Raw genomic sequence first — 46,243 nt, 5'->3', positions numbered from 1 at the left:
CAGCGGCTATACTACGAAGAGTTGTCCAAAGGGGAGCTCTTTTGGGCACGCAACGATCCTGAGGCCATATGGCTGGGCAATGAGGCGCGGATGCGCAGGCGGTTTCTGATCCACTGGGCGGTTTATGACAGCCAGATCAACCTGCCGACGATCTACCTGATGGAGGTCGAGGACACAGGTGGCGTGGGTCTGCCCAAGGACGACCGTCGCTGGCCGGAAGTGCAGGCCCATCTGATGGCGCAATCGGTGGCGGGGCTGAAACTTCTGACCATCGCGCGCGGCTTTGATGAGGATTTCGCGGACCTTCACCCCAAACGCCTTCGCCGGTTCCATGTGGGGCCGATGTACAGCCATGCTTTCACCCGCCAGACGGGGCCGCTGCGCGAGGTGTTGGAACTGGCGCGCGCGCCCGTGGGCGAGGACTGGGCGCTGGTCTGGACGGAAGAGGAATTGGTGTCCGAGGACACGCGGCAGGAAAAATCGGGCTGGTTCGGGTCCGTCCAACGTGAGGTCTTTGCGCTTGATCCGTTCGAGGGGCGCGGTGCGGAGACCGGCGCGTCAAAGGTCGAACGGTCGATCATCTTGCCACAGCGGCCCTATCAGGCGCTGGAAGAACGCAGGCCGCCGGGGTTTGCGGACGTGCGGAAATTTGTGGTGTCCCCCAAGGGGCGGGTGCTGAGTTATCGTTAGGTCGGAATTTGAGTATTTTTAGCAAAACGAAGCAGGGGGCGGTATGAGCCAGACAAGCGACACAATGGAGCTGCGCGAGGAAGATATTGTTGCGCACTACGCCGCCGCCACTGCGATGGTGCAAGGGTTTGATCATACGCCGCGGATAGCGGAGGCGAAAGATGCGCCGGTGGCCGAGAAATCCAGCGGCATCGGCACACGGCGGCGGTTTCGCAGCACCACGCCCGGTTTGGTGACGCGGCGGACGACCCGCAGCGAAGGCGTGCAGTTGTTGGCGCGGATTGAAGGCGCGGATGCGGGGGACGATCTGGTCTCACCCGCGCAGGCCACCGTGCTGCACGGTTTGCGCCGCGCCATCGCCATCGCCCTGACGGTGGCGGAACAATATGCAGACCGGACGGGGCTGGCCGATCTGAAACGCGCGAACCTTGAGGGGACATTGCCCGCAGGCAAGACGGCCGAGTTCAGCGAATTCCTGACGGCTGAGGCGCTTGTGACGCTTTTTGTTTTCGCCAATGCCACGGCGTTTCTACTGGCGCCCCATGCGGGCGAAGAGACCGTGGAGATTGGTGAAGTCGAGGAGGTTTTGACCGACAACGGCACCCTCGCGCTGCATGGCGCGCTGTGGGAACTGGATCAGGACATTGGTCTTTTTGCCGACACGGAACCCAAGCTGGTCGCCACTGTGCTGGCCTTTGCCGAGGCGCTTATGGGCAAGGTCGAGGCGCGCGCATCGACTGCGGGGCGGTTGGATCCTTTCACCTCCGCCTCATGGACGGTTGAGGAAGACGGGCTGACGATCCGTGGCTTCAGCCCCGCGCGCAAAGGCAAATCCAGCACGCTGACCATGACCTTCAAGAAACCCAATGAGGTCGTGGGCAACCACATCGCCAAGTACCAGTCGATGAAGCTGGCCAAGATGCTGATGGCCTATGATTTTGACCGCAAGCTGAACCCTTTTGCGGAACTGGGCGGGTTCATCTTTACCTTTATGGGTGATGGTGCGCCGGGCACCGGTAAGACGACGTTGATCCAGATGATGGCGGGGTTGATCAACGACTATTGTCAGGTGGCAGGATATGCGTTCCGGTATCAGAACCTGAGCACCGACAACATCGACAGCTATCAGGGCAAATCAGGCCAGAACGCCAAGGCGTTTATCAACAACGTGATTGATCCCGGCGTGATCGGCTTTGGCACGATTGATGACATTGATCAGTTGGCGGGCAAGCGGGGGGATCGGCAATCCAGCGCGGGGCAGTTGGAAATTACGGCGGTCCTGATGGAAAGCTTTGCAGGGGCCAACACCGTGGTGCGCGGGAATTGCACCTTCGGGATGTTTTCGAACTACCCCGAGAATGTCGATGATGCCTTGCGCCAACGGGCCGGGGCGCGTTTCTTGGTGGACGGGCCGCAGACGCGGGAAGACTACGTGGATATCCTGTATCTGCTGATGGGCAAGAACCACGACATCCCAGTGGGCGATCATGAGGTGTTCAGCGCGCAAGAGATCAAAAAGGCGGTGGCTGCATCGTTCGAAAGCCATTCAAAACCCCATGAGCCGGGGTTGATGAATGTCTTTGATCGGGTGTCGTCCCAAGTGGGGGAACTTGATACGATCAACAAGTTGGGCACCTACTTGAAAGGTATTCAGGAGGCAGACAGCCGGTTTACGGGCCGCGCGATCAAGAACATCACCGATGCGGTCAAAGTCCGCGCGATGGATTTCGAACTGCCCGATGCGTGGATGGAAAACCCTGAGCTGTTCTTGCAAAAGGACTACGACACCAAAAAGGCGATGATCGAAGAGATGCGTCAGCCGATCACCGTTGAAATGGTGATTCAGGAAATCAACCGATACGCGGACAGTGAATTCCGTTATGCGGACAAATCCGATGAAGTCGCCATTGAAAACATGGTCCGCGATTACGCACGCCAGGAACAGGCCAAGAAACGGTATCTGGAGGGCAAATCCTGATACGTCCGTTTCCCATAGCCTTTTTGCTGCTGGCGGGCCTGATGGTCGCGGCGTTTGCGGCGGCGTCCATGACGCAGGACATGGGGCTTTTGTCGCGGGTCCCGCCCGCGAGTGAGGCTGTGCCAAATCCGGTGGCCGATACGGATGATCCGCTGGCTTTGGGGCAGGCGGCCTATACGGCTTGGGCGGTTCTTGTTCTGTTGATCCCGGCCTATGCCGCTTTGATCCTACAGGGTGCGGGGCGGGTGTGGCTTGCGTTCTGGTCGGCGGCTTGGGTGGGATATGCTGTCCACCTTTATGTGTCGGCCTTCTGGTTCTTCGGTGGCGATTTCGACTGGATGCAAAACACGTCGCGGGTGTCGGCGTTCTGGCCGGGTATGGCGTTGCTGGTCTGGTGGCCTGTCGACATTGCCCTGGGTTTGGCGGGGCAGCGTTCCGTTTGGGTGACGGTGCAACGGGTGGCCCTGCACATCGGTGCCTTTGTGCTGTTTTTCGGCGGGTCCGCCGTGATGGGAGAACTTACACTGGTCAAAGTGTTGGGGGCCGCATTGGCGGCAACCGTGCTGATCTGTGCTGCGATGTGGTGGAGGGGCCGTCATGGGTGATTTTGCCAGTGCGGCCTTTTCAACGGGCCTGATCCTGCCCGCATTGGTCTTGGCCGCGCTGGGCTGGTTTGTGCCACGGCTTTTGGCGCTGTTCTGGCCTGAGGGCGTCAAATGGCTGATGCTTCTCGCGCTGGCCTCGACGATTGTGATGGCTGGGGTGGGCGCTGCATTCTTCGCGCTGCTGTATACCTCGCAGGGGATCGGGGTGGATGATCTGTGGGAAACAGGCGGGATGGCTTTGGCAGCCCATTTCCTGCGGCTCAGTTTGATTTCCGCGCTGATGTGGGGGCCGCTGATGGTGCTGTCCATCGCCTATATCCCGCGCAACTGGGTGAAGGAGGTTTGGTGAGGTGAAACGACTAATCCAGAAAGGTCTGATGTTCGGCAATCTGATCCCCGTGGTCAGCCCGGTTCTGGTCGACCGTTATAACCGCGCGTTGGAACGGCTGACGGGAAAGCGCACGGCGCTTGCGGACTTTCACGTCGATATTTCGGGCTATAGCCCCGAGATCGGCGATGAATTGGGGGATGATCTGTACCTGAACCATCAGGGCGTGAACCGGCAGTTCATCCTGCTGACGACAGAGCAGAAGACCGCGCCGCTGCTGAACGCCAAGTTTTCAACCTCACGCGGGATATTGCGGCAGTTCATCGAGGCCAACGAGGCGCAGTTGTTTGCCCTGACGGCGCGCGATGCGGTCGCGGGGGAATTGGTCAATTCCGTCTATGCCATGACCACGCCCGCGCGGCTTCTTGATATCGGGACGGTCACGATTGAGGCAGATACCACAGACGGTGCGGTGGCATCTGCGGACCGGTTGGGTGGCCTCATTGATCGTTTTATGTCTGAAACGTCGGCGTGGTATGATGACGTGCTGATTGCCCAGATGATCGGCCTCGCAAAAGACACCGGGGACATCACGCGCAACCCCGTTGCCCTGACCGCGCAAACCTATGAACAGCGTAATTTCTGGACCGCCCATTTCGGGGGCGTCTATCTGTTTCGTGATGTGGATGCGCCGGCGGCAATCGCCATGGGCGACGCACAGGCCGTGGCAGGGGTGACGGAAACTGTCATCAGCGGCGCCAACCGGTCTGCGATTGCGCAGTTCCTCAAGCTAAACGATCTGGTGGAGCCGATTGTCGAGGCACGCGGCATCGACAGCGCCGCGATCCTGCGACAGAAGATGGATTTCATCGTGGCCGATGTGGCCGCCGGTCTGGGCGAGGATCTGACGCGGGCCACGCGGCGCGATCTGCGGCGTTTGGGCCAGCGGCATTTCGACAAGCTGCCCGCCGAATGGCAGGGGTTGGCCGATCTTGTGCGCTGGGCCGAGGATGGCGGGCCGTGGCCCCGCATTGACAGTGAACATCCTGCGTATTTCTACACGTTGCGCGCCCGTCCTCACGAGGATGCCGATCTGGTGAACATGCTGTTGGCCGAACTGGCCCCCAAAGACGTGCGCCAGCTGTTCATTTGTCACAAAGAGGCGTTCTATGCGGCCTATATGGACTGGCCGGATGCCAAGAAAGCCTATGTCGCGGAATTTCTGGCGACCGAATATCAAGTGGACAAGGCCGGCACGCGTGATGCTTTGTTCGGCCATGAAGCCCCGATGGAAGACCCCGCCGGTTCTGGCCCCCAGCCCGATCTTGTCGAACGGGTCGGACCCTGGGGCGCAGTAAGGAGGCTGTAAATGGGATTTGTCAGACTGGTCCTGGGTGGTTTTGTCATCCTCGGGGTGATCTATATTTGTGTCACCCTTTATTCGCGGTCGGTGCGCCGCGAAAAGCTGGAAAACTGGTGGGACGAGGCTCCGGTGGACGGCATGACCCGTGAGGCGTATATCGCAGACGGCATGGCCAAGTACGAAGCCGGATTGCGCAAAAAGCTGATCTGGCTGATCTTCGTCATTCCCCCGATCGTGGTAGGCACGATCATCTATTTCATCAACTGAAGGTTGGCCCCATGCGAAATCTACGCCGCGTTTTCCGAATTGCCTTGCTGCTGATTGTCGGGCTGTTCCTGCACTACGTCATGCCACAGCAGGATGTGGCACGGGTCACATCGACGGAGATTATCCGGACCGATTTCGGCGGATTGCAGCGCCTGTTCTATGCGCAGGCCGACAGCGGGCAGCTGGACGGCGTGACACGCGACCTGCGTCTGATCAATACCGAACGGCTGCCCACATATATGTTCGGCCTGATCCGTGGCGGCGACCCCGAAACGATGGTTTATCGCAACGAGGACACGGGCTGGATTTACCCACCCTATTTCAAGTTCGACAGTTCCGATTTGCAGGCCGAGGCCGCGGCGGCCATTTCGATTGCCGCGCCACGTGAATGGGTTGTTGTGACCCATTATGGCTGGCGGATCCGCTGGGCATCCATTTATCCCAATGCCGTGTCGATCCGCACCATTGAAGTGGCGGAAGGTGAGAACCCCATGGATTACCGGCCCTTTCCTTGGGTCAATCTGATCATTTTTGTGGTCCTGATTGCGGGACTTCTGTTTGTGCGCGCCATGTGGCTGCAGTTTCGCGAACGGACGCTTGATCCGCTGGCTGACAGTGCCGGCGACCGTCTGGATCACGTGAATGCGGATCTGGCCGAACGGCGGGGCCGGTTCCGGCGCTGGCTGGACACGTGGAAATCAAAGAAGTGATCTGACGATCCGCGCCTGCGGCGGGCGGGGGCGCCCCTGCGGGGCGCGTTCAGGGGCGCTGCCCCTCGGCCTGCGGCCTCACCCCGAGGTATTTTCGAACCAGAGAACCGCAGGTCATTCGCCGTAGGGAATCCAGATTGTTTTGACCTCGGTACTCTGCGCGCGCCAGATGGCTGATGGCCATGTCCGGGACAAGCCGTTGTTGACCCATGTGCGTTTGAGGTTCGCGGCCGATCCTGCCTCGATCACCTGACTGATGTCGGCCGAGGAGAAGGACCAAACCGCATCGAGGTTTCCATGCGCGGCCATATGGGGGGCAAGGTCGGAATGGGGACCCGTCAGGATGTTCACCACACCGGCGGGCACATCAGAGGTTTCAAGGACCTGATAGAAGTCGGTCGCCGCCAAGGGATAGGCCTCCGAGGCCACCGCTGTGACGCGGTTGCCCATGGCGAGGGCCGGCGCCAGTGGTTCGATCAACCCCATCAGGGGCCGGTTGTCATCGGTCAGAATTCCGATGTTGCCAACCGGTTCATTCATGGCAACGGCCACGCCGCGGATCGGGACGGATTTGGCTGCGCCGTCGTGTTTGTCTGCCCAGGCGGCCCATGTGAAAAGCCAGTCTATGGCCGCCTCGACCTCGGATTTGCCGTGTTTGGTGCCGGTGAGGGCGTTGATGCGCAGGGCGAATTCCTCTGCACGGGCAGACAGGTTTTCCGCGACATAGTAGAGGATTTGGGCCCGCAGGTGGCCGGTGCTTTTTGACCATCCTTTGGCGGCTGACATGGCCTCTACCGCGTTGCGGAGATCTTTGCGGTTGGCGAGGCTGGCATGGCCCAAAAGCTGGCCGGATCTGTTGAAAACGGGCTTGCTGTAACCGCCGTCAGGACGGGCCTGTTTGCCACCGATATAAAGTTTCGCCGTCCGGTCGAGAGGGTCTGCTGGTGTGCCGTCATCGCTGGTGAAGGGTTCGGGCGCAGTCAGGGCCGCCGCCTTGCCTTTGGGGCGCGTATATCCCAGCAGACCTTCCCAGCCCCCTTCGCGGCCAAAGCCGCTTTCGCGGACGCCGCCAAAGCCTGCGGCTGCATCCATCAGGTTCGTGGCATTGACCCAGACGATGCCACAAACAAGTTTGGGGGCGATGTCGAGGGCGAGGTTCACGTTCTCTGTCCAGACAGATGCCGCCAAACCGTAACGGGTGTTGTTGGCAACCTCGACCGCTTCGGCGGGTGTGCGGAATGTCGTGGCGACCAGCACCGGGCCAAAGATTTCCTCCTGCATGAGGGTGTCAGACGGGGCAAGACCGGTGATAAGGGTCGGAGGGTAATAGCACCCGTCCGGTGCGCTGCACTGGTAGGTTTCGCCTGCGGTGTTTGCGTCAACAAGCGATGCGATCTGTTGCAGTTGCACAGGGTCGACGATGGCGCCGACGTCGATACATTTGTCGAGAGGATCACCGATGCGCAGGGCGTCCATACGTGTCTTCAGTTTGGAATAGAACCTTTCGGCGATGCCTTCCTGGACGATAAGCCGTGATCCCGCGCAGCAGACCTGACCACCGTTGAACCAGATCGCATCCACCAGACCTTCGACAGCGCTGTCGAGGTCCGCGTCGTCGAATACGATATAGGGGGATTTGCCGCCCAGTTCCAAAGACAGCGCCTTGCCTGTCCCTGCGGTCTCTTCCCGGATGAGCCGGCCCACGGCGGTCGAGCCGGTAAAGGCGATCTTGTCCACATCGGCGCGGACCAGTGCGGCCCCCGTTTCACCATCGCCGGTGACGATATTGACAACGCCGGGGGGTACGCCCGCGTGGATACAGATTTCGGCAAAGACCATCGCGGTCATGGGCGTATATTCGGCCGGTTTGAGAACCACGGTATTGCCCATCGCCAGCGCCGGTGCGATTTTCCACGCCAGCATCAGAAGCGGGAAGTTCCACGGGATGATCTGGCCGCACACGCCCAAGGGGGCGGCGTCGGGCAATTCGTCGTCCATCAGTTGGGCGAAACCCGCGTGGTGGTAAAAATGGCGGATCGCCAGTGGCACATCAATGTCGCGCGCCTCGCGAATGGGCTTTCCGGTGTCGAGGGTCTCCATCACTGCGAGAAGCCGCGCATTTTTCTGCAAAAGCCGCGCAATCGCATAGAGGATGCGGGCGCGGGCCTTGGCGTCTTTTGCCCATTTTGGCTGGGCTTTGCGCGCAGCGGCCACCGCGCGGTTGACTTCGGCTTCGGTGCCTTTGGTGACGCCGGCCAGAACCTCGCCTGTGGCGGGATTGCGTGTGGCAAAGTCATCGCGCAGCACGTCCCATTTGCCGTTGATGAAATGTCCCGCAAGGCCGCCGCGGTCCGCGATCCATGCCCGCGCGTCGGACGCGTCTTCCGGGGCCGGGCCGTAATCCATGCTTTCAAAGATGTCGCGGATGGTCATGGTTGAATGCCCTGTCTGATCTCGAATGTCGCCCGCGCCGTTTGCAAAATCGGGGTGACGTCGTGTTTCGTTTTGCCAAAAATACTCATATCCGACCTATCCGATTGCATGACGCCAGCCGGCGGAATACCCGCCGGTCACGTGATGTTCCAACTGGCGTTCGATGTCGCCCAAAAGCGAAGAGGCCCCGAAGCGGAACAGGTCGGGCTGCAGCCAGCGGTCGCCCAGTTCTTCCTTGATCAGGCTTAGATAAACCAGGGCATCCTTGGCCTTGCTGATACCACCCGCCGGTTTGTATCCGACGCGAAGGCCGGTGCGTGTGTGATAGTCGCGAATGGCGCGGATCATGGTCAGGGTGACGGGGAGGGTCGCGTTCACGCCTTCCTTCCCGGTCGAGGTTTTGATGAAATCGGCCCCTGCCATCATGCATACGAGGCTGGCACGGGCGACGTTGCGCAGACTGCCCAATTCGCCGGTGGCAAGAATGGCCTTCACATGGGCAGACCCGCAGGCCGCGCGCATGTGCGCCATTTCATCATAGAGCGCTTGCCAATTTCCCTGCAGGACATGGCGGCGGGTGATGACGATATCAATTTCTTCGGCGCCTGCGGCGACGCTTTCCCCCACCTCGGCGATGCGCAGATGAAACGGCGACAGACCTGCGGGAAATCCTGTGGACACCGCGGCCACGGGAATAGATGTGCCGCGCAAGGCATCAACGGCCGTTGGGACCATGTCGTGATAGACGCAAATCGCCCCGGTGGTGAGACCTTCCATGCCCAGTGCGTCCAGAAGATCGGCACGGACGGGTTGGCGGGCCTTGGCACACAGCCGGCGCACGCGCCCTTCGGTGTCATCGCCGGACAGTGTGGTCAGGTCCATCAGGCTGATGGCCTTGCACAGCCATGCCGCCTGATAGTCCTTTTTCACGGTGCGCCGTCCCGGCAAGGAGGCGGCGCGGCGTTCGATGGCCGATGTATTGGCCTGCACCCCACGCACCCAGCTCAGGTCCAGAGGCGTGCCGTCGTTGCGCGGCTCCTGCACTTGCGGAAGCTGGGTGTCGGTTGGGGTCATCGTGTGCATGGGGCGGGTCCGGTTTGTGAGGCACCAGCCTGTCATGGCGGATGCCCCTTGGCAAGAAGTGACGGGCCGTCAAAGACGGGGCTGGACAAGGTCGCGCTGGCGCGCCTTGCGGTACTTCTGGGGTGTCTCGCCAAAAGCCGCAAAGAACGTTTTGTGAAAATGCGACAGGTTGGGAAGGCCGCAGTCGGCTGCAATTTCGGTCAGGCTGTCTGCCGTGCCTGTCAGCCGCCGCGCCGCATAGGCCATCCGCAATCCGGTGATATATGCGACCGGTGTCTGACCCATATAGCGACGCATCGTGCGCGACACATGGGGATGCGCACGCCCGCAATGATCCACGAAACCGGCGGCCCCTTTTTGAAACAGGGCGGGATCACGGGCCGCAGCGCAGGCCGCAATCAGCCAGTCCGGCGCGCCGTCGGCCATCTGTTCGGGCGGACGGTCAAGCGCTGTCAGAAGCGGCAGTAAAAAAGCCTCGAGATAGAGTTTGTCACGCGGACTGCGTTCAAGCCGCAAGGCGGCTGCGTTCAGATCGGCCAGCTGTCGCATGTCACGGTGCGTGACAAACGGGGTGGAGCCACCGGACCAGAATGCAAATCCGGTCAGGTCCTCATGCCTGTTGCCCAAGGCGCGTACGACGCCCGGACGGATAGCCACAGAAACGACAAGGGCGGCTTCCCCACGGCCCTGTATCGCATGACGCTGGTCGGGTGCGACAAAGACAAGATGTCCTTCGGTCAGGTCGCGCGGTGTGCTGTCCGTGTGCAGGCGCACCTGTCCATTCTGGACCCAGATCATCTCATAGAAATCCTGCACATGCAGATCGCGAGGCCGGCGGTTGTCCAGATCGGCACGGCTGAGAACGAAAGCTTCGTTCGCTGCGAAAATGTCGGATGCGGACAGGGAGGGGCAGGTCATAGACCTCAATTAGCATGGAAATTTGATCTAGGGCAGTCAAAACTCCGGCGACACCGGCCGAAAACCGGTGTGACAAAATCCCGGCGACACGCTAGGAGGATGTCAGTCTTCACAAGCAGGGTTTTCCTTATGTCCTTCGACCGTTCCATCAAGATTGCGCCGTCCATCCTGTCGGCGGATTTTGCCAACCTTGGCGCTGAAATTCGTGCAGTTGAGGCCGAAGGCGCAGACTGGATTCATGTCGATCCCATGGACGGTCATTTCGTTCCCAACCTGACAATCGGGCCGAATGTGGTTGCGGCGATCCGCCCCCATGTGACCACATTTATGGACGTCCATCTGATGATTTCGCCTGCCGACCCCTACATCGGGGATTTTGCCAAAGCGGGCAGCGATATGATCACGGTTCATGCCGAGGCTGGCCCCCATTTGCACAGGTCTTTGCAATCGGTCCGGGCGGAAGGCTGCAAGGCGGGTGTCGCGCTGAACATGACGACCCCGCTGGACCATGTGGCCGACATTCTTGATGACATCGACATGATCCTGATCATGACGATCAATCCCGGTTTCGGGGGGCAGAAGTTCACCCATGCCATGGTTGATAAGGTTGCGCGGTGTCGTGCAATGGTCGGGGACCGTCCCATTCACATTCAGGTGGACGGCGGGATCGACCCGGACACGGCGCCTTTGGTTGCGCAAGCCGGAGCCGATGTGCTGGTGGCCGGATCGGCGGTGTTCCGTGGCGGGTCGGTGGACAACCCAGGCGTCTACGGTGACAACATCCGGGCGATCCGAGAGGCCGCGCTGAACGCGGTTTGACGCCTGCACACGGTCTGCACAAATGTGCAGGACCGTCTGCGAAGCGCTGCGTCACACCGGTGACAGGCCCGACCGGATCGGGCCGTCATCTGCACCGGAGGCCGCCCTTGACCCAAAAAGACACCCGCCGCCAGACGCGCATTCCGCCGCGCCTTCTTTGGGATGGCTGGTGGCTGGATCATGATGTCCGGCCGTTCCCCATTCCGCCGCAAGCGGCTAAGCTTGGCGAACGAAAGGATCGCGGATGACCCATACAGTTCTGATCGTTGATGATGATGCCGATATCCGCGATGTGGTGCGTATCGCGTTGCTGCAGGCCGGGTTCCAGACCGAAGAGGCCGCGGACGGGGCCGCAGCCTTGGCAGCCGTGACGCAGGTGAAGCCCGATCTGGTCGTGCTGGACATCGGCCTGCCGGAGATGGACGGTCTTGAGGTTTGCCGCACATTGCGGGTGTCGACGGATGTTCCGGTCCTTTTCCTGACGGCAAGAGGTGATGAAATCGACCGCATTGTCGGGCTTGAAATGGGCGCGGACGATTATCTGGCCAAACCGTTTTCGCCTCGCGAACTTGTGGCGCGGGTGCGGGCGATCTTGCGACGGGGCGGGGCCGCACCATCCGGCCAGCCGATGCGGCGCGGCGTTCTGGAGGTCGACCCCGACCGGCATTTGTGCCGTGTGAACCGATCCGCTGTCGCGCTGACCGCGCGTGAGATGGACCTGCTTGTCAAACTGATGGCGCGCCCCGATCAGGTCCATGCGCGGCCCGCCTTGGTGGATGCGATTTACGGGGTCAACGTCCATGTCAGTGACCGGACCATGGACAGCCATTTGCGAAACCTGCGGGCCAAACTGGCGGCGGCGGGGTGTTTCGATGCTGTCGAAACGATGCACGGCATTGGTATCCGCATGGGCCCGTGTCGTGGAACTGACGGTTGAACCGCATCGCCGTCAAATGGCGTCCGCCGCTGTGGCTGGTGGTGGCAGGCACGCTGGCTGTGGTTCTGGCCCTGCCCATCATCGGCATCTTTGTCGTGCGCTATATGTGGCCCGTGATCGGCTACCGTGAAGCAGTGTGGCTTGCGGGGTTCGGTGTGCTGGGGGCCACATTTGTTCTGGGCTGGATGCTGTGGCGGATTTTGCTTCGACCGATGCAGACCCTGCGGGACCGTGCCTCCGGCGTGCGAACGGGTGCTGGAAATGCCCTCGACCCGCTTGAGCATTACGGCACGTCCGACATGCAGGCCCTTGGTCAATCCGTGCTGGACATGGGACGCGCCCTGCGCGGCCGCGAGGCCGTGTTGCGCGGATATGCCGACCATGTCACCCATGAACTGAAGTCGCCGCTGACAGTGGTCCGCGGGGCTGCGGAGTTGCTTGCCTCACCGGACTTGGAGCCGGCAGAGCGCGCGCGCCTTTTGGCCAAGATCGAAGCTGCCTCCGGTCGGATGACCGACCTTCTTGACGCGCAACGGGCCCTTGCGCGGGCACAGGAACCGGCCGCGGCGGGCATGGTGCGGCTGTCCGATGTGGCAGATGGTCTTGAGGTTGTCACAGATGGATGCGTGCCGTTGCCCGAGGCCACCTTGCGGCTGGTTCTGGATCACCTGACCGGCAATGCCCGTGCGCATGGTGCAACGCGGATTAGGGTGGGCTACGACGATCGTCTTTGGATCGAGGATGACGGCCATGGCGTATCCCCCGGAAACAGAGACCGCATTTTCGAGCCCTTCTTCACCACACGCCGCGAAACCGGCGGCACGGGCATGGGGCTGGCGATTGTCGCACGCATGCTGGATGCCCATGGGGCAGACATCAGACTTGTGCCGTCAGATCGTGGCGCGCGTTTTGAAATCCGGTTCTAGGCGTAACGGGCCCGGATCAGTCGTTCATGCTTTTCCGTGTGAGAAAGGACGGCAGTTTGTTCGTCTCTCCGGGTGACTTGGCGGATGCGATGTCCGGCGTGACTTGTGTTTCCGCCTCATCCGTTGACGCCCCATCTGTTGAGGTTCCGTCCGTTTGCGCCCCGTCATCCTCGGATGAAGTTGCAGACATGGCCTTGATGCCCGCGACGCCGCTTTCGCCCAATGGAACTGTGGCAAATGGCCCCCCAAGGCACATTTGCGCACGGTCTGATGCATCTGCAGGCGGGGCGGAGGCCAGAAGGGCGTCTGCCCAATCTTCGGCGTTGTCTTTCGGTTTGTATCCCAAAAACGCGGCCTTGTCGTTGTTCACCGGGGCACGGTCGTTGTTTGACACACCGTAGATGACGGCAAAGCCTGTGGTGGTGGCGGTGACGGATCGGTCGACCAGGTGACGCAGATCATCAAAGCTGAGCCATGTGCGCAGCGCGCGGGCGTTCTGCGGTTCTTTGGTGCACGACATGATCCGCAAATGCACAGATTCCATGCCGCGCTTTGTCCAGTAAAGTTTGCCCAGATCTTCGGTAAAACATTTTGCAAGGCCATAGAATGTATCGGGCGCGTGATCGGCGTCCACGCCAGCACCGGCTGCCGTTTCAACCATCCCGACGGCATGGACCGAGGACGCATAGATGACCCGTTTCACGCCATGGCGATATCCTGCTTCCCAGACATTGTATGAACTTAGGTAATTTGGCCCCAGAAGGTCCTCGAACGGGCGCTCGTCGGCGATGGATGCGAAGTGAACGGCCATATCCGCGCCCTCCATCAGGGGAAGGACTTCATCAAAAACCGCGCAATCGGCCTTGATGTAGGTTTCATTGTCCAGCAGCCTGTCCGGCGGGTCTTTCACGTCCACGGAAACGAGGGTGTCGGCGCGGCTGGCGAGGGTTTCGCGCAATTCCATGCCCAGATTTCCCAAAGCCCCTGTGAGAACGATTTTTGAATGAAGTTTGGTCATGGTCGGGCCGCCTTTTGATGGGTCTGCGGCACGTTGGGGCTATGCGCGCGCCGGGTCAAGTGCGCGGGGGATGCCGGATGTCAAAGGCTGCGCGGATTTTTGCGTCCTGTTTGGCGGATAGATACCGGGGGTTATGGTTTGACAGGATGTCATCGACCCTTGCCTTTGCCCGATCGTAAGCCGTCATTGCGCCGTTTTCGGCCCAGGTGCGCGGTTGGTCGCGGTCGGCCAATGTCGGGTAGTGGTAGTCCCGTGTCATGGCCTGAAACGTGTGATCCGACCCCAGAAAATGGCCGTCGCCCAGAATTGCGTCGCGGATAGCATCATAGCCAAGGGTGTCTTCGGAAACCTCGACCCCGCGCAGGGTGCGGTAGGTTTGGGCGTGCATCTCGTCATCCAGCACGAAGGCTTCGAAGGACGCGCCAAGCAGGGACGCCGTCATGCCGGAACTTTCGTAAATCAAGTTGCCACCTGCCAAGGCTGCGGCCAGCGATGTCATCGCCTTTTCCACCCCGTATTGGGCATCAATCGCCTTGGCGTCGGTCATGGATGCCGCGACCCCTGACGGCAGGCCCAGCCTGTTGATGATCTGGGCGGAGGCCGCGTTCAGGACCGTCGTCTCCCCGCCGCCGCCCGCAAAAGCGCCCGTGCGCAGGTCGATGACCAGTGGCCAGTTGGAAAAGATCATCGGGTGGCCCGGTTTGATGACATTGACCATGACGAGCGAGGCCAGCGTTTCGGCCAGCGACATGGCCAGAAATCCCGCAAGCGTTGCAGGTGCCGTGGCCCCTGCCTGTGCGGCCGTGATGCAGGACACCGGGATGTTGTGGGCAAGGCATTCGTAGGTCACATCCACCGCATCCGCCCCGAACCGCATGGGGCTGATGACCGGCGAGATATGCGCCTTTACGAAGGGTGTTTTGGCGAATTGACCATCCGAGGCCATGTTAAACAGGTCGACCAAGGGGGCCACGTGTTCTGCCAGCGTGAATGCGGTGGCCACATGTTTGGTCGTGTTGGCCATCAAGGCATAGGCTGTGTTCACATCAAGCGCCCATTCGCTGTCCATGTCGCCTGCGATGCAACAGCGGGTGAACCAAGCGACGTTGTCTAAAGCGTCTTGCAAACGGGTAAAATCGTGCAAGTCGGCCAGGGTCGAGGGGCGGTAAAGGCCGGTGTCGCGGTCCAGCGTGTTTACGGCGGCCCCGCCTGTGCCGAAATAGACCTTGTCGCCGCCGACTTCGATGGTGCGGTTCGGGTCCCGCGCATGAAGCGGGAAGGTTTTGGGCGCACGGTCGATTACGTCTTCCACAAGGGCACGCGGGATGGAAAGGCGATTGTTGTCAAGCGGGGTGCATCCAGCGCGGATCAGATCGGTGCGAAGTCTGCGGGGGACTTCCCCCATGCCAAGATCGGACAGAAGTCGGATCGCTGTCTCGTAAATCGCGTCGCATTCGTCGTCGCGCAACGGGCGGTACTGGCCGCCCGCCTGACCCGGCGGCGCCGGATTGATTGCGGGGGGTGCTGCGGCGGTGGCGTGGCGGGCCTTGCGGCCGGAACGTCTGGACATGCGTCAAAGGTCTGCTGTGACGCAGATTCACGCAAGAGGGCTGGACAGGGTACGGAAAAACCGAAAACATGATTTTGATATGGACAATCCAGACCCCCCATTCACCTTTCGCGCGGCACAGGTTTTCGTGGCAGCGGTTGAGGCTGCGTCTGTGACGCGCGCGGCCCACAGGATGGGCATGGCGCCCAGTTCGGTGTCCCAGCAACTGTCGACCCTCGAAGCAGCACTCGGGGCAAAGCTGATCGAACGGTCGGCGCGACACTTTCGACTGACCCGCGCGGGAGAGGTTTTTCTGCCTGCGGCCAAAGCGCTTCTTGATGATGTTTCTGCAGCCAAGGCGCAGCTGGTGATGGCAGATCAGGCACCCCCGATGACGGTCCGTGTTGCGTCCATTGAAGAACTGGACGCCACGGTTTCGGCCCCATGGCTGTTACGCCTCAAGGTCAGGTTTCCGAATATTTCGGTCACGTTGTCCAGCGGGGCCAGCCATGAAAATCACGATGCGCTGTCCAGTCGGGCTGTTGATGTGATGATGGCTGTCGACACGGTTGCACAGGCCGACTGGGTGGATCAGCACCCGATTTTGCGTGACCCGTTCATTCTTGTAACGGCCCCTGATCTGGCTGCCGATGCGATTTTGTCGCGACCCTTTGTGCGGTATTCGGGCGACCTTCAGATTGGGCGACAGATCGAGGCGCAGTTGCGCCGGTCGGGCGTTGTCCCTGTGCGCGGGTTCGAATTTTCCACAAATCAGGCGTTGTTCGCGATGACCGCCGAACTGGGCGGATGGGCGATTACGACGGCGCTGGCGTTTTTTGGCACGCCCCTTGCCGGTGACCTTGTGCGGGCCCATGCGCTGCCGGTGCCTGCCTTTGCAAGGGTGCTGGCGTTGCACACGCGGGCCGGTGCGCTGGGCGAACTTCCAGCGCAAATGGCTGAGGACATGCGCGGATGCCTTACGGACCGGATTGTCAGGGACGCCGATACCAGGGTGCCTTTTCTGGACGGCGGATTGCAAATCCTTCGGTAAATTCGAATGATAGATTTCTGCTGCCTGCGCGGGATTGATCCGTGCCCTGAAATTTGTTCCGGTTGCGCGTCTTGTTGTCGAAAGGATGCGCCGTGAAAACCCAGACCAGAGCCGTCGTCATCGGAGGTGGTATCGCCGGGTGTTCGACCCTCTACCACCTGACCCAAGAGGGATGGACAGATGTGGTGCTGGTCGAACGGGACGAACTGACCAGCGGCACCACATGGCATTCGGCCGCGCAGGTCACGAACTTTGGAATGAACCAGACGATGGTCGGGCTTAAGACCCATTCGATCAACCTCTACCAAGACCTGCGCGACGACCCCGATTATCCGGTGCAATACAACCACGGCGACGGTGGCATCCGGCTGGCCAACACCGAGGCGCAGATGGAAGGCTATCGGCATTTTGCCTCAATGGCGCGGGGCATGGGTGTGGAGTTTGAGGTGATCGACGCCGAAGAATGCGCGCGGCGGCACCCGCTGATTTCGACCGAAAACCTGTTGGGTGGTCTGTGGGATGGCAACGACGGGGATATTGATCCCGCGTCCCTGTGTCAGGCGCTGGCCCGCCGCGCACGCAAGGCGGGCGCAGAAGTGTATCGCCAGACGGAGGTCACGGGCCTGACACAGCTGAAGGACGACAGCTGGATTGTGCATACATCCAAGGGCGATATTGCCTGCGAAGTTGTCGTGAACGCCTGCGGATACCGCGTCAACGAAGTGGGCGCGATGATGGGCGTCCATCACCCCGTGATGTCCATGGAACACCAGTACTTTGTGACCGAAGACATCCCCGGCATCGTCGAGGCTGGCCACCGGATGCCGCTGCTGCGCTGTCCGATTTCGGACTATTATTGCCGTCAGGAAAAGCAGGGTCTGCTGCTGGGGTTCTACGAACAGGACTGCCGGACGTGGGGCATGGACGGGATTGATCCGAAGTTTACGAATGACCTGTGCCCCGACGATCTGGACCGGATTACGGATGTCCTTGAAGGCGCATTTGAACGGATGCCTGCTTTGATGGAGGTCGGCATCAAGAATGTGGTGAACGGCCCGATCACCTACACCATCGACGGCGCGCCTTTGGTTGGGCCGATCCCGGGCAAGCGCAATGCATTCTGCATCATTGGTCTGCGGGCGGGTCTGGGCGAAGGCGGCGGGCACGGCTGGCTTTTGGCGCAACAGATTGTCCATGGTGAGGCGTGTTATGACACTTGGGTCATCGACCCGCGCCGGTTCACGGGCCACACCAATGTCGAACTGACAGCGCTGAAGGCGATTGAGGATTACCAAAACGAATTCCGCTTTCACTTTCCCAACGAACACCGCCCCGCCGGACGGGACGCCAAGACCACGCCTTTGACACCGGTTCTGGCCGCCGAGGGCGCGGAATTTACGGTCGTCAACGGCTGGGAACGGGTCGAGTTTATGAAGCCATCCCCCGATTTTCACGTGACGCCGTCGTTCAAATTCGACGAGGCGTTTGACGTGGTGGGGGAGGAGGTCGCCGCCGTGCAAAATGCCGTTGGCATCGCGGAAGTCAACGGGTTCAACCGGTTTGAACTTACGGGTGCGGACCGTCACAGCTTCCTTGACCGCATGTTCTGCGGACGTGTTACGCAAAAGGACGGGCGCGTGGGTTTGGGGTATTTGCTGAACCATCACGGGTGCATCAAGGGGGAAGCGACGGTTGCCAATTTGCCCGCATCAGATCGTGGCCCTGCGCGGACGTGGTACGGGTCTGCGGCGGCGGCGGAATTCCACGACATGGACTGGCTGCAATCGCATCTGCGCGCGGATGAGGACGTACAGATCCGGTCGCTGACCAATGACCAGACCATCTTGGTGGTTGCGGGCCCCAAGGCGCGGGACGTCATGCAGGCGGTGAGCCGCGCCGATTGGTCGCGTGAGGCGTTCCCATGGCTCAGCGTGCGGGAATGTTTCGTGGGCTTTGCCCCCGCGACGGTTTTGGGGGTCAGTTTTTCGGGTGAACTCGCCTATGAAATCCACGTACCCAACGCCAATTTGTACAGCGCCTATAAAGCCTTGCGCGCGGCGGGGGTGGCCCATGGCATGCGGATGTTCGGGGCCAAGGCGGTTGATTCCATGCGGATGGAAAAGGGGTTCCTTCATTGGAAGGCGGACCTGATGACCGAATTTGACCCGTTTGAAACCGGCCTTGATCGGTTCGTGAGATTGGACAAGGATTTCGTTGGAAAACCCGCGCTTGAGGCCCGCGTGGCGGCAGGCAAGACAGCGCAGCTTGTGTGCCTTGATCTGGACAGCACCGATGCTGCGGCCCATGGCGGTGCGTCGGTGATGGACGGGGACCGCGTTGTGGGGACGGTCACGTCGGGCGACTGGGGGTACCGCGTGGGTAGAAACCTCGCCTATGCGTTTGTGAAACCAGACTTTGCCAGCCTCGGCACTGCGTTCGAGGTTGACGTTCTGGGCCACCGTGTCCCCGCCACGGTTGTCCCGATGGGCGTTTACGATCCCGACTATGCGCGCATGCGCAGTTAGGCTAGGCAGAGGCGCAACCAAGGAGGCCGCCGATGACCGTGCTGCGCAAAGAGATGTTTCACCTGCCTGACGGCATGATTTACCTTGATGGGAATTCGCTGGGTCCGTTGCCTAAGGCCGCCCCTGCGCGGCTTGAGGGGATGGTGCGTGATGAATGGGGCGCGCATCTGATCAAGGGCTGGAATGTCGATGACTGGATGGGCCAGCCGATGCGCGTGGGCAATCTGGTCGGGCGTCTGATTGGCGCGGCCAAGGACAGCGTGACGATGGGCGACACACTGTCGGTGAAGGTCTATCAGGCGCTGTCGGCGGCGGTTCAGATGCGGCCTGACCGCAAGGTGATCTTGTCGGATACGGGCAATTTCCCGTCCGATCTTTACATGGCGCAGGGCCTGATTGCGCAGTTGGGCCAAGGGCATGAGTTGCGCACGGTTGCCCCTGAAGACGTGGCAGACGCGATCACGGATGAGGTTGCGGCCGTGATGATCACACAGGTGGATTACCGCAGTGGGCGCATGCATGACATGGAGCAGATTACCAAAGCAGCGCACGCGGCAGGGGCTGTGATGATCTGGGATTTGGCCCATTCTGCCGGGGCGGTGCCTGTCGATCTGGAGGGTTCGAATTGTGAATTCGCGGTGGGGTGTACGTATAAATACCTCAACGGGGGGCCCGGCGCGCCGGCGTTTATTTATGTGCGTCCTGATGTGATCGGGGATATTCAACCGGCTTTGTCGGGTTGGCTGGGCCATGATGCGCCCTTTGCCTTTGATCTGGATTATCGCCCCGCCATGGGGATCGAACGGATGCGCGTCGGCACGCCGCCGGTCTTGCAGCTGACGGTTCTGGAAGAGGCGATGAAGGCCTGGGACGGCGTTGACATGGCTGACGTGCGCGCGGCGTCTATCGAACTGACGGATCTGTTTATCGAACTGGTTGAGGCCCGATGCCCCGAGCTGACGCTGTTTTCACCACGCAACGCCGCAGATCGCGGGTCGCAGGTGTCGTTTGCCCACCCCGAAGGTTACGCCGTGATGCAGGCCCTGATCGCGCGGGATGTCATCGGCGATTTCCGTGCGCCGAACCTGATCCGGTTCGGGTTTACGCCGCTTTATATCGACGAGACCGACGTGCGCGGCGCCGTCGATGTTCTGGCGGATGTGTTGGACAACCGGCTGTGGGATGATCCCGAATATAAGGCACGCAGCCGCGTCACCTAAACGGTGACGGGCTGTCCTGTTTCCAGAGATCGGGCCGCCGCATCCGCGAGGATTTGTGCGCGCAAACCGTCCTGAATGGTCGGGATTTTGACCGTCGCATCGGCCAGATGCGCGATGAAGGTCTGCATTTCAATCGCGTAGGCGGCCTCATACCGTTCAAGAAAGAAGTTGAGCGTTGGCGCGGCGCGAAAGCCGTCGGCAGTGGCGACGTCAACGGTGTTTTCCAAGACATTGGCCGCGCGCAACATGCCGCCCGATCCGTGGACTTCGATCCGCTGGTCATAGCCGTATGTCGCGCGGCGCGAATTGCTGATCTGGCAAATCTTGCCGGAGGCGGTTGTCAGTGTGACCGCTGCGGTGTCCACATCACCGGCCTTGCCGATCTCAGGGTCCACAAGGGCCGCGCCGACAGCGAAAACCTGCACCGGTTCTTCGCCCAGCAAAAAGCGCGCCATGTCCAGATCGTGGATCATCATGTCACGGAAGATACCGCCCGAGGACGTGATGTAGCTGATGGGCGGCGGGGACGGGTCGCGCGACAGAATCGTGACGATTTCCACGCTGCCGATTTCGCCGGCAACGATGCGTCTCTGCACATTGGCAAAGTTGGGGTCAAACCGGCGGTTGAACGCGGTGAAAAAGGCGACCCCCGCGTCATCCACGTGTTTGATCAGCGTGCGGATGTTGTCGGCGGACATGTCCACCGGCTTTTCGCAGAAGATGGCTTTGCCAGCTTCGGCCGCGGCCTTAATGATGTCGAAATGCGTATCGGTCGGCGTGCCCACGACGACGGCGTCTATGTCATCGCTGGCGATGATGTCTTCGGTGGTGCGCACCTCTGCATTGCAGGATTGGGCCAGCTTTTCAGCGGCCTCGGGGAAGAAATCCGATACGGCCACGACATCAACGTCGTCCATACCGCGCAAGGTCCGCGCGTGAACGATGCCGATGCGGCCACAGCCCAGTATGCCAATGCGTGTCATGTGTCCTCTCCCTTAAAGGCGCGCAAGACGGTGCGCGTGGCCGCGACCAACGGGTCGTGGGTGTCTTTGAGTATCTGGTTCCGGTCAAAGCGGCTGTCGTCGCTGTTCACCGCATCCCGCAGCGCCGCGCCGAAGGCCATGCGCAATTCGGTGCCGATGTTGAATTTGCAGATATTGGACGTGCGGGCCAGCGACGTGCGTTGCGCCATTGGCACGCCGGAGCCGCCATGAATGACCAGCGGCGTGTCGGTCAGGGCCTGAATGGCGCGAATGCGCGGTTCATCCAGTCCGCCGTCCTTGTCTTGTTGCAGATGCACGTTGCCCACAGAGATTGCCATGGCGTCGACGCCCGTTTCACGGGCGAATTGCGCGGCCTCCTGCGGGTCGGTTCCGGCTGAGGCCTCCCCGTCGGCGTAGCCCACAAAGCCGATTTCGCCTTCGCAGGAGATGCCCGCAGCATGGGCCATTTCGGCAATCGCGGCGGTTTCATCAATGTTTTGCTGAAGCGGCTTGCGCGATCCGTCGAACATGAGGGATGTGAAGCCACTCTCCAACGCCTCCTTGCAGTCGTCGAACGTGTACCCGTGATCAAGGTGGGCCACGACCGGAACGGAGGCACTTTCCGCCAAATGGCGGAACATCTTGCCCAAGACCGGCAGCGGCGTGTGTTCGCGGCAACCGGGCCCGGCCTGTAGGATGACGGGGCAGTTTTCGGCCTCTGCTGCGGCCACATAGGCGCGCATGTCTTCCCAGCCCAAGGTGACCAGACCGGCGACCGCATGGCCCTGTTTCAGGGCAGGCTGAAGGACGTTTGAAAGAGTGACTAAGGGCAAAGGACGGTCCTTTGGTGAGACGGTGGAATGAGTTGTATTGGCCAAGATGAAGAGGGCGCGCGCGCGCTGCCTTCGACGGGCGCGTTAACCTTAACGGCGGGTTACTTGAACTTGGCAACCATATCCTTGATGCCGGGGATGGTTTCGACCTGATAGGCGTGAGTTGGCTGGAAATACTGCACCAGGCTGCGTTGGCTGAGGCCGCCGAGGATGGTGAAGTAGTACATTTCGTACCCCGGCATCACGACGCAGGGATGATAGCCCGAGCCCAGAAGGATCGTGGAGCGATCCATCAGCTGGTAGGCGTCACCCGGCTCACCCTCTTTGTGCTGGATGATCTGCACTGCAGACCCGTGGTTGGGTCTAAAGCGGAAGTTATAGGTTTCATCGTGACGGGTTTCGATGATGGTGCCGTTGTCATCGGTGCGGTCGGTGTCGTGTTTGTGCGGCGGAAAGCCGGACCAGCCGCCCGCGCCGACGGTAAAGAGTTCGGACACCAGAAGGCGGCCCACCTTGCCGGCCTCGCGCTGGCCGAGGATGTGTTTGATGGACCGGTGCGTCTTTGTGTCGTCGGACCCGTATTGGACATAATCATGTTCGCGCACATCGAAGGGATCGAGGACCTTGTCGTATTTCGCACCGGCGATGAACGTTTCCGTGTCGGTCTTGGCAACGATGGTCGCAGTGGCGCCGACGGGGACATAAACGCCCTGCGGCTGGCCGTCCCAGACATCCACGCCGCGCCCGCCAAGTGCGTCGAATGTCACGCCTTCGACATCCACATCAACGGTGCCGGTCGCGGGTACGATGCAGGTTTCATAGCCCGGCACCTGATAGGTGAACGCCTCACCCGCTTTGAGTTTGACGATGTTGAAATAGTTCAGCGGGACCGTGGGATCATCGGCGTCAACAATGGGTTTGTTCTGGTTGTCATGGGGCGCGATGTGCATGTGGTGGTCCTATTGCGTGGGGCCGGCCGTGGGGCCGGGGTGATCTGTGAGAAAGGCGTCAAGCTGCGCGACATCGGGCATGGCCGGGGCGCAGCCGGGTTTGGCGACCACGATGGACGCACAGGCAGAACCGCGCAAGATCGCGGTCTTCAGGTCGCGGTTTTCGGCCAGGGCCGCCATGAAGCCGGCCATGAAACTGTCGCCTGCGCCAGTGGGTTTGACGGCCTCGGCGGGGTAGATGCCGGTGGGAATTTCATCGGTGGCGGTATAGGTGACCGCGCCGTGTTGGCCCATTTTGTAGACGACGATTTCAGCAGTGCTGCGCGCCAGATCACGGGCCTTTGCGCGGCCTTTGTCCATACCACCCGCCATGAAGCCGAATTCTTCGTCGTTGCCCACGATGACGTCGGATAGTGCACCTGCACGGGACAACACGTCTGCCGCGACCTCGGGGCTGGGCCACGAGTAGGGGCGGTAATCCACGTCAAAAATGATCGGCAGGCCCGCCTTTTTCGCCAGTTCAAAGGCGCGAAACGCGGCTGTGCGGCTGGGATCGGATGCGAAAACGGTGCCAGCGGTGATCAGGGCGGTGAATTGGGTGTAATCTACGGCCTCGACATCTTCGACGGACATCTGAAAGTCGGCGGCGTTGTTGCGGTAGATGACCGATTGGTGGTCCTCGACGCGGGTTTCATAGACGGCGAGCGACGTGCGTTCTTCGCCTTGAATGGTGCGGACATGGGCGCGGCCGACGCCGTAGGCATCAAGCTGGTTGAGGCAGTAGCGCCCGACAGCGTCATCGCTGACACAGGTCACAAGATCCGCGTTCAGCCCCAGTTTGACCAGCCCAGCCGCGATATTGGCGGACGATCCGCCCATGGCCACAAACATATCCGTTGCATGTTCGGTTTGGGCGCGGTCAGTGGGGCTGAGGTCCATGCCCACGCGCCCGACGACGATGAATTTACCGCCCCTGATCCCGTTGAGCGCGGTCATGTGCGTCCCTCCGCATTGATCGCCTGGGCTTTGTCCAGAACCTCGGGATAGGGGTGGTTGAGGCCGATGATTTGGCGCAATTCCGCGCTGGCGGAGGCTTTGAAGTCCTGCGTGAGGCCTGCGGGCAAATCTTCGAGGGGCTTTACCCATTTGGGCACGTAATTTGACAGGACGGCGTTGCGGTCATGGTCCGAGGCGTTGGGCATGGCGCAATGCCAAGCCGCGCCGAAGAACAAGACGGTATCGCCGGGATCGCCCAGCATCCGGTGGCAGCTTTCAAAGAAGTTGTCTGCTTCGGTCGGATAGCGCAGGTTTTTTTGGGTGCCGGGCATGTAGGCGGTCGCGCCGCTTGTTTCCGTGAAAGGGTCAAGCATGATCGTCACTTGAGCATTTACAGGATAGGACGCATTGAGGCGCGCGGGGTGCGACGGCAGATCATGCATGTCCCAATAGGGGTAGTCCACATGGGGTTCCTGTCCCGGGCCGCCGGGCAGGATGCGGTTGGCGGCGATGGAGCCCATGACCATATCGGTGCCCAGAAACGCCCTGAGGCAATCCAGCAAGACCGGATGCGTCGCCATGTCGGCAAAGACGTCGCCCTTGGCCAGCAGGTTCCAGACACGGCGTTGCAGATTGATTTTGCCGTCCTCTGCGGCAGCGCCTTGAAAATGCGTGACCTTTTCCGCCTCGGCGTTGGAATGATCCATGATGATCGCCCGTGCCTGCGCGATCTGATCGTCGGAAAACAGGCCCGTGAAGCGCACAGCACCCGCCCCATCAAGAAGTTCCTCGACGATTTCAGCAGGATCATAGTTGTCCGCGGTAAAGGTCTTCATCACACGCCATGCCGTTGTTTGCTGCGGGTGGCTTCCTGATCTGCATGGGCGTCGCGGATGCGGGCGCTGTCCGACACTTCGGGTGTGCCGACCTCCCACCAGGTGTGGCCCTCGGTCGTCCACCCTTCATAGGCATCGACGTTCATGACAATGACCGATGTTGTGTCGGCGGCCTTGGCGCGTTTGAACGCCTCTGCCAGTTCGGCGGGGTTCGACACGGTTTCGGCGTTTGCGCCCATGGCGGCGGCGTGGGCTTCGAAATCAACGCCCACCTGACGGGTCGCTGTGGGTGTGTCCGCGATCAGGTTGTTGAAGCTTTCGTTGCCGGTGTTGTTTTGCAGTTTGTTGATGACGGCAAAGCCGCCGTTGTCCAGCACCAGAATGATCAGCTTCTTGTCGGTCAGGACCGATGAATAGATGTCAGAATTCATCAACAGATAGGACCCGTCACCGGTGAAGACGATGGTGTCCTGATCCGGTTCACGTTCGGCCTGCGCGATGCGCGCGCCCCAGCCGCCCGCGATCTCGTATCCCATACAGGAAAAGCCGAATTCGACGTCAACGGTGCCGACGTCCAGCGTGCGCCAGTTGGCGGTGACTTCGGCAGGAAGCCCACCGGCAGCGGCCACGATCCGGTCGCGCGGGTCGCACAAATCGTTCACAACGCCGATGGCTTGGGCATAGCTGTTCGGGCGGTTTCCGGGTTTGACGTTCTCGGCCACATAGGCGTCCCATTTGGCACGTTCGTTCTGGGCGAACGTCGTCCAGTCAGCGGGGGCTTTGTAATCCCCGCTGAGCGACGACAGACAAATGGCGGCATCCCCCACCAGTGGCAACGACAGGTGTTTCATGGCATCGTGGCGGCCCACATTGATGCCGATGATTTTGGCGTCCTTGGCAAAAGCGGTCCAGCTGCCGGTGGTGAAATCCTGCAACCGTGTGCCGACGGCCAGAATTACATCGGCCCGTTCGGCGATGGCATTGGCGCTGTCCGATCCGGTGACGCCCAAGGGGCCACAGTTCAACGGATGGTCGGATTTCATATTCGCACGGCCTGCGATGGTTTCGACCACAGGAATGCCGCTGTCTTCGGCAAAGGCTGTCAATTCGGCCACAGCACCGGAATACTGCACGCCACCACCGGCGATGATCATCGGACGTTTGGCCGTTTGCAGCAGCGCGAAGGCATCTACGACCTCTTCCATATCGGGAGCCTGTTTGCGAATGCGGTGGACGCGCTTTTCAAAGAACGTTTCGGGATAGTCATGGGCCCAGCCCTGCACATCCTGCGGCAGCCCTATGAAGGCGGGGCCGCAATCGGCAGGGTCAAGCATGGTGGCCAGCGCGGCTGGCAGCGACTGGATGATCTGCGCGGGATGCGTGATGCGGTCCCAATAGCGCGACACCGCCTTGAACGCGTCGTTTACGCCCAATGTCGGATTGCCGAAATGTTCCAGCTGTTGCAGCACCGGATCGGGCAGGCGGGTCAGGAAAGCGTCGCCGCAAAGCATCAGCATGGGCAAGCGGTTCGCGTGAGCGAGCGCGGCTGACGTCAACAGGTTCGCCGTACCCGGCCCGGCGGAGGCGGTGCAGAACATGAACCGGCGGCGCAGCCATTGTTTGGCATAGGCCGCTGCGGCGAACCCCATGCCTTGCTCGTTTTGGCCACGATAAAGCGGCAAGGTATCCTGTACACCGAACAGCGCCTCACCCAGACATGTGACATTGCCGTGCCCGAAGATGCCGAAACCCCCGCCACACACGCGGTATTCCACGCCATCAATGTCGATGAACTGGTTGTTCAGATAGCGAATAATGGCCTGCGCTGTGGTCAGCCGCACGGTTGCGTCCGTCATGGGCGCGTCTCCTCCCTCGGTGTGGGCCGCGCGATACCGCCCACAAGTTTCAAGACCCGACGATAACGATTTTGCAACCGGTTGCAATCGCGTTTTGCAGATTCTGTTTCGGTTGCTGATGAATGAGGGATGGAGCGGGCCGGGGCGGGCCGCATCAGTCCCCGAAAACCTGCATGTATCGCAGGATTGTCGGGCCGAGGGTGATCAGAAAAAGCGCTGGCAGCATCATGCTGGCCATGACGCCGGACATTTTGACAGGCAGTTTGTTGGCCTGCTCCACCGCTTTCATTTCCCGCGTTTCGCGCATTTCCTTGGCGTAGGCATTTAAGGCTGACGAGATGGATGTGCCAAATTCCATCGACTGGCTGATCAGCTGTGCGAATGACATCGCCTCTTCAACGCCGGTGCGTTCCGCCATGTCGAAAAGGGCCTCCTGACGGTCGCGACCGGCCAGAATTTCGGCCTGACACATCAGAAATTCCTCAGAGATGGGCGGGCACACCTCGGCAAGGACCTGACCCACACGGGTCATGGAGGTGTCAAACCCCATCCCGGCCTCGGTCGAGATTTGCAGCAAATCCAAAGCATTGGGGAACCCCTGTTCGATCTGCATTTTGCGCGCCTTTACCTTGCGGTTCAGCCAGATCGTCGGCGTGTAGAAACAGACTGCCACGGTGATGGCCGCCAGTTGCGCGGCACCCAGCGGCGACATTCCCTGAAAATAGGAGGCAAACGGGTCGGGCAGTGCGGCCGCCTGATGCAATCCGTACATCGACATAACGATAAGCGGCCCCGCGATTGCCGCCAGAAACCGGATCAGAAAGAAATTCCTCATGGCGTGTGGGCTGTCGAATCCTGCCCGCCTGAGCTGAAGCTGGATTTGCGCCCTTTCGGTTTTGGTATCCGGCAACAGGGCTTTGAACACACCTTCGGGCGTGTGATCACGCGCGGTTCGCAGGTCAATCCGTCGGCCCGGATCGCCATAGGTTTTTGTCAAATGGGCCAGCCGTTCTGCTGCCGCGCCCGGACCGGAAAACGTGAAATGGGCCGCCGCCCCGATAAAGATACCGGCCACGGCCAGCATCAGCATGGTGAACGGCGACAAATCCGGCAGAAGGGAAAACAAGGTATCCATCGCAGGCGCCTCAATACTTGAAATTGACGAGGCGGCGCAGGATCAATCCGTTGCCGATGACGAAAAACAAAATGGCCGCACACATGGGGTAGAACAAAGGATCGTTCTGGACCGACGTGTAATAATCAGGCGCTGTCAAAAGCGTGCCCAGATACATGACGAAGGGCAGCGCGGACAGTAATATCGCGGAAATGCGCCCCTCGGAACTGACGGCTTTGATCCGGCGGCGCATGGCAAAGCGGTTTCGAATCACGGTCGACAAGGTGGCGAGCATCGCCGCAAGGTTGCCACCGGTTCCATGCTGGATCCGGATGGATGCCGCCAGATAATAGGTGTCTTCAATGTCCATCCGTCGCGCCATGTCCTCAATGGCATCGGGCAGGCTGTCGCCGTAGATCACCTGATCGGATATGCGGCGAAATTCGGTCGCGACGGGTTCGGGCATGTTGGATGCGACGGCGCGAATGGTCGTGTTGACGGGATGGCCGACAGACAGCCCCCGTTTCATCTGATCCAGCGCATCTGGCAACTGGCGTGAAAACGCCTCCACCCGCCGGTTGCGCACGATATTGATATAGCCGACAGGAACCACGAAGCCGACAGAGACAGACGCGAGCGCAGCCAATGGCAGACCAATCAGCGGGATGCCCAGCAGAAAGGTGATCGCCATAGCCAGCCCCGACATGACAAAAACCCGTCGGGGACTGATTGTGAGACCAGCCTGCGCCATCCGACCCGGCAGTTGGCCAAGAATTGGAATTCTGGTCCACGCGGGGCGGTCCACTTTACGGCGCAACTCGGCCATGGCACTTTCAACCTGATCACCGCCTGAAAGGGTTCGCAGCCTTTTGGCCTTGGGATCATTTGCATCGTCATCAAAAAACATCTGCCGGAGGCCTTCGATCACCAGAAGGATGCTGATTACAATGGCTGCGTAAAGAATATAGCGAGGTTCGAGAGACATTAGTTCGGTCCCTCCGCATCACGAAAAATGTCCGCCGGCAAAGCATAGCCCGCGGCGGCCAGAACATCGCCCGTCTGGGGGCGCACACCGGTGGGGCCGAAATGACCGAGGACCGTGCCATCTTCACCGATACCCTTACGGGTAAAGGCGAAAATGTCCTGCATCAGGACAGCCTCCCCCTCAAGGCCCGTCACCTCGGAGATTGAGGTGATCCTGCGGCGGCCGTCGGCCAGACGGTTCAACTGGATCACAAGATGAATGCCTGCGCCGATCTGGCTGCGTACGGCGGACATGGGCAGTTCGGATCCCATCATGATAACCATTTGCTCAAGCCGGCTCAGCGCGTCACGCGCCGTGTTGGCATGGATGGTGGTCATGGACCCGTCGTGGCCGGTGTTCATGGCCTGCAACATGTCGAAGGCTTCGGACCCGCGACATTCGCCGATGACAATGCGGTCGGGTCGCATGCGCAATGCATTGCGAACCAGCAGTCGCTGGCTGATTTCGCCGCGACCTTCGGCATTGGCCGGTCGTGTCTCAAGGCGAACGACGTGATCCTGCTGAAGTTGCAATTCGGCGGCGTCTTCGATGGTGACAATACGTTGGTGGCGGTCAATATGGCTTGATAGGGCATTCAGCATGGTCGTTTTGCCGGACCCTGTGCCACCGGAAATCAGGATGTTGAGCCGCGCTTTGACCGCTGCTGCCAGAAAGATCGCTGCTTCCTCGCTGAGTGCGCCGAAGGCCACCAGTTTGTCCATTGTCAGCTTGTCGGCTGAAAATTTGCGGATCGACAATGACGGGCCGTCGATCGCGCAAGGCCGCACGATGGCGTTTACACGGCTTCCGTCCGGCAGACGTGCATCGACCCATGGTTGGCTTTCATCAATCCGGCGACCGACCCGACTGACGATCTTGTCGATGATACGCAACAAATGCTTTTCGTCGTGAAATCCGCTTGCGATGCGTTCAAGCAGACCTTTGCGTTCCACGAACACGTGGTCCGCGCCGTTAACCAAGATGTCGGAAATGGTCGGATCAGCGAGGAGGGGTTCAAGAGGGCCAAGACCCAAAACTTCATCCATCAGTTCGTTAATCAGCCTGTTGAAAGTATCTGAACCGAGCGAAACGTCCTCGTCTTCAAGGTTTTGCAGGACGATCGCATTCACCTCACGGCGCAGTTCAGCCGTGTCGACCTGATCAATGATCGACAGGTTCATCTGCTCCAGAAGGTTTTCATGCATCTTTTGTTTCAGCTGAAACCACGATGTGGTGGCGGCAGAGGGTGCGGTGCGATCGGTGACAGGTGGCGATACCCGCGCAGAGCCGCGTTGCGGCAGGATAGATTTGATCTGCGACCGGCGTGGCAGGACCGCCTGACCGGTTGCTGTACGGGGCGCCTCCCCGTCCGGAACGGGCGCTGTGCGGGTCGACGTAAAATTCTTGAAGACGGCCATGATCTATGCCCTCCGCCGTGTGCTGGAGGCATGGGCGTCTTTCAGGCTGTCCACGATGGGCGCAAGTGCCTTGGCGACCGGCGATCTGGGCCGCAGGGCCAGCATGGGCTGTCCGGCATCTGCGGCACGTCGGGCGGATTTGTCGTCGCGCGGAATCCAGTTGGTGATCTTGCGATCCAAGAAGGCTTCCGCCTCTTTGAGGGCCGCGGTGGAATTGTTTGTTCTGGAATCCTTGGACACCACAACCTCTATTGGCAGGCTGGGATGTTCGTCCGTAAATGTGTCCATCAAACGGCGCGTCTGGCGCAGTGTATGAACGGCATGATCGGTCAGGATGAGAAACTTGTCCGCGCGTGTCAGGACAGCGTCGATCCATTCGCAAACCGCACGTGGAAGATCAAGAATGACAAAGTCATAGGCCAGTCGCAGATCGTCAAGCAAAGCGGCCAGCATTTCGGATTGCAGGATATCCAGGGGCGCGAACGCCAAGGGGGCCGGCATCACGTCGAACGCCCCCGCCTCATAGGTTTTTATGGACCGGGGAATGAAATCTTCCTCCGGGGCAGTGCCGGATTGCAGCCAGTCCATCACTTCGCCTTCGTCGTGCACATCCAAAGAGGCGCCCAACACACCATTTTGGATATCAAGATCAATCACGGCGACGCGAAGGGAGGGACCATGGCTGTCGCCCTTTGGCGGGCGGGCCAGTTGCGTGGCCAGATTGAGTGCCGTGGTCGTCGCCCCCACCCCGCCACGTGCCGAACAGACGGCGACAATCAGGCCATTGTGCAGGTCGCCCGCGTGGCGCTGGGGGGGCGGGTCCTCAACCGGTGGCGGCTGCGGCGTTTCGGGCGCGATCGAGGCCATGGGGATAACCTCATCCACACCGGCATCCATCAAAGCGCGGGCTGTCGCAAGGGTCAGGGTCTGGGCTGTTATGCCCAGAAATTTAAGGTTGTCGTGCCCCATCGTGCGAAGGGTTTGCAGAGCGTCAAGATCGGCTTCGTTGCCGACGCGGATGTCGAAAATGATCAGGTCGGTTGCCGCAATATCGACCGAAGGCACGCGGGCCAGATCGGCGAGGCTGGTGTCGCGGTGGTTCACGGTGAGCGACACATCCTGCGACAAGGCGGCCGCCACACGGGCCGCGGTTCCCGCGCTGTTCGAAACGACCAGAGTTCGTGTGGGTTCGGGATCGGGGCCGGATGGGGCGAGGTTCGGCATTGTCATGAGGATTCTCCGTCGGATAGGGCCTCAGCTGGCAGGGAATTGCTCATGCTGGGGAAGGCGAATTCTTCGCCAAGTGTGCCCGAAGGGCTTGCCCCGACAAGCGCGGCAAGGGCACCCATCGGGGTCACGAATTCAAAATTCAGGTCCTGAAGTTCCGCCGTCACGACCGGCGTATACGGCCCGCCCAAAAAACCAAGATCGGGGTCGAAGGCGTAGCTGAAGCGCAGGTTTTCAGGCGTGGCATTGGTTGGCAACAATACGCGAATCTGGTCGTAAATGTCCTGTCCTGTCGCGTTGGTCTGCGCGTCACATGTAACGGTGGTTTGCGACTGGCAAAGGGTCGGATCGGTTGAACACGACATGCCGACAGTCAAGGCGGAATTGGCCAGTGACAGCGGGTTGCGCTGGTTGATCAGCGGAACGCCCAGACACACCGGCGCGCGCACCACAGCCAGCCGGACCGCACGTTCGGTGGCCTTCTGCGCCATGACATAAGAGAACCCCAAGCGGCCAAAATCAATAAGGCCAAAGGCCAGAAACAAGAAGAAGGCAGCAACCAGGCCGAATTCAACCAGCGTTGCGCCGGTTTCATCACGCCTGAACCGCATCAAATAAGGGGATAGGGCGCGAATGTTCATGTGCCGAAAATCCGGCCGGTGTCGCGGACGACCGTCTGTGCTTTGGGCAAAGCGAGATCGAAGAAACTGAAAATACCCGCAAAAGGATAGTCGATTTCCAATCGCGCTGTGACCGTGGCGACGGGTACCGTGCCCATCCCGTAATCGCCGGAAATACAGGCCAGAGTTGGCGTGACGGAGGTGACGGTTATGGTGCTGGGAAATAGATCGGTGCCGGTTGCCGATTGACGCACAATCTGGCTGGCGCGTGTTGTCCAGCCTGTCAGACCCCCGCCCGTGGTGCAGATGTCAGACCCTTCCGCGCGGGCGATAAACCGGGTGGCGTCGCGGACGCCGGCGATGGTGGTCTGGTAGGCCCAAAATGTTCGGCTGCCTTCAAGAATGACCGCAAAAATCAGCAACATGACCGGCAGGACGAAGGCAAATTCGACCAGTGCCGCGCCATCGTCCCGGCGGCGCATCTGCAGGAGAGACCTCGCCAGCATCATCATTCGTACAGCCGGACAACCGGGCGGACCCGTGCATTCGTCACGTTGTTCTGGGGGTCGGAAGACAAGCCGCCCAGAATTTCCACCTGAACGCTACCTGTCGCGTCAAGTCCTGCGGGCGACAGCAAAAACACCTCCGCGTAGTCAATAATCGGCAGGGTATCGACGCTGGCATTGATGCCGCCACCGGAGCAGTCGACAAAGGCGGTAACGATCACACGGCGGGCCGGATCAGCGCTTATCTGGTTCGTGCAGGATGGCAGAATGCTATCAGTGATGTCTGCTACGACGCCGCCCAGGCCACCCAGCCCGCCCAGAACCCCGCCGGTGGCGCTGCCACCTTGGGCAGATGCTTCGATCTCTGCCAGATAAAAATCATAGCGTGAGGTCGCATCGGGGTGTGGGTCTGTGCCGCCGTAGTTGGCATTGATATATGCCGCACGTCCCGCCGACCATTCGCCGTTGCCGACGAAAGAACACACGCCGCTTGTGTGGCAATCGTCCCCCGGCAAGCCCATAACGGTTGCGGACGCTTGGGGATTGTCGGCGATGCATTGTCCGCTGGAGGGTTCGAACCCGTTGAGTATGTTCGGGGCGGAGGGGTAAAGCGGATTGTTCACCAGACCAGTGGCCGCGCCACCAAAGATGTCGAAACGGACGTTGAGGGCGGAATCAACCTCGAGGTCGAGGAGATTATCCGGGGCTGCCGCGCTCGTATCGTCATAGCAGCTGGCACGCGGGCCCTCGGCCGCGATTTGACATAAGTCAAGGCCAAGTCCGTCCAGCCCGCCGCACAGGGCGTCTATGACCGGAGCGACCTCATTCACAGGTTGAAGCATTGCAATGACGCCCGGCACCAGATTGCCGGTAGAAACGCTGACATCGAGGGTCAGCGCGGTGCCAACCGAAGCGTCCACATCAATACCTGCCGCAGGCGCGCAGATCATCAGGGGTGTGATGTCGCAGACCTGTCGCTCATGACCGGCGGTGGCCCGCGCCGAGACGTGTTTGGCACCGTCAATCCCCGTTCCGCTAAGTGCCGAAAATGCGGCTCCGAAAATTGCGGACACTGCACGGGGTGCCACGTCTACAGTGACGAACCGCGCCGCGCGGGGGGCGTTGGTTGCCGCTGTAAAGGCGTCCGGGCGTGTGGTGTAGAAGGTCAGCGTAAGATCATCAAAACCAAGGCCGGAGGGTCCGGTGCCAAAGGTCTGGGTGTCCGTCACCAGGGTTTGCGCCGCAAGTGTGGCACGGTTGATCGCGTCTGCGGAACCGTCAAGCTCCCCCGCTGCGGCAAGCGCTACGTTGTCCGCAAAGGACTGCATCTCCGATTGGGTTGCGGCGGTGCGTCCAAAATCGAAGCTGAGCGCGAGGATGCCGAAGAATACCGCCATCAGCACGGCAAACAGGGCCAGAATTGATCCGTCTTCTGTATGCCTGAAGGTCGAAAGACGCGCGCGGATCATCATTGGTCGTGCACCACATCCTGAGATTGTGTGCCACGTCGGACGCGCACCATCGTGGTTGGCGCAGCTGGAGCTGTGACAGGCGCAGGTTCGGCGGTGATGGCCTCGGTCTCGCCCCAGATGTCGCTGAGTGTAATTTCGGAAAGATCATCCTCTGTCAGTAGGATATCGTCATTGCGCAACGTCAGGCTCAACATACCGACTTGCTGAGCCAGAACCAGTTTCTGGCTGTCCCTTTGACCAACCTCGACCGTGACGGTTCGGGTTGCGCGGGCGCGGTTGTCATCCGCAGACGTATCGACCGCCAGAACGCGAATGTCCTGCAGGATGGTGCCTGTGCGCAGGGAGCTGCCATTGCCTTGGGTCAGGACAATGTCGATCCGGTCACCCGGTGTGACAAAGCCGCCGACGGCGGTCGTTTCATCCACGCGTATCGCCACGGCACGGGTGCCGGGATTGAGAGAACGGCCGATGCTGACTGTCGCGCCGAAGTCCGAGACGGTGTTTTGCAGGATGAGATCACCCGCGAGGATTGTCTGAGTGGCGCGGCGTGGCGGAGTGCCATCGGCCCCCAAAAGGGCGGTTGTGCCGTCAAACGCCCCTTCGGGCACCAGATCGGCTGGCCAGGTTTGGGGGGCAAGCTGTTCGCGGGTAATGGGTTCACCAAATGGTATGTCCTCAGCCGCTGCAAGGAGTGTCACATTTTCCGACTGAACCGTCTGACCGGGATTGGATGCCGTGGCCGGTTGTGCGTTCAACAGACCCTCGGCCACGTAAATCGACCCGATCGCAAAGATCAGTCCGGTTAACGAAAAAAGGATAGGTTTAAGGCGCATCTGGGCATCCGAATGGGAATGAGGAATGGGGGGAAAGGCTGCCCCCGCGATACAAGGTCAAGCGGGGGCGGCGTTTATTTTAAGGTCGTTTATAACGTGTTCTTAAGACGGCAGCGCAGATCCCGCAGCCGTCATGGAACCGCCGACGTCACCGGCCAGCGTGACGAGCGCACCGGCGCCCAGTGTGATCGCCAGACCCAGCGCGATGCCGTATTCGACCAAAGTCGCGCCATCTTCGTCTGCGCGGAAGGCCATCCATTTTGCCATGATGTAGTGTGTCATTTTCGTTCTCCGAGGTTGTTTGAAACGGGGCTGCAAAATTCAAAGCGAACTTTGCCGTGTGTCTTCAGGATGCGGATTGCGCTGCACCTGCACATCATCCATATGGATGAGGTGCACAGCTGGAAGGCGATGGGATTAGGGGGTGCCCGAAAATTGCCACAGTCACGTGAAGTTCCTGACATCTTGTTGTCAGGCCGCGGCCATCTTCGGCGATTTCCAACGCCGGGACGTGGGGTCGCGAAAAAAGTTTCACCTTCACAAAAATTTAATATTCCGGCGAAATTTCTCAAAAATACCTCCATTCCCGAGGGTGGATCGGGGTAAACACACCAAAATTTTCCGCACCCAAGGTCGAAATATGACGCGTGTCTTAAGAATTTCGGAATCGTGAGAGGGCAAAATGAGCACATTTGAACAGACATCCCAGCGGGCAGGTCATTTGATTCGGCTGGTGTTTGTGCTGACCCGCGCGCTGTCGGGACGCGGTGATTTGCGCGCAGCCCTTGCAGAACTGGCTTTGCTGTGTGCGGCAAGTGACGTCAGATTTTTGCGGATAGATCACCGCGTGTCGGTGATCCGCGTGATTGCCGCGCTTGATGACATGACAGGCGAGGTTGAAGACAACGACGCGCGCACCGTCAGTCACGGCAAAAAGGGGCAGTTGGCACAGGTTGCGACGCCGCAGGCCCCCCGGTGGGGCATGATCCTGGACGAAGGCTATGCCCATACCGACGTGGTGATGTTGACTTGCCCGGAATGCGAATGGCTTGAGCCGCTGGCACAGGAACTGCCTGTAATCTGGGGCAGTCGCATCAAGGGCGTTATTGCCAGCATGGTGTCGGAAGAGGATAAAAGCGACGCGATCCTTGGTCCGCGAAACCCGTTCAATCTGACGCAGACGGAACGCAAGGTCTGCCATCTGCTGACCGATGGTTTGTCGGCCAAAGACGTGGCCCAGCGCCTTGAGGTTTCGATGCCGACGGTCAGAACCCATCTGCGCAACATCTATGCCAAGACCGGATTGGACGGAATGGTTGCCGTTGTGCATCGCCTGCATTCCGACGGGATATGACGGCCTTTCGTTCATTGCACATTTATAGGGTTGTGATCATCCTTGGCTGTGTGGTGCGGAGGATGACATGAAGACCGTTTTGACCCTCATCTTATGTGCGGTGTCCACTGCTGGCTTGACGCAGACCCTGCCGGACGCCGTAACAGATGACCTTTACGCGCCGGTCGATCTGGCCGAAGCGGAATTGGGACAGCTTCTGTTTTATGACGCGATCCTGTCGGGGAACCGGACCGTTTCCTGCGCCAGTTGCCACCATCCCGATTTTGCGACCGCAGACGGCGTGTCCCTGTCCATCGGAGACGGTGGCATCGGGTTGGGCCCCGACCGGCGCGTGGACCCCGACAACCCGCCCGAAGAGAGAATTCCGCGCAACGCACCGGCCCTGTTTAATCTGGGGGCCAAGGAATTTACGGTCATGTTCCATGACGGACGGCTGGAAGCAGATCCTTCGCATCCCAGCGGTTTGCGGTCTCCAATGGATGCGGATATGGCGACGGGCTTTGCGTCGGTGCTGTCGGCGCAAACCATGTTCCCCGTACTAAGCCGCGATGAAATGGCCGGATCGTTTCGCGAAAACGATGTGGCGCTGGCCGTGCGTCAGGGGCGGATCGGCGGGCAGGGTGGCGCATGGGATCTGCTGTCACGCCGCGTGGCTGACGTTCCCGATTATGCGGCGCGGTTTAGGGCCGTCTATCCGCACATCGACGGACCTGATGACATCGGATTCACGGATATTTCAAATGCCCTTGCTGTTTTTATGGCGTGGGAATGGCGGTCGGATACATCCCCTTTCGACGCGCATCTGCGGGGCGCACCGCTGACCGGACCAGCGCGCGACGGGATGGAATTGTTTTACGGCCCTGCGGGGTGTTCGGTCTGCCACAGTGGGCCTTTTCAGACCGATCACCGCTTTCACGCCATGGGCGTGCCGCAGATCGGGCCAGGCAAATCAGCGACGTTCGAGGACCACCACCGTGACGAGGGCCGCTTTCGCGTGACCGGCAATTCCGCCGATCTGTATGCCTTTCGAACCCCGTCACTGCGCAATGTCGCCAAAACAGGGCCTTGGGGACATGCGGGGGCACATACCGATCTGACGCAATTTGTCCGCGACCACCTTGATCCGGTGGCAAGCCTCGCGCGGTATGATCGTTCACAGGTGATCTGGCCTGCTTTCGAGGCGGCGGACTTTGCGGTTTTGGATGATCCAGAAGAGATCGGCGCGATTGCGCAGGCGGTCCGGCACACGCCTGTCCGGCTGAACGATACAGAGATCGCGTCGATTGTCGCGTTTCTGAACAGTCTGACCGACCCTGCGGCACTGACCGGACGGCTGGGTATTCCGGCGGCTGTCCCAAGTGGCTTGCCGCTGCCTTAGGGTTTTTGCAGAACCACGGTCTGGTTCGCCTCGGCCACGTGAGACGATGTCGACCCGTCGGGCCATGTTACATCAATTCGGGCCGTCTGACGGTCGCCCAGCCCGAAATGGCGCGGGCCAAGTTGCCCGCCGGCATGGCCGCCGCCGATGGTGTTTTGCTGGCTTTGCGTCCCGATACGGATGACCGCCCCTATGGCGTCGCGATTGCCACCCGATTGGCGCAGCGAAATACCCAGCCAGTTGCCGGTTTGTTGTGTCGTGTTGCGGTAAAGTTCCAGCGGCGCGCGCCTGTTTGACACAAGGAGGTCGAGCCGCCCGTCGCCGTCAAAATCGACCAGCGCCGCACCGCGCGACCTGTCCATTGATGCGACGCCAGCATCTGCGGCATGTTCCACAAAGGTGCCGCCCTCCGTCTGCATCAGTAAGTTGTTGGGATCACGCGTGGCCATCCCAGGCATCTGATCGACATTGCCTTTCGCGATAAACAGATCGGCGCGGCCGTCGTTATCAACATCGCCAAATTCCGCGTGCCAGCCCGTCGAGGGACGCCCTTCGTCGCCGATGTGGGGGCGTTGCGCGTAGGACCCGATCTCATAGGGGGCCGCCTGATAGGTTCCGTCGGGTTGGGCCAGTTGCAGCAGCTGGTCCCCCATGGAGGTCAGCATCACCTCGTCCAGGCCGTCGCCGTCCAGATCACGCGACGCAATACCCATGCCCCAAAGCGATACGGGCTGCCATCCGTCTTCGGGACCCAAAAACCGCCTTTCGGTGATGTCCCACATCTGTTCATAGCCGTCTTTGACATAATAGTGGCGGTCGTTGGACAGGCGCAGCGCGGGTTTGCCACGGGCGTCACGGGCGGCAAGCATCGACAGAGGGCAGAACCCCGGCGTCAGCAAGGTGGCATCGTAGCCGTCCGAAGACGGGGTCAGCAAAACATTGTCGTCACAAGCCTCAAACGGGCCCATGGGATCATCGCGGTCGACATAATTGCCGATGGCGAGGGTCGGGCGGTCGCCCTCCCACCACGCCGTGAAGGCGGTGGACCACCGGTCATCCTGCGGCAGTCCCCAGTCAGCTGTCGCATCGGAAAAGGAACACTCTGGTCCGCCCCGAAGCGCCACGTTGCTGCCGGCCCGCAGGACATACAGATCCGTGTGCTCATCGCCGTCAAGATTGATCGGATAGGCCCCCGTGACACCGGTCAGTTCAACAAGGGGTGCCTGTTCAAACGAAAAGCCGCCCTGATTGACGATCAGGATTGCGGGTGTGCTGCCGCCGGCTGCGAAAATATCCGGCAGGGTGTCCCCGTTGCAATCCATCACGGCAAGGCCGCCACCTACAAAATGGGTCCAGTCGCCATCATAGACATGAGGGGGCAGCGCCGACGACATATCTTCGAACAGCGGGTCCGCCGCAAGCGGCGCAGCCATCAGACACAGGATCGCCGCGCGGATCATGCGCTGCGGGCCTCTCCGCCGATCTGGGTGTCTGTGACCTGCGACAGGGCGAGGGCCGCCGCGCCCCGCGCCCAGACCAGATCGCCCCACGCATGAATGGCGACCTTGCAAGGTTTGCGACCTTCGTTCAGGGTCAGTTTCTGCATCTCGTCAAGGACAGTTTCCGCATAGAGATAGTCGTACTGCATGCGTTCGCCGGACAGGATGATCAGCGCCGGATCAAACAGTTGCACCACATTGGACAGCCCGAGGGACAGATATCGTCCCGCGCGACGAAAGATCGTTTCCGCCGCGGTGTGGCCGGATTTGGCCTGCTGGAACAAAGTCTCGAGGGTGTCTTCGGGCCGGTTTGTCACCGTCATGTCCGGGTCGAGGGCTGTCGCGGCCTCACGGCTGAGGGCATAATCTGCCAGATAAGCCTCCAGACAACCGCGCTGGCCGCAGCGACACAATGCGCCGTCGAGCTGCACCTTGGTATGGCCCAATTCCAGACCCATCCCATGCGCACCCCGATAAAGCGTGTTGTCGAGAACAAGCCCCATGCCCACGCCGCTTTCAATCGTCACGACTGCGAAATTCGACATGGTCCGTCCTTGTCCGAACCACAGTTCCGCCAGCGTGAGCATGTTGGCGTCATTGTCCAGAACCATCGGCATATCGAAACGACGGGCGAAAGCATGCGACAGGTTTTCGTCGCGTGTGGTCAGCATGGAGGACCAGACCACACTGCCCGATCCGTGATCGACAATCCCCGGCAGGCCGATGCCCACGGCGCGTATGTCGCCCTCTGATTTGTTGCTTTTCTTTAACAGCTTCCGGATCAGGGCCTCGGTTTCGTCCATCAGGTCGCCAACCGGGCGTCGTGTCTCGTTTGACGGAAGGTCTGCATCGGCTACCAGATTGCCTGCAAAATCGACCATCACGGCGATGTGGCGTTTGAAGGCGAGCTTGATCCCGATGACAAAGCCTGCGTCGGGAACCACCTGAAGCGCCACCCGTGGGCGTCCGCGACCGGTTTCGCGCGGGGTGCTTTCAACCTCTTCCAGATAGCCGGAGGCGATGAGATCGGCGGTCAGGGTCGTTGCCGAGCCCGCGCTGATGTTGAGTGCATGCGTGATATCGGTCCGGGCCGCCTGACCCCGCGCGCGCACGTATTCAAAAGCCTCCTGGCGCAATGACGTCCCCCCCTCGCGGGTGCCTGTCAACAAAGGTCCGCACCCTTCGGACGGATCATGGGACGACAGATGGGTCAGTACGTCAGACATTTTTCGGTCTCTAAAATAAAAATGCCGCAGTTGCAGCATAAATCGGTAGGTTGCTGTCAGGTTAGGGCGGAATTTCCCGATTTGCGACAAAAATTTGCGACCTGAGAAATTTTTATTTTGACAGCTAAAATAAATTAGGGGAGTTTAATCGGCATCGGGTCAAACGACTCGCTGCCGTCCGGATCAGGGCGGGGATAACTGGGAGGTTACAATGAAAAAACTATTTATGGCCGCCGCACTGACGGCGACTTCTTTGGGCACGACCGTTTACGCGGACGGCCATGGCGTGACGGTCGGCGTGAGCTGGTCGAATTTCCAGGAAGAGCGTTGGAAGACAGACGAGGCGGCAATCGTTGCAGCCCTTGAAGCGGCTGGTGCGACCTATGTGTCCGCAGACGCGCAGTCGTCTTCGTCCAAGCAGCTGTCGGATGTGGAAAGCCTGATCGCACAGGGTGTGGATGCCCTGATCATTCTTGCACAAGACAGCGCCGCCATTGGTCCCGCTGTTGATGCCGCCGCCGCCGAAGGCATTCCGGTTGTGGGTTATGACCGTCTGATCGAAGACAGCCGCGCATTTTACCTGACATTTGACAACGTCGAAGTGGGCCGGATGCAGGCCCGTGCCGTTCTTGAGGCGCAGCCGTCCGGCAATTATGTCATGATCAAAGGCTCCCCCACCGATCCGAACGCAGATTTCCTGCGTGGTGGTCAGCAAGAGGTTCTTCAGGCCGCGATCGACGCCGGTGATATCACCATCGTTGACGAAGCCTACACAGATGGCTGGTTGCCTGCGAACGCACAGCGCAACATGGAACAGATCCTGACCGCCAACGACAACAACGTTGACGCTGTTGTGGCCTCCAACGACGGCACCGCCGGTGGTGTTGTGGCTGCTTTGACAGCGCAGGGCATGGAAGGTATTCCAGTGTCCGGCCAGGACGGCGATCACGCTGCACTGAACCGCGTCGCACTGGGCACGCAAACCGTGTCCGTCTGGAAAGACGCCCGTGAACTGGGTGCGGCTGCCGGATCCATCGCGGTACAGCTTGCTGAAGCCGACGGTGACTTTTCTGCGGTCGAGGGCGTCATCGACTGGACGTCCCCGGCGGGCACCGAAATGGCTGCGATCTTCCTTGCGCCGGTGCCGATCACCGCTGACAACCTCAGCGTTGTGACCGATGCAGGCTGGATCGAAGTCGATGCCCTGTGCCAGGGCGTGACCGACGGTCCCGCACCTTGTAACTAAGACGATCCCGTGGCCCGCCGCCCTAGCAAGCGGGCCACGGATTTCTCGATTTCCTGAAAATTCGCTATTGTCACCGCAGGCCGCAATGAAGCGCGCCTGAGCGGAGGAGCCATACCCCATGTCCGATCAAACGGCACATGCCCCAAAGACCCAAACCAAACGCAGCTTTTTCCAGGAGCTGGAGCTTGATACGCGCCTTCTGGGCATGATCGGCGCATTCATTCTGGTCGCTTTGGTGTTCAACATCATGACCGAGGGGCGGTTTCTGACCCCGCGCAACATTTTCAACCTGACGATCCAGACGGTCAGCGTCGCCATCATGGCAACCGGCATGGTGTTCGTGATTGTCACCCGCCACATTGACCTAAGCGTCGGCGCGGTGCTGGCGACCTGTTCGGCCTTCATGGCCATGTCGCAGGTCCGCTGGCTGCCCGAGATGCTGGAGCTTGGACATTGGGCCATCCCGTGGATCACCATCGTAGGCGGATTGATCATCGGCGCGCTGATCGGGGCGTTCAACGGCTGGATGATCGGGTATCTGAGCATTCCCGCCTTCATCGTGACCTTGGGCGGGTTCCTCGTCTGGCGCAACGTGGGCTGGTACATGACCGAAGGCCAGACCATCGGGCCGCTGAATGAGACGTTCAAGACCTTCGGCGGGATCAGTGGCACTTTGGGTGGGCCCGTCAGCTGGGTGGTCGGCATCATCGCCATGATCGCAACGGTGGTTCTGATCTTCAACAGCCGCCGTGTGAAGACCAAGCATGGCTTCAACGTAAAACCGATGTGGGCAGAAGTGTCCTTGGCTGCGATCTGTGTGGCGGCGATCGCAGGGTTCATCGGTATCCTCACCAGCTACTCCGTGCCCGAGCGCGTGGTTGCCCGTGATCCCAGCCGTTTTGGCTGCGAGGTCGCCGAAGGCTGCACGCCGGTCTACGGCCTGCCGATTTCGGTCCTGTTGTTGATTGCTGTGGCCGCCGCCATGACGATCATCGCACAAAAAACACGGCTGGGTCGCTACATCTTTGCCACCGGCGGTAACCCCGATGCAGCGGAATTGTCGGGCATCAACACGCGGATGTTGACGGTTAAAATCTTCACCCTGATGGGCATTCTGTGTGGTCTTGCTGCTTTGGTCGCATCGGCCCGTCTGGCCAACCACACCAATGACATCGGCACCTTGGACGAACTGCGCGTCATTGCGGCAGCGGTTATCGGGGGTACCGCCTTGTCGGGTGGTCTGGGCACGATCTATGGCGCGATCCTGGGTGCGTTGATCATGCAATCGCTGCAATCAGGCATGGCCATGGTGGGCGTGGATGCGCCGCTGCAAAACCTCGTTGTGGGTGCCGTTCTGGTCCTCGCCGTCTTTATCGACATTCAGTATCGCAAACGAGTGGGAGCGAAATGATGGCACCTTTGGTTGAAATGAAAAACGTCTCCATCGCGTTTGGCGGGGTGCAGGCTGTCGATAATGTCTCGATCAGTTTGAACGCGGGCGAGGTTGTGGGCCTGTTGGGGCACAACGGTGCCGGCAAATCGACCCTGATCAAGATGCTGTCGGGTGCCTACAAAATGGACAGTGGCGAAATCTTCATCAACGGCGAAAAGGCGTCGATCACATCGCCCCGTGACGCCCGCGACCACAACATCGAAACGATCTACCAGACCTTGGCCTTGGCCGACAATCTGGATGCGGCGTCGAACCTCTTTTTGGGGCGTGAGATTACAAATGCCTTCGGCTTTGTGGATGACGACCGGATGGAGGCGGAGACCCGCAAGATCATGGCGCGGCTGAACCCGAATTTCAAAAAGCTGAAAGAACCGGTGTCCGCGCTGTCTGGTGGGCAACGGCAGTCCGTGGCGATTGCCCGCGCGGTCTATTTCAATGCCAAAATCCTGATCATGGACGAACCGACGGCGGCTTTGGGCGTGCATGAAACCGCCATGGTGGCCGAACTTATCCAGGAGTTGAAAAAGCAAGGTCTGGGGATTTTCCTGATTTCCCACGACACGCGCGAGATGATGGAGTTGTGCGACCGTGTGGCGGTGATGAAAAACGGCCAGATGGTCGGCGCCGAACGTGTGGAGGACGTGACCGAGGATGATATCCTGTCGATGATCATTCTGGGCAAAAACCCCAAGGCTGCCGCCTGATGTATATCGGTCTTGATCTTGGGACGTCGTCCCTCAAGGCGATAGCGGTCGATGAGGCGCAGACGTTGGTGGCGGAACATTCCGTTCCGCTGTCGGTGCAGCGCCCTCATGATGGCTGGTCCGAACAGGACCCCCAGTCGTGGTGCGATGCCGCGATCGAGGCTTTGCGCGCTTTGGCGGGGCGGGTTGATCTGTCAGGCCTGCGCGGGATCGGGTTGGCCGGGCACATGCATGGTGCCACGCTGGTGGGTGCGGATGACGCGCCGCTGCGGCCCTGTATGCTTTGGAACGACACGCGATCAGCGCCCCAGGCGGCGGCTATGGACGCGGATGCGCAGTTTCGCGATCTGACCGGCAACATCGTTTTTCCAGGCTTCACTGCGCCCAAGGTCGACTGGGTGCGCGAAAACGAACCCGAGGTTTTCGAAAAGATCGCCAAGGTTTTGTTGCCCAAGGACTACCTGCGACTGTTCCTCACCGGCGAACATGTGTCCGAAATGTCGGATGCCGCAGGAACGTCGTGGCTGGATACCGGTGCACGCGACTGGTCGGAAGACCTGCTGGCGGCCTGTCATTTGTCCCGCGATCAGATGCCTGCCTTGGTCGAGGGGTCCGCCGTGTCCGGTCAGTTGCGCGCTGATCTGGCCGCGGATTTGGGCCTGCCGCGCTGCGTGGTCGCAGGCGGGGCAGGGGACAATGCGGCGGCGGCCATCGGCGCGGGCGTGGTGCGGGACGGGACGGGGTTCGTGTCACTGGGCACCTCTGGCGTTTTGTTTGCCGCCAACGCGGGCTACCGGCCTGATCCTGCGACGGCCGTTCATACGTTTTGCCACGCCGTGCCCGATACGTGGCACCAGATGGGCGTCATTCTGGCGGCCACCGACGCGCTCAACTGGTTGGCGCAATTGACCGGCCAATCGGCGGCCGCGCTGACGCAGGATCTGGGCGATGAGACAGCCCCGTCGCGCACTTTGTTTTTGCCCTATCTGGGCGGCGAACGTACCCCCCACAACAATGCGGCCATGCGCGGGCAGTTCCTGCATCTGGATCACGCGACCGATGCCAAAGAAGCCGCGCGCGCTGTTCTTCAAGGGGTGTGCTACGCTTTTGCCGATTGCCGCGATGCGCTGGCCGCGACCGGCACGACATTGCCACGCGCTTTGGCGATGGGCGGCGGTGCGAAATCAGGTCACTGGCTTGAGATGATGGCGACGACATTGGGCTTTCCTTTGGACGTCCCCGAAGCGGGCGATTTTGGTGCAGCGCTGGGTGCCGCACGCTTGGGCATGATGGCCGCCGGTGCCAGCACGGATATCGCGACCCAGCCGCCTTTGGCCAAGACAATCGTGCCGAACACAGACCTCAGCGCGGCGATGGCCGAGGGGCACGCCCGCTACAAACAGGCTTATTCGATATTGAAGGACCTCTGACCATGACTGACTTTTTCAACGGCATCCCGAAGATCGCCTATGAGGGGCCTGACAGTTCCAATGAATTCGCGTTCCGCCACTACAATCCGGACGAAATGGTCATGGGCAAAACGCTGAAGGACCATCTGCGCTTTGCGGCGGCCTATTGGCATTCTTTTGCGTGGCCCGGTGGCGATCCGTTCGGCGGCCAGACCTTTGATCGGCCTTGGTTTGGCGACACGATGGATTTGGCCCGCCTGAAAGCAGATGTTGCGTTCGAGATGTTCGAAATCCTGAACGTGCCGTACTTCTGTTTCCACGATGCCGACGTCCGCCCAGAGGGTGCGGATTTCGCGGAAAACACGGCGCGTCTGGAAGAGATCGTCGATTACTTCGGCGACAAGATGGACGCCAGTGGGATGAAACTGCTGTGGGGGACTGCGAACCTGTTTTCACACCGCCGCTTCATGGCTGGGGCCGCCACGAACCCTGATCCCGAGGTGTTTGCCTTTTCTGCCGCCACCATCAAAACCTGCATGGATGCCACCATGAAACTGGGGGGCGAAAACTACGTTTTGTGGGGTGGTCGTGAAGGCTATGAAACCCTGCTGAACACAGACATGGGCCGTGAACGTGCGCAGGCGGGGGCCATGTTGCAAATGGTCGTCGACTACAAGCACAAGATCGGTTTCAAGGGGGCCATTCTGATTGAGCCCAAGCCCCAAGAGCCGACGAAACACCAGTACGACTACGATGTCGCCACGGTCTATGGCTTCCTGAAAGAGTTCGGGCTTGAAGGCGAGGTGCAGATGAATATCGAACAGGGTCACGCCATTCTGGCCGGTCACACGTTCGAACATGAACTGGCCATGGCGCGGGAACTGGG

At 60.4% G+C, this 46,243-nt stretch carries 41 protein-coding genes and 1 pseudogene; 20 read left to right on the top strand and 22 right to left on the bottom strand.

What is annotated here, in order from left to right; genetic code table 11:
- From QZ653_RS10400 to QZ653_RS10370, 7 genes and pseudogenes are all read left to right on the top strand, one after another.
- Positions 1 to 690, top strand: a pseudogene (locus QZ653_RS10400) (hypothetical protein); the annotation flags it as partial.
- Between the two features lie 43 nt (positions 691 to 733).
- Positions 734 to 2,668 (top strand): AAA family ATPase, encoded by a 1,935-nt coding sequence (locus QZ653_RS10395; RefSeq protein ID WP_296420001.1) that lies wholly within the window; start codon positions 734 to 736, stop codon positions 2,666 to 2,668.
- Between the two features lie 68 nt (positions 2,669 to 2,736).
- Positions 2,737 to 3,273, top strand: coding sequence for a hypothetical protein (locus tag QZ653_RS10390; protein WP_296420000.1), 537 nt, complete (start codon positions 2,737 to 2,739; stop codon positions 3,271 to 3,273).
- The gene (locus QZ653_RS10385; RefSeq protein ID WP_296419999.1) at positions 3,266 to 3,622 is read left to right on the top strand and encodes a hypothetical protein; all 357 of its coding nucleotides are present in this window, start codon (positions 3,266 to 3,268) and stop codon (positions 3,620 to 3,622) included. Before QZ653_RS10390 ends, QZ653_RS10385 begins: the two co-directional genes overlap by 8 nt.
- A 1-nt stretch (position 3,623) precedes the next feature.
- The gene (locus QZ653_RS10380; protein WP_296419998.1) at positions 3,624 to 4,970 is read left to right on the top strand and encodes a DUF6638 family protein; all 1,347 of its coding nucleotides are present in this window, start codon (positions 3,624 to 3,626) and stop codon (positions 4,968 to 4,970) included.
- Positions 4,971 to 5,231, top strand: coding sequence for a hypothetical protein (locus QZ653_RS10375; RefSeq protein WP_296419997.1), 261 nt, complete (start codon positions 4,971 to 4,973; stop codon positions 5,229 to 5,231).
- An 11-nt stretch (positions 5,232 to 5,242) separates the two neighbouring features.
- On the top strand, positions 5,243 to 5,941 hold the full coding sequence (locus tag QZ653_RS10370; protein WP_296419996.1) for a DUF1523 family protein: 699 nt from the start codon (positions 5,243 to 5,245) through the stop codon (positions 5,939 to 5,941).
- 114 nt (positions 5,942 to 6,055) lie between these two features.
- Here the strand turns inward: QZ653_RS10370 and QZ653_RS10365 are convergent, their stop codons facing one another.
- The 3 genes from QZ653_RS10365 to QZ653_RS10355 form a co-directional block, all read right to left on the bottom strand.
- Positions 6,056 to 8,374, bottom strand: a complete 2,319-nt coding sequence (locus QZ653_RS10365) for an aldehyde dehydrogenase family protein (protein WP_296419995.1) — start codon at positions 8,372 to 8,374, stop codon at positions 6,056 to 6,058.
- A 96-nt stretch (positions 8,375 to 8,470) separates the two neighbouring features.
- Positions 8,471 to 9,457: a deoxyribose-phosphate aldolase gene (gene deoC / locus QZ653_RS10360; protein WP_296419994.1), complete on the bottom strand. Its 987-nt coding sequence runs from the start codon at positions 9,455 to 9,457 to the stop codon at positions 8,471 to 8,473.
- Positions 9,458 to 9,526: 69 nt separating this feature from the next.
- Positions 9,527 to 10,375 (bottom strand): helix-turn-helix transcriptional regulator, encoded by an 849-nt coding sequence (locus tag QZ653_RS10355; protein ID WP_296419993.1) that lies wholly within the window; start codon positions 10,373 to 10,375, stop codon positions 9,527 to 9,529.
- Between the two features lie 129 nt (positions 10,376 to 10,504).
- Between QZ653_RS10355 and rpe the strand changes: the two genes are divergently transcribed.
- The 3 genes from rpe (at position 10,505) to QZ653_RS10340 (ending at position 13,057) form a co-directional block, all read left to right on the top strand.
- A complete protein-coding gene (gene rpe, locus QZ653_RS10350) occupies positions 10,505 to 11,194 on the top strand; it encodes a ribulose-phosphate 3-epimerase (RefSeq protein ID WP_296419992.1) in 690 nt (229 codons plus the stop codon).
- Between the two features lie 244 nt (positions 11,195 to 11,438).
- Positions 11,439 to 12,131, top strand: coding sequence for a response regulator transcription factor (locus QZ653_RS10345; protein WP_296419991.1), 693 nt, complete (start codon positions 11,439 to 11,441; stop codon positions 12,129 to 12,131).
- Entirely contained in the window at positions 12,128 to 13,057 is a 930-nt protein-coding gene (locus QZ653_RS10340) for a sensor histidine kinase (protein WP_296419989.1), read from the top strand. The genes QZ653_RS10345 and QZ653_RS10340 overlap by 4 nt, the downstream gene beginning before the upstream one ends.
- A 16-nt stretch (positions 13,058 to 13,073) precedes the next feature.
- Here QZ653_RS10340 and QZ653_RS10335 read toward each other — a convergent pair whose 3' ends face one another.
- Positions 13,074 to 14,075 (bottom strand): NAD-dependent epimerase/dehydratase family protein, encoded by a 1,002-nt coding sequence (locus QZ653_RS10335; RefSeq protein ID WP_366933086.1) that lies wholly within the window; start codon positions 14,073 to 14,075, stop codon positions 13,074 to 13,076.
- Between the two features lie 55 nt (positions 14,076 to 14,130).
- Entirely contained in the window at positions 14,131 to 15,645 is a 1,515-nt protein-coding gene (locus QZ653_RS10330; protein ID WP_296419987.1) for a trimethylamine methyltransferase family protein, read from the bottom strand.
- Positions 15,646 to 15,724: 79 nt separating this feature from the next.
- Between QZ653_RS10330 and QZ653_RS10325 the strand changes: the two genes are divergently transcribed.
- The 3 genes from QZ653_RS10325 (at position 15,725) to kynU (ending at position 20,420) form a co-directional block, all read left to right on the top strand.
- A complete protein-coding gene (locus QZ653_RS10325; RefSeq protein WP_296419985.1) occupies positions 15,725 to 16,675 on the top strand; it encodes a LysR family transcriptional regulator in 951 nt (316 codons plus the stop codon).
- Between the two features lie 92 nt (positions 16,676 to 16,767).
- Positions 16,768 to 19,200, top strand: coding sequence for a GcvT family protein (locus tag QZ653_RS10320; protein WP_296419984.1), 2,433 nt, complete (start codon positions 16,768 to 16,770; stop codon positions 19,198 to 19,200).
- A 32-nt stretch (positions 19,201 to 19,232) separates the two neighbouring features.
- Positions 19,233 to 20,420, top strand: a complete 1,188-nt coding sequence (gene kynU, locus QZ653_RS10315; protein WP_296419983.1) for a kynureninase — start codon at positions 19,233 to 19,235, stop codon at positions 20,418 to 20,420.
- Here the strand turns inward: kynU and iolG are convergent.
- The 15 genes from iolG to QZ653_RS10240 form a co-directional block, all read right to left on the bottom strand.
- Entirely contained in the window at positions 20,417 to 21,403 is a 987-nt protein-coding gene (gene iolG / locus QZ653_RS10310; RefSeq protein ID WP_296419982.1) for an inositol 2-dehydrogenase, read from the bottom strand. The genes kynU and iolG overlap by 4 nt on opposite strands.
- Positions 21,400 to 22,236 carry a class II fructose-bisphosphate aldolase gene (locus tag QZ653_RS10305; protein WP_296419981.1) on the bottom strand — a complete coding sequence of 279 codons (837 nt, stop codon included), beginning with the start codon at positions 22,234 to 22,236 and terminating at the stop codon, positions 21,400 to 21,402. Before QZ653_RS10305 ends, iolG begins: the two co-directional genes overlap by 4 nt.
- A gap of 101 nt (positions 22,237 to 22,337) precedes the next feature.
- Positions 22,338 to 23,186, bottom strand: coding sequence for a 5-deoxy-glucuronate isomerase (locus QZ653_RS10300; RefSeq protein ID WP_296419980.1), 849 nt, complete (start codon positions 23,184 to 23,186; stop codon positions 22,338 to 22,340).
- Between the two features lie 9 nt (positions 23,187 to 23,195).
- A complete protein-coding gene (iolC, locus tag QZ653_RS10295; RefSeq protein WP_296419978.1) occupies positions 23,196 to 24,182 on the bottom strand; it encodes a 5-dehydro-2-deoxygluconokinase in 987 nt (328 codons plus the stop codon).
- Positions 24,179 to 25,018 carry a phytanoyl-CoA dioxygenase family protein gene (locus QZ653_RS10290; protein WP_296419976.1) on the bottom strand — a complete coding sequence of 280 codons (840 nt, stop codon included), beginning with the start codon at positions 25,016 to 25,018 and terminating at the stop codon, positions 24,179 to 24,181. The genes iolC and QZ653_RS10290 overlap by 4 nt, the downstream gene beginning before the upstream one ends.
- Positions 25,018 to 26,874 (bottom strand): 3D-(3,5/4)-trihydroxycyclohexane-1,2-dione acylhydrolase (decyclizing), encoded by a 1,857-nt coding sequence (gene iolD / locus QZ653_RS10285; protein ID WP_296419974.1) that lies wholly within the window; start codon positions 26,872 to 26,874, stop codon positions 25,018 to 25,020. Before iolD ends, QZ653_RS10290 begins: the two co-directional genes overlap by 1 nt.
- Before the next feature lie 154 nt (positions 26,875 to 27,028).
- On the bottom strand, positions 27,029 to 28,009 hold the full coding sequence (locus tag QZ653_RS10280) for a type II secretion system F family protein (protein WP_296419972.1): 981 nt from the start codon (positions 28,007 to 28,009) through the stop codon (positions 27,029 to 27,031).
- Between the two features lie 10 nt (positions 28,010 to 28,019).
- Positions 28,020 to 28,973, bottom strand: coding sequence for a type II secretion system F family protein (locus tag QZ653_RS10275; protein ID WP_296419970.1), 954 nt, complete (start codon positions 28,971 to 28,973; stop codon positions 28,020 to 28,022).
- Positions 28,973 to 30,430 carry a CpaF family protein gene (locus QZ653_RS10270; protein ID WP_296419969.1) on the bottom strand — a complete coding sequence of 486 codons (1,458 nt, stop codon included), beginning with the start codon at positions 30,428 to 30,430 and terminating at the stop codon, positions 28,973 to 28,975. Before QZ653_RS10270 ends, QZ653_RS10275 begins: the two co-directional genes overlap by 1 nt.
- 3 nt (positions 30,431 to 30,433) lie before the next feature.
- Entirely contained in the window at positions 30,434 to 31,660 is a 1,227-nt protein-coding gene (locus QZ653_RS10265; RefSeq protein ID WP_296419968.1) for an AAA family ATPase, read from the bottom strand.
- Positions 31,657 to 32,268: a TadE/TadG family type IV pilus assembly protein gene (locus QZ653_RS10260; RefSeq protein WP_296419967.1), complete on the bottom strand. Its 612-nt coding sequence runs from the start codon at positions 32,266 to 32,268 to the stop codon at positions 31,657 to 31,659. The genes QZ653_RS10265 and QZ653_RS10260 overlap by 4 nt, the downstream gene beginning before the upstream one ends.
- A gap of 26 nt (positions 32,269 to 32,294) precedes the next feature.
- Positions 32,295 to 32,759, bottom strand: coding sequence for a TadE family protein (locus QZ653_RS10255; protein ID WP_296419966.1), 465 nt, complete (start codon positions 32,757 to 32,759; stop codon positions 32,295 to 32,297).
- A gap of 26 nt (positions 32,760 to 32,785) precedes the next feature.
- Entirely contained in the window at positions 32,786 to 34,252 is a 1,467-nt protein-coding gene (locus QZ653_RS10250; protein WP_296419965.1) for a TadE/TadG family type IV pilus assembly protein, read from the bottom strand.
- Positions 34,252 to 35,088 carry a Flp pilus assembly protein CpaB gene (gene cpaB / locus QZ653_RS10245; RefSeq protein ID WP_296419964.1) on the bottom strand — a complete coding sequence of 279 codons (837 nt, stop codon included), beginning with the start codon at positions 35,086 to 35,088 and terminating at the stop codon, positions 34,252 to 34,254. Before cpaB ends, QZ653_RS10250 begins: the two co-directional genes overlap by 1 nt.
- 102 nt (positions 35,089 to 35,190) lie before the next feature.
- On the bottom strand, positions 35,191 to 35,370 hold the full coding sequence (locus QZ653_RS10240; protein WP_296419963.1) for a Flp family type IVb pilin: 180 nt from the start codon (positions 35,368 to 35,370) through the stop codon (positions 35,191 to 35,193).
- A 400-nt stretch (positions 35,371 to 35,770) separates the two neighbouring features.
- On the opposite strand from QZ653_RS10240, the gene QZ653_RS10235 reads away from it, so the two are divergent.
- A complete protein-coding gene (locus tag QZ653_RS10235; RefSeq protein ID WP_296419962.1) occupies positions 35,771 to 36,442 on the top strand; it encodes a helix-turn-helix transcriptional regulator in 672 nt (223 codons plus the stop codon).
- A gap of 67 nt (positions 36,443 to 36,509) precedes the next feature.
- On the top strand, positions 36,510 to 37,820 hold the full coding sequence (locus tag QZ653_RS10230; protein WP_296419961.1) for a cytochrome-c peroxidase: 1,311 nt from the start codon (positions 36,510 to 36,512) through the stop codon (positions 37,818 to 37,820).
- Here QZ653_RS10230 and QZ653_RS10225 read toward each other — a convergent pair.
- Both QZ653_RS10225 and QZ653_RS10220 read right to left on the bottom strand, forming a co-directional pair.
- The gene (locus QZ653_RS10225) at positions 37,817 to 39,280 is read right to left on the bottom strand and encodes a CRTAC1 family protein (protein WP_296419960.1); all 1,464 of its coding nucleotides are present in this window, start codon (positions 39,278 to 39,280) and stop codon (positions 37,817 to 37,819) included. The genes QZ653_RS10230 and QZ653_RS10225 overlap by 4 nt on opposite strands.
- Positions 39,277 to 40,545 (bottom strand): ROK family protein, encoded by a 1,269-nt coding sequence (locus QZ653_RS10220; RefSeq protein ID WP_296419959.1) that lies wholly within the window; start codon positions 40,543 to 40,545, stop codon positions 39,277 to 39,279. Before QZ653_RS10220 ends, QZ653_RS10225 begins: the two co-directional genes overlap by 4 nt.
- Before the next feature lie 211 nt (positions 40,546 to 40,756).
- Here QZ653_RS10220 and xylF point away from each other — a divergent pair, with 211 nt between their 5' ends.
- The 5 genes from xylF to QZ653_RS10195 all read left to right on the top strand — a co-directional run.
- Positions 40,757 to 41,791 (top strand): D-xylose ABC transporter substrate-binding protein, encoded by a 1,035-nt coding sequence (xylF, locus tag QZ653_RS10215; protein WP_296419958.1) that lies wholly within the window; start codon positions 40,757 to 40,759, stop codon positions 41,789 to 41,791.
- Between the two features lie 118 nt (positions 41,792 to 41,909).
- Positions 41,910 to 43,202 (top strand): sugar ABC transporter permease, encoded by a 1,293-nt coding sequence (locus QZ653_RS10210; protein WP_296419957.1) that lies wholly within the window; start codon positions 41,910 to 41,912, stop codon positions 43,200 to 43,202.
- Positions 43,199 to 43,948 carry an ATP-binding cassette domain-containing protein gene (locus tag QZ653_RS10205; protein ID WP_296419956.1) on the top strand — a complete coding sequence of 250 codons (750 nt, stop codon included), beginning with the start codon at positions 43,199 to 43,201 and terminating at the stop codon, positions 43,946 to 43,948. The genes QZ653_RS10210 and QZ653_RS10205 overlap by 4 nt, the downstream gene beginning before the upstream one ends.
- A complete protein-coding gene (gene xylB, locus QZ653_RS10200; RefSeq protein WP_296419955.1) occupies positions 43,948 to 45,378 on the top strand; it encodes a xylulokinase in 1,431 nt (476 codons plus the stop codon). The genes QZ653_RS10205 and xylB overlap by 1 nt, the downstream gene beginning before the upstream one ends.
- A gap of 2 nt (positions 45,379 to 45,380) precedes the next feature.
- Positions 45,381 to 46,243, top strand: an 863-nt coding sequence (locus QZ653_RS10195; RefSeq protein ID WP_296419954.1) for a xylose isomerase, incomplete at its 3' end; no start/stop codon positions are given.

It is taken from the genome of Pseudooctadecabacter sp., assembly GCF_020627745.1.
GTDB lineage: Bacteria > Pseudomonadota > Alphaproteobacteria > Rhodobacterales > Rhodobacteraceae > Octadecabacter.
This window is presented reverse-complemented; position numbering and strand designations above follow the sequence as displayed.

Coding starts and splice junctions, on each gene's coding strand:
- QZ653_RS10395 (WP_296420001.1), top strand. CDS start 734: ATGAGCCAGACAAGCGACACAATGGAGCTGCGCGAGGAAGATATTGTT.
- QZ653_RS10390 (WP_296420000.1), top strand. CDS start 2,737: ATGACGCAGGACATGGGGCTTTTGTCGCGGGTCCCGCCCGCGAGTGAG.
- QZ653_RS10385 (WP_296419999.1), top strand. CDS start 3,266: ATGGGTGATTTTGCCAGTGCGGCCTTTTCAACGGGCCTGATCCTGCCC.
- QZ653_RS10375 (WP_296419997.1), top strand. CDS start 4,971: ATGGGATTTGTCAGACTGGTCCTGGGTGGTTTTGTCATCCTCGGGGTG.
- QZ653_RS10370 (WP_296419996.1), top strand. CDS start 5,243: ATGCGAAATCTACGCCGCGTTTTCCGAATTGCCTTGCTGCTGATTGTC.
- QZ653_RS10365 (WP_296419995.1), bottom strand. CDS start 8,374: ATGACCATCCGCGACATCTTTGAAAGCATGGATTACGGCCCGGCCCCG.
- deoC (WP_296419994.1), bottom strand. CDS start 9,457: ATGCACACGATGACCCCAACCGACACCCAGCTTCCGCAAGTGCAGGAG.
- QZ653_RS10355 (WP_296419993.1), bottom strand. CDS start 10,375: ATGACCTGCCCCTCCCTGTCCGCATCCGACATTTTCGCAGCGAACGAA.
- rpe (WP_296419992.1), top strand. CDS start 10,505: ATGTCCTTCGACCGTTCCATCAAGATTGCGCCGTCCATCCTGTCGGCG.
- QZ653_RS10345 (WP_296419991.1), top strand. CDS start 11,439: ATGACCCATACAGTTCTGATCGTTGATGATGATGCCGATATCCGCGAT.
- QZ653_RS10335 (WP_366933086.1), bottom strand. CDS start 14,075: ATGACCAAACTTCATTCAAAAATCGTTCTCACAGGGGCTTTGGGAAAT.
- QZ653_RS10330 (WP_296419987.1), bottom strand. CDS start 15,645: ATGTCCAGACGTTCCGGCCGCAAGGCCCGCCACGCCACCGCCGCAGCA.
- QZ653_RS10325 (WP_296419985.1), top strand. CDS start 15,725: ATGGACAATCCAGACCCCCCATTCACCTTTCGCGCGGCACAGGTTTTC.
- kynU (WP_296419983.1), top strand. CDS start 19,233: ATGACCGTGCTGCGCAAAGAGATGTTTCACCTGCCTGACGGCATGATT.
- iolG (WP_296419982.1), bottom strand. CDS start 21,403: ATGACACGCATTGGCATACTGGGCTGTGGCCGCATCGGCATCGTTCAC.
- QZ653_RS10300 (WP_296419980.1), bottom strand. CDS start 23,186: ATGCACATCGCGCCCCATGACAACCAGAACAAACCCATTGTTGACGCC.
- iolC (WP_296419978.1), bottom strand. CDS start 24,182: ATGACCGCGCTCAACGGGATCAGGGGCGGTAAATTCATCGTCGTCGGG.
- QZ653_RS10290 (WP_296419976.1), bottom strand. CDS start 25,018: ATGAAGACCTTTACCGCGGACAACTATGATCCTGCTGAAATCGTCGAG.
- iolD (WP_296419974.1), bottom strand. CDS start 26,874: ATGACGGACGCAACCGTGCGGCTGACCACAGCGCAGGCCATTATTCGC.
- QZ653_RS10280 (WP_296419972.1), bottom strand. CDS start 28,009: ATGGATACCTTGTTTTCCCTTCTGCCGGATTTGTCGCCGTTCACCATG.
- QZ653_RS10275 (WP_296419970.1), bottom strand. CDS start 28,973: ATGTCTCTCGAACCTCGCTATATTCTTTACGCAGCCATTGTAATCAGC.
- QZ653_RS10270 (WP_296419969.1), bottom strand. CDS start 30,430: ATGGCCGTCTTCAAGAATTTTACGTCGACCCGCACAGCGCCCGTTCCG.
- QZ653_RS10265 (WP_296419968.1), bottom strand. CDS start 31,660: ATGACAATGCCGAACCTCGCCCCATCCGGCCCCGATCCCGAACCCACA.
- QZ653_RS10260 (WP_296419967.1), bottom strand. CDS start 32,268: ATGCGGTTCAGGCGTGATGAAACCGGCGCAACGCTGGTTGAATTCGGC.
- QZ653_RS10255 (WP_296419966.1), bottom strand. CDS start 32,759: ATGCGCCGCCGGGACGATGGCGCGGCACTGGTCGAATTTGCCTTCGTC.
- QZ653_RS10250 (WP_296419965.1), bottom strand. CDS start 34,252: ATGATCCGCGCGCGTCTTTCGACCTTCAGGCATACAGAAGACGGATCA.
- cpaB (WP_296419964.1), bottom strand. CDS start 35,088: ATGCGCCTTAAACCTATCCTTTTTTCGTTAACCGGACTGATCTTTGCG.
- QZ653_RS10240 (WP_296419963.1), bottom strand. CDS start 35,370: ATGACACACTACATCATGGCAAAATGGATGGCCTTCCGCGCAGACGAA.
- QZ653_RS10235 (WP_296419962.1), top strand. CDS start 35,771: ATGAGCACATTTGAACAGACATCCCAGCGGGCAGGTCATTTGATTCGG.
- QZ653_RS10230 (WP_296419961.1), top strand. CDS start 36,510: ATGAAGACCGTTTTGACCCTCATCTTATGTGCGGTGTCCACTGCTGGC.
- QZ653_RS10225 (WP_296419960.1), bottom strand. CDS start 39,280: ATGATCCGCGCGGCGATCCTGTGTCTGATGGCTGCGCCGCTTGCGGCG.
- QZ653_RS10220 (WP_296419959.1), bottom strand. CDS start 40,545: ATGTCTGACGTACTGACCCATCTGTCGTCCCATGATCCGTCCGAAGGG.
- xylF (WP_296419958.1), top strand. CDS start 40,757: ATGAAAAAACTATTTATGGCCGCCGCACTGACGGCGACTTCTTTGGGC.
- QZ653_RS10210 (WP_296419957.1), top strand. CDS start 41,910: ATGTCCGATCAAACGGCACATGCCCCAAAGACCCAAACCAAACGCAGC.
- QZ653_RS10205 (WP_296419956.1), top strand. CDS start 43,199: ATGATGGCACCTTTGGTTGAAATGAAAAACGTCTCCATCGCGTTTGGC.
- xylB (WP_296419955.1), top strand. CDS start 43,948: ATGTATATCGGTCTTGATCTTGGGACGTCGTCCCTCAAGGCGATAGCG.